Origin of the sequence: Rhodosalinus sp. FB01 (assembly GCF_041365715.1) — a bacterium.
Taxonomy (GTDB): Bacteria; Pseudomonadota; Alphaproteobacteria; order Rhodobacterales; family Rhodobacteraceae; genus Rhodosalinus.
Genome location: NZ_JBGFSH010000003.1, coordinates 58,707 through 116,377 on the forward strand (window position 1 = coordinate 58,707; position 57,671 = coordinate 116,377).

14 protein-coding genes (1 of these 14 only partly in view) are annotated in these 57,671 nt (G+C 69.7%); 5 read left to right on the plus strand and 9 right to left on the minus strand.

Going from position 1 to position 57,671, the window contains the following annotated elements; all coding sequences use genetic code 11:
- From AB6A65_RS05185 to AB6A65_RS05205, 5 genes are all read left to right on the plus strand, one after another.
- Positions 1 to 599: TonB family protein (locus AB6A65_RS05185; protein WP_371037299.1), on the plus strand; the 599-nt coding region annotated here is incomplete at its 5' end.
- Between the two features lie 875 nt (positions 600 to 1,474).
- Positions 1,475 to 2,455, plus strand: coding sequence for a hypothetical protein (locus AB6A65_RS05190; protein WP_371037300.1), 981 nt, complete (start codon positions 1,475 to 1,477; stop codon positions 2,453 to 2,455).
- Positions 2,445 to 3,470, plus strand: coding sequence for a hypothetical protein (locus AB6A65_RS05195; RefSeq protein WP_371037301.1), 1,026 nt, complete (start codon positions 2,445 to 2,447; stop codon positions 3,468 to 3,470). The genes AB6A65_RS05190 and AB6A65_RS05195 overlap by 11 nt, the downstream gene beginning before the upstream one ends.
- A complete protein-coding gene (locus AB6A65_RS05200) occupies positions 3,467 to 5,722 on the plus strand; it encodes a glycosyltransferase (protein WP_371037302.1) in 2,256 nt (751 codons plus the stop codon). Before AB6A65_RS05195 ends, AB6A65_RS05200 begins: the two co-directional genes overlap by 4 nt.
- A 61-nt stretch (positions 5,723 to 5,783) precedes the next feature.
- Positions 5,784 to 6,767: a hypothetical protein gene (locus AB6A65_RS05205; RefSeq protein WP_371037303.1), complete on the plus strand. Its 984-nt coding sequence runs from the start codon at positions 5,784 to 5,786 to the stop codon at positions 6,765 to 6,767.
- A 9-nt stretch (positions 6,768 to 6,776) separates the two neighbouring features.
- Here the strand turns inward: AB6A65_RS05205 and AB6A65_RS05210 are convergent, their stop codons facing one another.
- The 9 genes from AB6A65_RS05210 to AB6A65_RS05250 form a co-directional block, all read right to left on the minus strand.
- Entirely contained in the window at positions 6,777 to 7,619 is an 843-nt protein-coding gene (locus AB6A65_RS05210; protein ID WP_371037304.1) for an efflux RND transporter periplasmic adaptor subunit, read from the minus strand.
- A 19-nt stretch (positions 7,620 to 7,638) separates the two neighbouring features.
- Positions 7,639 to 9,639: a hypothetical protein gene (locus AB6A65_RS05215; RefSeq protein ID WP_371037305.1), complete on the minus strand. Its 2,001-nt coding sequence runs from the start codon at positions 9,637 to 9,639 to the stop codon at positions 7,639 to 7,641.
- Between the two features lie 17 nt (positions 9,640 to 9,656).
- Entirely contained in the window at positions 9,657 to 10,490 is an 834-nt protein-coding gene (locus AB6A65_RS05220) for a SapC family protein (protein WP_371037306.1), read from the minus strand.
- A 136-nt stretch (positions 10,491 to 10,626) separates the two neighbouring features.
- Positions 10,627 to 12,765 (minus strand): efflux RND transporter periplasmic adaptor subunit, encoded by a 2,139-nt coding sequence (locus AB6A65_RS05225; protein WP_371037307.1) that lies wholly within the window; start codon positions 12,763 to 12,765, stop codon positions 10,627 to 10,629.
- A gap of 13 nt (positions 12,766 to 12,778) precedes the next feature.
- On the minus strand, positions 12,779 to 14,644 hold the full coding sequence (locus tag AB6A65_RS05230; protein ID WP_371037308.1) for an HlyD family efflux transporter periplasmic adaptor subunit: 1,866 nt from the start codon (positions 14,642 to 14,644) through the stop codon (positions 12,779 to 12,781).
- A gap of 31 nt (positions 14,645 to 14,675) precedes the next feature.
- Positions 14,676 to 52,025, minus strand: a complete 37,350-nt coding sequence (locus AB6A65_RS05235; RefSeq protein ID WP_371037309.1) for an LEPR-XLL domain-containing protein — start codon at positions 52,023 to 52,025, stop codon at positions 14,676 to 14,678.
- 287 nt (positions 52,026 to 52,312) lie between these two features.
- The gene (locus AB6A65_RS05240) at positions 52,313 to 53,785 is read right to left on the minus strand and encodes an HlyD family type I secretion periplasmic adaptor subunit (protein ID WP_371037310.1); all 1,473 of its coding nucleotides are present in this window, start codon (positions 53,783 to 53,785) and stop codon (positions 52,313 to 52,315) included.
- Positions 53,782 to 55,542 (minus strand): type I secretion system permease/ATPase, encoded by a 1,761-nt coding sequence (locus AB6A65_RS05245; RefSeq protein WP_371037311.1) that lies wholly within the window; start codon positions 55,540 to 55,542, stop codon positions 53,782 to 53,784. Before AB6A65_RS05245 ends, AB6A65_RS05240 begins: the two co-directional genes overlap by 4 nt.
- 179 nt (positions 55,543 to 55,721) lie before the next feature.
- Positions 55,722 to 57,671, minus strand: partial view of a calcium-binding protein gene (locus AB6A65_RS05250; RefSeq protein WP_371037312.1) — the 3' portion only. It continues 474 nt past the right edge of the window; 1,950 of the gene's 2,424 nt are visible here — the last part of the coding sequence; its start codon lies beyond the right edge, outside the window — the gene reads right to left on this strand; the stop codon is at positions 55,722 to 55,724.

Below are 57,671 nucleotides of genomic sequence, written 5' to 3' on the forward strand. Positions count from 1 at the left end.
CGCGCGCGGCCGCCGCGGCGCCCGCAAGGCCCGCGGCCGAGGCCGCACCCCGCCCGGACACCCGCGCGGCGATCCCGTCCTCGCCACATGCGCCCGGGCTGTCCCGCCGCCCGGCACCGAGACCCGAAACGCTGGAGACCGCACCCGCACGCAGCGCCGCGCGGCCGTCACCCGCACCTGCCGCGCGGCCCGCACCGCCCGAAGCGCCGACCGGTGGCCGCGGCGCCGCGCCCCAGTCCCAGCAGGCCGAAGGCGCGGGCGGCGGCGCAAGCGCGGGCCGGACACGCGCGACGGAACAGGCCGCCCAGGGCGCGTCGGGGCAGAAGCTCGTGGCGCGGTGGGGCGGGCAGATCGTCGCCGCGATCGAACGCCAGAAACGCTACCCGTCGGGCACGCGCGCCGCGGGGCGCGTGCGCCTCGCCATCCTGGTGGCCCCCGCCGGCCGCCTCGCCGGGGTTTCGGTTCGGGGCTCCTCGGGCAACGCGCAACTCGACCGGGCCGCGGTGGCCGCGGTCCAGCGCGCGCGCCTGCCCCGCGCCCCGAACGGGCTCTCCTCCGAAAGCTACCCCTTCACCGTGACGCTGCGCTTCGCGCCCTGAGCCGTCGGCGCGACCGGGCCGGGCGTCAGCCATGGGCGGTGCACGCTTCGAGTGTCGGAGGGCTTTCGTTGCGCGGGCACGCGCGGCACGGCGGAGGCGGCCCATCCGGGCAAGCACGGTCGCAACCCCTTCCTCGCCTGGACACGACAGGGCGCTGGATGACGAGGCAAGGCGCGCGCCTTCCCTGTCGCGGGCCGATTGGCGCGATGGGAGAAGGGACCGCCGTGCCGCGCGTGACCGTTGGAAAGCCGCGCTCTGGCGCGTCAAGCGACGGAGCGCACCGTCGGCGCGATGTCAGGGCACGGTGTCTGCCCGGCGGAACGGAAGATCGGGCCAATCGCACCGGCGTCCCGACACGACCCGGTTCGGACCTATACTGCGCCGCCGCGCCTTTCGCGGGCGCGGCGGCGGAGGCCCCCCGGCCTCTCCGCCCGAGGGCGGACATCTCACTCGTCACTTCGAACAATACTACAGACGAAGCAGGCCGCAATGCGGCGCGCCCCCGGCCAGACCGTGACACGTCGCGGAACGTGCGTGATGGAGCCTGGATGCGGGGCCTGCCGGCCAGAACGTCACCGTGGACGCGCGCCCCTCCCGAACCGGTCTCCGAGCGTCAGGCACCATGCAAGCCGTTCCGCGGAACGGAAGGGCCGAACTCGGATCGCGGAAATCGGACATGTCCGCCCGGTTGGGTCTTCACGGGAAAGCCCGAGGCCCGCGCGGCGCATCCTTCATCCCGCGCAATCGGAGATGGAGTGTCGGCAAAAGGGCTCAGCGCCATTTTTCAGGACCGGACAGCATGGCGCGCCGTGCGACGAGACTTGCGCGATGACGCAACGTTAACTATTCGTTAACCAAGCGTGAAGGTTGGTCGAATGGGTCACGACAAGCGGTTTCTCCTGCATATCGGGGCGAACAAGACGGGCACGTCCTCGATCCAGACAATGCTCGCGGCGAACCCGGGCCCCCTCGCCGCGGCAGGCTGGGTGTATCCCGATTTTCACAGGAGCTACGACGCCCACCACCCGCTCGCCTACTCGATCGGAGAACTGAAACGTGGACTGCAGCACGACTGGGAAGGCGAGCTGAAGGCGCTGATTTCCGACCCGCGCAGGCGCTTCATCTTCTCCAGCGAAGTCTTCTTCCGCCTCGTCGATCCCGAACGGGTCGCGCGCGTGTTTCCACCGGGCGAGACAAGGATCGCGATCTACCTGCGCGATCACCTGTCCTACATGTCGAGCTGGTATGCCCAGGCTGTCCAGGAGCGCAACCTGACGGCCTGCTTCGAGGATTACGTCCGCCTCTTCTCGCAGCCGCTCAACGGGTTCCTCGCGCGCTGGGACGCCGTCTTCGGCGCGGAGAACGTGACGCTGCGACTTTTCCAGCGCGAAGCGCTCGCCGATGGCGACGTGCGGCGCGACTTCGTCAGGCTGATCGACGGGGTGGATCCCGAAGCGATCCGCCTGCCCGAGAAGGAAAGCAACCCGTCGATCTCGGGAAACCTGCTCTTCTTCAAGCGCCTGCTCAACAACTACATGACGCTCGAAGAGGCCACCGCGCCCCCCATCCCGGACGAATTCGGCGCCTTCGCCGACGTCAAGCCCGGTTTCAGAGGCCGATTCGCCATCACGGAGCGCGAAGCGTCAGTCGTTCGCAAGATCTTCGGGGACGACATCCGCGCGCTGCAAGAGCGCGGCCTGCCGCTCGGCGCGCTGCCAAGCCGGGTCGACGGCCTTGCGGTTCCCGATTTCGCCACGCTCGGGCAGGACGTTCAGGATATCAAGCGGATCGCGGAGGGAACGGGGAAGCGGTTTCTGCGCTACGCCGAACGATGGCAGGATTGGCATGCAGTTTAGGGAACAGAACAGCGCGGGCCTGCACCGGAAAGCCGTGATGCCGCGCGAGGATCCCACGCAGGGACCGCTGCGCGAGCGGCTGCTCAGAGCGTCGGTGGCGGCGCATCTCTCCCTGCTCGCGCCGGACCGCATCGCGGGGATAGAGGTGGTCGAGGATGATCCGGCATCGCTGTCCCGCATCGGAGACCTCGCCTTTCTTCCGGCGGCGGGACACGGTCCGCCCCTGCTCTCGATCGGCCTCGTGGCGCATGAGGACCTCGTGCGAACGCGTCCGCTGATCGTGTGCACCCGCGCCCTCGGCGCGGAACTCAAGGCACTCGCCGGGCGATGCGCAGAGGCGGCGACCCGCGACATCCGTTGGGTCGAAGGCGTCGTCGGGATTTACACGCGCGCCATCTTCCTGGATCGGTTCGATCTTGCCGACAGCCTCGGATTCGCCCCGTGGACGTCGTTCCGCCTCGTCGACGGCTTTCCCGTGAAAATTCCCGTGCCCTCCTCGCCGCCCGCACCCGAGTTGCGGCTTCTTCTCGTGGATCACGGCGCGGCCGATGACACCGCCGCGGCCTGCATCCCGGAGACGCTGGCACGCAGGCTGGGCGCCGGCTTCGAGGTCATCGACCTTCAGCGCGATGCCCCGCACGCGACCGCGCCGCGGGATCTTCCGGAAGCGGATCTGCATGTGCACGCCAACTACGCGCACACGAAGCCTGTATTCGGTTTCTCGCCCGAAGACAGCATCCTGAGCGGGTTCTACACCATCGTCCAGTCGACGCGCGACGGGGCGAGACAGTTTGCCGGTCAACGGCTTACGGCCATCGTCGCCAAACGCTCCTATGCACAGACGCTCTCGCCTCAGGACGATCTCGCAACGGCAATCAGCGGCATGGCGCGACGGATCACGGCTCTCGGCAACAGCGCACGCGCCGGCAACCCCGAACTCGAGAATTTCCGCCGCGCCAATGCCGCGGAACTCGAACAGGCGCTCGGCGCCTTCGAAGCGGAGGCCATCGCATGATCCGGATCGGCTGGTTCACGCCGATCTCGGCCGAGACCGGCATCGCGAGCTACTCGCAACAGGTTCTCCACGAAATTGCGCGGCTCTATCCACCCGACGAGGTGTCGGTCGTGGTATTCCACCCCGCGACGGACACCGATTGCCTGCGGATGCCCTTTCCGATGGTGGAGATCTCGGACGGGCTGCTGAGATCGGATTTCGAGGCCCTGTTCGACATCGCCGTCTACCACCTCGGCAACAACGACCTGAACCACGGTCCGATCTTCGCCGCCTTGTTGCGCCATCCCGGCGTGGCGGTGATGCATGACCACACCTACCAGCACTACCTGGCCGGCGCCTCGCTGCGAAACGGTCATGTCGGCCCGAGCTTCGGGGCGCTGGTTCACGAGGCAGGCGGGCCCGAGGCGTTCGCCTATCTTGCCGAAAGCGGCGTGCTTGCCTGCGACCGGGGCGCGGTGCGCTTCACGCCCTGGGACACGGGCTGGGCCGCCGAAACACCACTGTGTGACAGGGTTGCACGGCTTGCCCTGGGCGCGGTGGTACATTCCCGTTTCGCCGAGGCCGGGCTTGGTCGGGACTATCCCGGGCCGGTGTCGCGGCTCTTCATGCCCCGCCCGTCCGGGATAGAGCCGGCGCCGACGGAGGGTATGCGGGACGGGCGGCTGCACCTCGCCGCGACGGGCCACATCGGCCGCACCAAGGGCCTCTCGCGGCTGGTCGAAGCCTTTCACCTCGCACCCGCGCTGGCCGAGCGTTTCCGGGTCACCATCGCGGGCTTCGCGAGCGATACGGGCTTCCTTGACGGGCTCCGACAGGAGATAGAGCGCGCCGGCCTCGAAAGCACGATCGACCTGCGCGTCGCGCCGAACCAGCGCCAGTTCGCGCAGATCATGGCGAGCGCCGATCTGTTCTACAACCTGCGCTTCCCGAACACCGAGGGCGCATCGCTCTCGCTTGTCGAGCAACTCGCGCATGGCAGGACCGTGATCGCCTACCGAAGCGGTTGCTTCGCCGAAATCCCCGAGGATGCCGTCTTCCATCTCGACCGGTCGTCCGGCGCGGAGGCGCTGATCATGCTTCTCAACAACATCGATGCCAATCGCCAAACGCTGGCCGCACGCGGCGCGGCGGCCCGGCGCAGCGTCGAAGAGCGAACCGCGGAGCGTTACGCGACCGCGTTCATGGAATTCCTGCGGTCGCAGCTTCCCGTCTTCCAACGCCGGATCGATCTGTTCGGATCGCGCAAGCGCGGCGTTCTTCCAGACCCCGACCGCGCCGATGCCGCTTGGCTGCGCGCGGCGATGGGGGCGCGCCGCGCGATCGGGGGGCTTTTCGACGGCACCTTGCTCACACCCGCCGATTTCCCTGGCCTCTCTGCGGAGGCGAAAGGCCGCTACGTCACGCTGAACCTTCTGGACGCGCGCACGACGCCCGAGGAGGAGGCCGAGATCGGGCGCGTGTTCGACGATCTGGACGCCGTCGATACCTGCCGCGTGCTTGGGGACCTTGTGTCCTGCGTGCGCCTCGAGGCCAGCGGAGGGGCCGCGCCCGACCATCTCGCGGATACGCTCCGCCCGCTGGGCTGCAACCCGGCCGTGTGGAAAATCCTCGCCCGGCTTCCCGGCGCGCGCGCCGTTCCTCTGGCTCTTGCCTCGCTCGGCCAACCGGGCGACCCGGAAGAGGTCGCGCGGCTGGTCGAGGCCAGCCACCGTCATGGCTTTCGCGCCGCGATGAGGACATGGCTCCGCGAAGGGCGCGCGTTCCCCTTGCCCCAGGACGTGTTCGACTGGCTGGAGCGGCCGGACCTCGAGGAACTCTCGCGCTGCGCGCCGGCCTGCCTCGGAGACGACCTGCTGGCGCGCATCCGAAGCGCGCAATCCGACCCCGCGCTTCGCCTTTGCGGATTCCACGGACCCGAAACCATCGGAATCTGGACGGCGCGAAAGCACGCGGCGCTCTTCCTGAACGCCGGCGAACAGGGGCCGAACTCGCTCTGCGTGACGGCGTCGTCCCTTCGTGAAGCCGGCGACGGGCAGATGCTGAGCGTGCGGGAACTGCGCAGTGGGCGTGTGGCAGAGGCGGCACGCAACGGCACGGAGTGCCAGTGGACATGGGATATTGCGCTTGAAAGCTTTGCGGGGCCCTTGCAGATCACCTTCGACACGCCCCGTCTCGTGCGCCCATGCGATACGATGGGGTCGGTCGACCACCGCGCGCTGGGTGTGCTCGTGGAACGGGTGACACTGGCCTGAGACGCATGTCGACGGCTCCCGCACGCAGCCGTGACGGCAGAGGCACACGCAGGGCAGGCAGATGCGTTTCATTCTCCATATCGGGATCAACAAGACCGGCACGTCGAGCCTTCAAAAGACGTTCTCGGAGAACGCCGACGCGCTTCGGGCCTTGGGCATCTGCTATCCCGAAACGGGCCGCGGGGGCGGCGCCGCCCATCACGACCTCTCGCGCGCGCTGAAGGGAATGCCCGCCGAGCGCCTTGGCCTGCCCGCGGCGTGGCGGGAGGCCTTCCTCGCGGAGGCCGAGAGCTGCCCCACCTGCCTCGTGTCGAGCGAGGATTTCGCGACCATGCCGGACCCCGCAATGGCGGCCACGCTCTTCCCGCCGGGCGAGACGCGGGTGGTCGTCTACTTGAGAGAACACGTGTCGCATCTGGTGTCGTGGTATCAGCAGTACATCCACTCGACACCAAGCTCTCTGGATTTTTCAGACTTTAGGAAACTTAATCGCAAGGCTTTTCACTCGATTCTCGACGGCTGGGCACGTGTATACGGATCGGAGAACCTAGTGGTGCGTCTCTATGATCGTGCCGCACTGACTAATTCCGACATCGTGTCCGACTTCGCCAGCAGCGTTTTCCCTCAAGCTCAGGCCAAGCTTTCCGAAACAGGCCGGGCCAACAACCCGAGCCTCGCGGGGAACCTGTTCTTCCTGAAACGCGCACTGAACCTCGTGTCTTCGAGAGAAGCGCTCACGAGCAGAATTCAGCACGAACTCAGCCGCCTCACGCTCTTCGACCCGACCTTTCAAGGCAGAATTCCAGTCGACGCGGCGACGGTGTCCGACCTTGCGGCTCAGTTCGCAAGGGATCGCAAGGCGCTCGCGCGTGATTTCGATATTGCTCTCCGGCCCCCGAAGGGCGCCATCGAAGGCCCTGCCTCACCCGATCTTTCCCGGCTCCGTGCCGACATCGACCTGATACGGTCCGAAGCGGTGAAACGGAATTTCCAGATCGTTCCCCTCATCGACCGGCTGCTCGCCGGCTTCGCCCCGGGCGGCTAGGGTCCTTCGTCAGCCCTCCGGCGCGAAACTGACGAGGCAGCGCAGGCCGGCCGGGATGGCGAGGTCGGGATTGGGAAGCTCCACGCGCACGCCGAAGGTGCCGCTCGCCGGATCGAAGACGCGGTCGATGGCGGGCACCGTGCCCTCGTGGCGGCCCGAGATCGGTGAGCCGGGACGGACCACAGCCCTCATGCCGCGCTCGAGTTCGCGATACATCTCGATCGGCAAATACGCTTCCACGTGGAGCGGATCGAGTTGCGCGATGCGCGCGATCACCACGTCGCTGCTGGCGTATTCGCCCGTGAAAAGACGCCGCTCCAGCACCTCTCCGTCGAGCGGGCTGCGGATCGTGCGCTGCCGGAGCAGTTCCTCGGCGCGCTCGAGCTCCAGTGCCGCGATGCGCTGGCGCATCTCGGCCATGGAGACCTCTCTCGACGCCACCTCGACGCTTGCCTCGGCCTCCTCCAGGTCGCCGAGCGGCGCGATGCTGCGCTCGACGAGGGTGGCGAGCCGCTCGGCCTGGCTGCGCGCCAGTCGCAACCGGGCGCGCGCCGCCTCGATCTCGGCATCGCTCTCCGCCCTTTCGCGCTGAAGCGCGACGGTGGTTTCCTCGAGCCCGGAATCGAGGCGTGCGATGGGTTGTCCCGCATGCACCACGTCGCCGCGCTCGACGCTGATTTCCGCGAGGAGGCCGCCTGCCGGGCTCGCGATCGAGACCTCCACCGCGGGCTCGATGACGCACTCGAAACCCCGCTCCTCCTGCTGAGCGGCGACGGGAACGGCAAGGACCGACAGCGCGACGAGCGGGCCGGCGAAGACCACGACAAGGATCGAAGGGGGAGGCACGGTCATCTCGTATCCAGTTCGGGGCTCACTCCGGGCGCCCGGCAAAGGCGAGGAGTTGATGAAGGCTGTCGTCCACGCGCAGCAGCGCGCGACGTGCCCGCGCATTCTGTCGCTCGGCCGCCCGTTGCGCGCGGCGGAAAAGCAGGCGTCCCGGCGCCTGACCCAACGGCCCGCCCCATCGTGCGAACGTCCGCAGGAACGGCGCGGACACGGTGCGCAGAAGCGCGTCGTCGAGCGCGAGCACGGCCTCGGCGCTGCCCGGCTGACCCTGCCGCGCCGTGCGGCCGAGGAGCTGGCGGTCGATCCGCGCGGAATCGTGACGCTCGGTCAGCATGACGTGCAGTCCACCCTTCTCCAGCACTTCCGGCGCCACCTCGATGTGCACGCCGCGTCCGGCCATGTTGGTGGCGACCGTGACGCGGCCGGGCTGGCCCGCACCGGCGATCACGGCGGCCTCCTCGTCGTCGTTCATGGCGTTCAGCATCCGGTGCACCACGCCGTCGGCCTCCAGCCGCGCCGAGATCGCCGCCGACGCGGCGACCGTGCGCGTCCCGATCAGCACCGCGCGTCCGTCCGCCTGCAGCGCGCGCACCCGCGACGCGATCCGGTCGAGCTTCCGGTCCTCGTCGCGCACGACCCGCGTGCCGAGATCGCGGCGGCGGACGGGCAGGCGCGTGGGCACGCCCACCGTGCCGATCCGGTAGACCGCCGCGATCTCACGGCGCACCTCGCGGGCCGTTCCGGTCATGCCCGACAGGTGCAGGTAGCGCCCGAAGAAGCGCTGGTAGGTGTTGCGCGCCAAGGCCACCTTGCGCGGCGTGACCTCCACGCCCTCCTTCATTTCAACGAGTTGGTGCAGCCCGTCGTTCCATGAGCGCTCGGGCATCAGGCGACCGGTGTACTCGTCCACGATCACCACCTTGCCCTCCTGCACGACATAGTGCTCGTCCCGGCGGTAGAAGAGCCGCGCGGCGAGGGCCTGGCGGACCGCCTGCTCCCGCTGAACGCGCATCAGCCATGGCCCGTCAAGCCGCGCGCCAAGCTGTTCCAGCCGGGTCTTGCCCATCGGCAGAAGCTCGATCCGCCGCTCGTCCCGAAACAGGCGGAAGTCGGTCCCCTCCCGCAAGCGATCGGCAAGCGCGTGCGCCATCTCGGCCCAGGCGCGCTCGGCCGCGGCATCCGTCTCCTGCGAAAGGATGAGCGGCGTGCGCGCCTCGTCGATCAGAACGCTGTCGGCCTCGTCCACGATCGCGAAGCGCAACCCCCGCATGGCCGGCAGCCGCGTACCGCCCCCCGGGCGGCGGCAGAGCCGCTCGAGCTTGAGCGCTGTGGGAGACGCGTCCTCCCCCATGCGCAGCCTGTCGCGAAGATAGTCGAAGGCGATCTCCTTGTTCGCGGCGTAGACGATGTCGCGCGCATAGATCGCCGGCCGCTCGCCATGCGGCGTCTCATGCTCGATGCAACCGACCGAGAGACCCAGCCAGTCGAACAGCGGGCGCATGAGATCGGCGTCGCGCCGGGCGAGATAATCATTCACCGTTACGACGTGGGCCGGCGTCCCGGAGAGCGCGGCCGTCGCCGCGGTCAGCGCGGCGACCAGGCTCTTGCCCTCTCCCGTGGCCATTTCCACGAGGCACCCGTCCAGCATGGTCAACGCGGCGCGAACCTGCACGTCGTAGGGCACGATCCCGAGCGACCTGCGCGCCGCCTCGCGCGTGACGGCCAGAAGTTCGGGCATGGCGCCACTGCGCAGCCCGTCCCGGATCGTGGCGTTGCGCGCCGCAACGAGGCGTAGCCGAAGCGCGCGCTCGTCGAGGGCGCCGATCTCTTGTGCGAGCCGGAGCGTACGCTGCGTTCGGCGCGCCAGACGCAGGCGCCGTCCCGGCCCCGCCAGACCGAAGGCCCAGGCGAGTGCCGCCTGCGCCTTGCGTTCGAGCCCGTTCTGCCGGTCATCCTCCCGTTCGGGGAAGACGTGCATCGACGCCGGCCTGGCGTCGACGCCCGCAAGCGGCGCGGCCAGAGACATGGTGCGCGCCGCTCGGCTCAGTCGGCTGTCTCGGAGGCCTTCGCCTCCTCGCCGGCCTCCGCCGCATCCGCGATAGCGCCGTTGCCGCCCTTGGCGCTCTGGAAGGTGAGCGCCGAGTCGTCGCCCGCTCCGTCACCGGCCGACTTCTCGGCGATCTCCGCGAAGTGGCGCAGCGAGGCGAGATGCAGGAAGGTGCATTCGAGCTCGTCCGTGGCCATCATCTGCGACAGCGTTTCCGAGTCGAGCGCCTTAAGCTTCTCGCGGTCCACCGTCATGAAACCGGTGAGCGAGCGGCGCTCGCCGTTGGGCAGGGTGAATTGCGCCTGCATCGGGCGCAGCAGATCGAGATCGACCAGACGCTTGCAATAGGCGCGGCTTCGGTTGAACCGGGCCTGGTAGTCCTGAAGGAAGCTCAGGACGTTCTTAAGATACTGGGTCCGGTTGCCGTCCGAATCGAAAAGACGTTCGCCGCGGTCGTTCTGGTTCACGCCCTCGAACGTCTCGTCGATGTGCAAGACAAGCTGGTTTTCCTCCGTCTGATGCCCGAACACGAAGGGATAACGACGCACGAAGGCGGGAATGTAGCGCCCGCCCCAGACGCCGTCGGACGACACGAAGGCGTTGCGCTCGCCGGCCACGCCGAGGATCGCGGTCGGGATGACGTTCTCTCCCTCTCCCGCGAAGACGATGGGGTATTCGGCGCCGGCGTCGGCGAACTCCGACGCGGTCAGCGGAACGGAGTTCACCTTGCTCGCGAAGGCGTAGCTGTCTCCGGTCTTGACGCTGGTCTTGGCGTGGCGCTTGAAACTCACCGGCACCGCGTTGTCATAAAACAGTAGTTGCGTCGCCATGGCACTCTCCTATGCGGTCAGGCTTCTAGGTCTTGCTCGGAAGCGGCCACCAGCAGGTCCCCAGGGACACGCGAGCGCACCCCCGTCCGCTCCAGTTGACGTAGAGTGAACCAGAAATGACCGCGTCACGCCAAGCCTATATTTTGAAATGACGCAGAAAGACTTGCCGGACCCGGCGATAGACCCTCTCGGCCACCGGGGTGGGGTCATGCACGAAACGGACATAGGCTCGCTGGCCGATTGTTTCGAAGGGCATTTTCGCATCGAGACCGAGCTCGAGATGCATGAGATTCGCCAACGCCCGATCCGGGGCGGCGGGATCGAGCGCCACGCGCCCCCCGCCGATCGTGGCGAGCGCCATGGAGGGAAGTTCGGCGACGAGGGAGGGAATCTCCCGGGTCACATGGGCCGACCAGACGCTTTCCGGATCGCTCGCGAACCGCACGTCGATGCGCCTGGCCCGGCGCACGAGATCGCTGTCGCGCTCGTTCACCACCGCGCGGACGAGCGGAGCCTCGGGATCGCTGACGTAGCCGAGAATCGCGCCCTTGCGCACGAAACGCCCCGGAAGGTCCGTGGTCTGCTCGAGCGCCACGCGGCCGGCCGTCTCCGCACGCACGTCGAGCGCCGCAAGCCTGTCGCGGGCGAGGGCAAGATCGGCGGCGGCGTGTTCGAGTTCGCGCTCCACGATGCGTGCCGCCGCGGGATCCTGGAAGAGCAGCGCGTCGCGGCGCCGGTTCAATTCCTCCCCCGTCACTTCGAGAAGGCGCACCCGCGACATCAGAAGGGGATCCGCCATCCGCACGAGCGGCGCACCCGCCTCCACGGTCTCGCCCTGGGCGACGAGGACCTCCTCCACCAGCCCGTCGGTACCTGCGTGAACCGCCGCCTCGCCGGGAACCCACAGGACCCCCTCGCTGATGGTCGAATAGGGAAGCGGCACCAGAAGAAGCGCGGCCATGACCGCCCCGAGCGTGCCGCCCATGATGGCGAGCGCCCGCCCGCGACGCCGGCGCAGCTTCGGACTCGCGAACAGGAACCACACCTGCTTGGCAAGCGGCACGCCGAACATCAGCACCACCGACCAGACGGCGAGCAGTATGCCGAGCGAGAAGAACATCGAGGACACCAGCAGAACGATCACCACCGTGATGAAGATGCGGTAGGCAAAGGCCGCCAGGGCGTAGACGAAGAACCAGCCCGCCTCCCCCGGTGCGGTGGCGGGGTTCTTCGCCTCCTCGATCCCGAGCATGTGTTTCTGGACCAGGTAGCCGATGTAGCGGTTGGACCGCTGTCCCAGGTTGGGGATCTCGAGAATGTCGCTCAGGACGTAGTAGCCGTCGAACCGCAGAAGCGGGTTGCCGTTGAAGAAGAGCGTGGACACGCCCCCGATGAGCATGACGTTGAAGGCGAAGGCGCTGACAAGGCCGCTTTCGGCGTTCACCCAGACGATCATCGCGATGGCCGCGAGGCCGATCTCTACCAGGATGCCGGCGCCCGCCACGAAGGCCCGTCGCCACTTGCTCGGGAAGGACAGGCTGTCCGAGGCGTCCACGTAGGGCACCGGCATGAACACCAGGAACATGATCCCGATCTCGTGGACCTCGCCGCCCCAGCGGGTGATCGCGTAGGCGTGGCCGAGCTCGTGGATCGCCTTGACGAGCGGGTAGACGAGAAGCAGCAGAACGATGTTCTCGGTGCTGAGCACCCGGTCGAGCACGTTCGATGTCAGTTCGTCCCAGTGAACCGCGGCGAGCGTGATCCCGTAGCCCAGAAGTCCGAGATAGAGCAGAAGGCCCGCGACCGAAAAGAAGGGGCGCGCCAGCGGCATCGTCACGCGAAGAAAGCCCTCCGGGTCGATCAGCGGCAGGCGGATCGCGAGCGGGTTCATCACGCTTTTGACGGTCTTCTTCCGGCGCTGGCGCTCGCCCCGATCCACCATCTCGGCGATGTCGGGCACGCCCTCGCCCTGCAGGACGTCCGCACCATGAAGCTGGCCCAGGATCTCGATGATCTTGTCCTGGCTCAGCGTGTCGTCGTCGAGCTGGCGCTGCGCGATCTGCCAGGCATCCTCCAGCGTCCTCTTTCCGTCGAGAAGCGAGGCCACGAAATAGCTCGACGGAGAGAAGCGATGATAGCGGCCCGAGGTCCTGTCCTGAAGCACGTACCAGAGTTCGCCGCGATAAAGCGTGCGGAAGAACCGCGTATGGCTTCTGAGCCTCGGGCGCTTCTCGGCGACCCGATACCACGAACTGCTGTGAAAACTCTCGGCCATGGCGCTCTTCCCGTCAGGGACGCCACTGCCAGGTGGCGAGGCGGAGCCAGTTCACCATCCGGCGCGTCCAGATCTCGACCACGAGGCGCTCGTCTATGGACACGCGCGCGACGCCCTCCATGCTCGGGCGCAGCCAGGCGTCGCTGCCGTCGAGGGCCGCTTCCACCCGGAAGAAGTTCCTGCCGTCCGCCTGACTTGCGACCGGGGTGATCGCCGTGACGGTGAAGCCGAGCGGCGCGTCGGGCTGCGCCGCGAGGCGCAGCTGGCCGGTCTGACCGGGGGCGATCTCTGCGAGATCCGCCTCGTCGACCTCGATCACCACGCGGTAGTCGCCGACGGGGGCCACCTTGAACAGTTCCTCGCCCCGCGCCACCGAACCGCCGATGGATTGTGAAAGATCCCCCGAGACCACGATGCCGTCGAAGGGCGCGACGATCCGCGTCCGCTCGACCTGCGCGTCGATGAGGGCAAGCTGGGCGTCGGCCTGCGCGATCTGGCTGCGGATGATGCTGGCCTCGGCGCGTTCGCCCTCGGCCAGCGCGCGGTCGAACTCGATCTCGCGCTGGCGCCGCGAGGTCTGCCAGCGCAGGCGCTCGAGCAGAAGATCCTGGTCGTTCAGCGTTGCCAGAAGCTCGCCTTCGTCCACGGTCTCGCCGGCGCGGACGGTGGCCGACTGGATGTAGCCCTCGAACGGGGCGACCACGGTGCGCTGGATCGCGCCTTCCAGCTTCGCAGGCGCCGCGACCTCGAAATCCCCCGTCACGGTCAGCGCGAGCCAGATCAGCACGGCGGCCGCGACGGTGGCGAGCTTGCGCCCGATGTAGCGTGGCCCGAGGATCGCCGTCACCTGGTTCCAGACCACCTCCGCGGCCTTGGTCAGGAGCTTCCGGTCGTTCTTGCGGATTTCCGTGATGACGGGACCCACCATGCTGGCGACCGTGTCGGCGAGTTCCACGGTCTCCTCGTCGAAGGGGCGGCCTTTCGGGCGCTCGAAGGTGATCGCGCCGACGAGGTCGCCGTTGGCCTGAAGCGGCACGGTGAGCACGGAGCCCGCCTTCTGCGCGTCGGCAAGCTCTTCATGCATCCGCGTGACGCGGTAGTCCCAGTGCCCGGGCTGCGGGTAAAGGACGATGTCGTTCTGGTCGAGCGCCTCGTCCATGGCATGGCCGATATCACGCACCACGTTCATCTTTCGACCGAAGCCCGAGGCGTGGCTGAGGGCCGCCACGCGGCTGCGCTTTCGCCGGCGGAAGCCGATCGCGACCTGGCCGCAGTCCAGGCGCGCAGCAAGGGTCGTCACGAGCGCCGAGGCCGCGCTGCGGAAGCGGCGCTGTTCCAGAACCACGGCGAGGATGGCGAGCGCGCGCTCGGTCCGGTCATGCAGCGCCGCGTCGGACGCGCCCTGCTCCCGCCGGAGCAGCGCCTCCAGCCAGCCGATGCCCCATTGAAGTTGCCGCATCGCCTCGGCCGGGGCGGCGCCCTGCGCGGCAAGGGTGACGGCGACCGCGCCGTAAAGCCGGCCATCCACCATGACGGGATGGGCGACCGTACCGGGACCTCGTCCGGCGCCGGAGATCGCGACGCCTTGCCCCTGTTCGATGGCCCGGTCGACCGCGAGGCGCGCCTCCGCGCTCACCTCCTCGCTGCGCGGCCAGGTGGCGGCCGGGGTGAAGGGCCCTGTCTCCGGCTCGCCCAGCACGACCGCCGCCGCGGCGGCCCCGGGAATGTGCCGGCACTGCAGACCGAGCCACGCGCGCACGAAATCCTGCGCGGACCCAGCGCCATGGAACTGGGTCCAGAGCGACTGGTCGAGAACCGCCACGCTGGAGGTGGCGCTTTCCCGGCTTTGGCCCTGTTCTGCCTCTGCACTCCCGCTCATGCCCGCAGCATACCGTCGCGATGACCCTGCGTCACCGTCCGAATAGGCCCGAAAGACGCTGCATCAGCGAACTGGCCGCTTCGTGCCACTGCACGCGACCCTGCCCGGCGTCGCGCGGCGGCGCGGCCACCGCCTCGGCTTCGGCCGGCGTCTCGGAGACCTGCGGCAGGGCGGCGAGGCCGCGCGCCGTGTCCGGATCGGTGAAGGTTCCGGTGCGCTCGTCGAAGACCAGCGTGGCGGGATCGTCGAACCGGGTGCCGGGCTCCAGCGTGGCGTTCATCACATGCGCGGGGTCGACGCTCTCGATGTGGTCGAAGCCGAGCGTATGGCCGAGCTCGTGCAGGAGCACGCTGAAAAGGTCCATGCGATCCTCGGCGGCGCTGCCCGCCTCCGCGCGCCAGACGCCTTCGCCATCCTCGACGAAGCCCGCCTCCTCTGCCGGCGAGACGTCCACGAACCAGCCATGGCCCGCACCGTCCACATCCACAAGGATCAGCTCGCCCGCCGTTTCGCCCAGGAGCAGCCCGTCGAGATCGGCGACCGTCACCGAGACGTCGTCCAGCGCCTCGATCTGCTCGGCGTCCAGAAGGCCCGTGGCGATCCAAGTCTCCCGCGCGGCTTCCAGAACCGTCTCGGCGGTCGCCTGGTCGATGTCCGTTCCGGCCGGCGCCGGCCCGGTCGGCGCATAGGCCGCGGTCAGGTTGAGCGTGATCTGGGGCGCCTCCGGCGGGCAGGGCACGGGCGCGCAGATGGTGTCGATGAAGGGCTGGACCTTGCCGCGAAGCGGCTCGCCCGTCGCCGGCACGAAGATGAAGTCGCTCCGGGCCGCGGCGCTCTGGAAGAGCCCGAGCATGTCCGCGATGCGCGCATCCCGGTCGGCCGGGTCGAGACTGGCCTCGACCTCGACGTCGTTCGTGCCGCCGCGAAGGAAGTCAGGGCCGCCTTCGCCCACCAGCGTGTCGAAGATCGAGCGGCCGCCTTCGATCCGGTCGGAGCCGTCATTGCCGAACAGAAGGTCGCCGGGCTGCAGGCTGGTGCCGAACTCGCCCTCGTAGCCACCGCCCAGGATGACGTCGTCGCCCGGCCCGCCATCGGCGAGGTCGATGCCGTTGGCGAGGAACAGCCGATCGTTGCCCTCGCCCCCGAGGACGACATGCCGCCACAGGGTCGACGGGTAGACCGCCGGGAACTCGTAGTCGCCCAGCGAGGCGTCGATGCCCATCCAGACGAGGTCGTTGCCATCGCCTGCGTCCACGAAATCATGGCCGTAGCCCGAGCTGATCGTGTCGTTGCCCCCGAGGCCCTTGATCGCGTTGTTGCGATCGTTGGCCCGAAGGTTGTCCGCGAACTGCGACCCGGCGATGTCCTCGAACGCGTCGCCCGACCAGAGCTTCACGCTGCCGTCCTTGTCGCCGAGCGTCGTGCGATCGCTGAAGGCCTGCAACTCCGCCTCGAAGAGGAACACCTCGACCGGCCCGTGGAAATTCGTGAAGTCGAGGGCGTCGCCGGTATCGTTGGGAAGGCCCGCGGGCACATCCACGCCCGGCACGCCGTCGCCATCGTCGTCGGGGTTCGTGGTGTCGGTGAAGGTGCCCGCCTCGACGAGGAAGTTCTCGCCCAGCCGCTCGCCGGCGAAGACGTAGTTGTCGTCGCCCGCGCCGCCATAGGCCCAGTCGTCGCCGCGACCCAGATCGATCGTGTCGCCGAAGCCCGTCGCCGGATCGAGCAGCGTCAGGCCCGTCACGGCGAAGGGATCGAAGTTCGGCGCATCCAGCCGGGCCGAGGGATCGCGCTTGGCCTCGTCCTCGATGTTGATCTGGATGACCTCTCCGTCGAAGAGGCGCACGCGGGCATTGTCGCCGGCCACCACGTCGTCGCCGTCCCCGCCATAGACGAAATCGGCCCCGTCGCCACCGACGACCACGTCGCCGTCCACGCCCGTTGAGATCTTGTCCGCGGCTTCCAGGATGCCGCGCGGGGTGGAGGTCATCTCGAAGACCTCGCGCTGGAAGATCCGGATCTCGCCCTGGTCGCCGAGCACGCGGTCGCTGTCGAAATCGCCCTGCGGCACGATCGCGTCCTTGTCCGCGCCGCCCACGATCTGCAGCGCGGAGATCTGCGGCTGGTAACGGTTGTCCGGCTTGCCGTCCCGTTCGTGTCCGACGATGCGGACGCTGAAGTCGTCGCCGACCACGTCCTTGAAGACCAGGACGTTGGACTTGGCCAGGGGATCGGCCGCGTCATAGAGGTGGAATTCGCCGTCGAAGGCCGCCGGGCGGTAATCCTCGACCGTGTAGACGGTGCCGTCGGCCGCGACCAGTTGCACGTCCGGCGCGAAGCGCCGCCAGTTCAGGTCGGGCGCGATGTAGAGGTAGACATCGTAGACCTCGCCTTCTCCGTAGTGCTGATCGAGGTCGGAGACATCCACCCCGAGCAAGAACTGATTGCCGGTTTCCGCACGTCCGTTGAACAGCCGCCCGTTCTGGGTGTCGGGGTCGAGATCGACGCTGTCCGCCACGTTCGTCCGGCGCGCCTCGAGGGTGCCGAGTTCACGGCCGATGGTCACCCGCACGCCTTCGGCCAGGGTGTAGGTTTCCTCCTCGGTGCCCTTGAAGCCGTTCTCGTCGTTCAGCCCGTCGGTCGGGTCGTCGTAGTCGCCGAGGTCCTGGGTATCGATGTTGTTCCAGCCCTCGTGCGAGACGTAGCCGAGCTGGCCCTCGACGAAGCCCTCGGAGACGCCGGAGCCGAAGTTGATCCCGACGGAGCGGACATCGGCACCCGAGAGGGCATCGTCCACGGCGTTGTGCGCGCCCGTGTCGCCGGTCTCGATGCAGTCCTCGCCCTGCCCGCCGATGACCGCGTCGTCGCCGTTGCCGGTCATGATCACGTCGTCGAAGGAGAAGACCTCCGAGATCGTCAGCGCCTGCATGTTGCGCAATTCGCCCATGCGGTCCTGCGCCGGTGTGGCGATCGGCTCGGTCAGCAGGAAGGTGGCGCGGCCGTTGTCGCCGAAGACGGCGTCGTAGTCGAGATGCCCGACATCGGCGTCACCCTGCGTCTCGATCCAGTCGTTGCCGGTACCGCCGAAGACCACGTCGTCCCCGCCGCCGGTATAGATCGCGTCGTTGCCGCCGACCTCGAGATCGACGCTCTCGGCCCGGTCGACGGGGTGCGAGCGGCCGACGATCTGGAAGCCGGCGATGGTCGGGATCGTGCGGGCCTCGGCGCCGCGCGGCTGACTGATCTCGATGACGAGGCGATCCTCGTTCTGCCCGCCGAGCGCGACGTAGTTGCCGATCGCGGGCGCGTTCGGATCCTGGCTGTCCGACAGGATGTAGGTGCCGTCGAAGTGCACGCGCCGCGGATCGCTGACGTAGAAGGGGTCGTCCGAGCCGACCTTGACGATCCGGGTGCCGGGACCCGTGGCCGGGCTCGTCCCGTTGTCGTTGTCGAGGTAGATGTAGACGTCGTATTCCTCGAAGTGATCGGCGAGGCCCTCCACCACGATCTCGATCGTCTGGTTGCGCGGCACCCAGACCATGCCCTCGAAGAGCCGGCTGTCCGGATCGTCCCCGTTGAAGAGCTGGTTGTGCGTGTCGAAGCGCGCGCGCTGGTCGCCGAAGTAGCGCAGGTCGTCGCGGTAGTCGTCCTCGTCCCAGAAGATGTCTTCGCCCGCGTAATCGGCATCGGTGTAGCCGAACCCGTCAGTGCGGTCCGGGTCGTCGTAGATCGGGATGTCCTCGGCCTTCTGGCGCCAGCCGACGAAGACGCCCGGCAGGTGCAGGCCCGCATCGGTTTCGACGAACTCGCCTGCGTCGTCGCCCAGAGTGCCCGACGGCGTGCGCAGGTTGTTCCAGTTCTCCTCGCGCGGCGCCGGCAGACCGTTCACCGAGATCGAGTCGTTGGTGCCGGCGAGGCCGTTCACGTCGGCCTGGCCCGGACGGTTGTCGAAGTTGAAGCTGAGCGTCGTGAACTCCTCGCCCCAACCGTCGTCGTCCGAAGGCCCGTCGAAGGTCTCGGACCCGTTGAGCGTGACGCGGCCGTTGTCGCCGAAGACGACGTCGCGAAGGTTCTGAAGAATCCCGGTGTCGATCACGTCGTCGCCCGGGCCGCCCATTAGGATGTCCTGGCCTTCGCCACCGAAGATCTGGTCGTTGCCGCCGTTCTGGGAGCCGACGCCGATGATCTCGGTCACCGTGTCCAGATCGGTGGTCTGGATCTTCTGCAGCGGCTCGGGCGGCAGGTTCGGGTCTTCCACGTTCTGGATCACGACCCCGTGGTCGCCGAAGATGATGTCGCGGAAGATCTCGTCGGGCGCGGTCGCGCCGCCATCGGCGCTGCCCGGCCCGTCGCCGTAGATCACGTCGTCGCCGGCCGTCAGGTCGTCGCGCACCGGCGACGGCGCAGGCTGGAGCGTGGTGCCGTCCGAGGCCACGGTCGGATCGAGCGTCGGCCGCGGGCTGAGATCGAGCGTGGCGATGTCGAGCGCGCGGGTGAGGATATCGACGTTCACGCCACTGTCGCCGTAGATGTGGTCGGTGCCGCGCTGGCCCTCGATCGTGTCGTTGCCCGAGCCGCCGGCGAGGTGGTCGCCCGCCTGGCTGCCGATGATGAGGTCGTCGCCCACCCCGCCATAGGCGGTGATCCCGACGCTGGGCAGGTCGGCCGAGTCGAGCCCGGCGAAAAGCGCGCTCGCGTCGATGATATCGTTGCCGGCGAAGCTGTAGGGATTGGCCAGCGGGAACACCCACTCGTCGTCCTCGTTGTCGCCGTCGGCGAGCAGCGGGAACGGATCGAAGGGCTTCTCGCCGAAATCGGCGCCGAGCACGCTGTAGGGCTGGCCCGAGTACCACACGCCGTCCTGGCTGGTGTCGCCGTAGACCACGAGCGGGCTGTCGGGGCCCGCGCCCCCCGTGATGTCGAAGCGGTCGCCGCCGATGCGCGTGCCGCCGTCGAGGCGCGGGTTGAAGCCCGCCACCGTCACGGTGCCCTCGATCGCCAGGCCGACGCGGTCATACTCGACCACCATCGTGCCGCCGTCGATCGACGCCACCGTGGCGAAGCCCGGCAGGCCCTCGATCGTGACCTCCTGGCCCGTGAAGAAGCCGCGCTCCTCCCAGCCGCCGGTCTCGAGCACGAGGTCGATGGTGCCCTCGCCCTTGTCGCAGCAGTCGAGGTCGAGCTCCACCTCGCCGGTCACGCGGCGCGGCTCGGAGACGTGGATGTCGCAGGTGCCGAGCGTGCCGTCGGCGGGCAGCGCCGGTCCGTCGAGCACGAGCACCGCGCCGGTGCCCCAGCCCTCGAAGGCGTCGGCGGGCGCGAGCGCCGGGTCGGCGTTCTCGATGGCGAGGATCTGGCGCGTCTCGGCTTCCCCGTCGACCTGCACGTAGTCGCCCACCTCGAAATCGTCGTCGGCCCAGGAAAGCCCGTCGCCGCGGGTAAGCTCGACGTTGCCGGCCACGGTCTCGCCGAGCATCTCGACGCAGAGCGAGAGCGGACGGTTGCCGCCGCCGTGGAGCACGGTGAGCCCGCCATGCGGCCCCTGCACCGAAAGCTCGAGATCGAGCGCGGCGGCATCGGAAAGCGTGGCGTTCTCGAGCACCAGCGTCTCGCCGCCGTCCTCGATCGCCACGAGCCGCACGGACTGGTCCTGGCCGTCGCCCACGACGCGGACGAGATGGCCCTCCAGGAAGCCGTCCTCGGCCCAGTCGCCGCCGTCGGACCGCGTGACCCGGGTCTGGTTGCCGGTGGTGGCGACGGCGTAGCTGCCCGCCACCTCCACGAGCGGGTCGGTGGCCGTCACCGTCACCTCGCCGGCGAGCGCCGGCAGAGGATCGCCCGAGAGCACGAGGATCGAATTGTCGTTCGGGTCCTGTCCCTCCGGCGTCACGGCGTCGTCGATGGCCTCGACCGTCCAGCTGCCGGCCAGGCCCTCGATCTCGACGAACTGGCCGGGCAGGAATCCGAGCGCCAGCCAGTCGATGCCCTCGCGCGAGAGGGTGACGCCACTGCCGCCGGCGTCGGGCGTCGCGGTGAACGCGCCCGTGGCCTGCACGGCGGGTGCCGGGTTCAGGGTCCCCTGCACGTCCATCGTGTCGTTGCCCTCGCCGAGCATGACGTTCACCACCTCGATGGTGCTCTTGCCCGCGTCGGTGGAGAAACCGCCGCCCGTGAGCGTGATCTTGCCCCAGCTGATGCCGCCCGGGACCACCGTGGGCTCGCCGAAGTCGTTGGCCGAGGCGGGGCCGAAATCGAGCTCCTCCGCCATGCCGAAGCCCGTGAGCGTCGTCTCCGTCATCACGCCCGAGCCGTCTTCCTGGCTCGAGTCGTTGAAGATGTTGAGCACGTCGATCTGCTGGCTCTCCGGCGGCTGCTGGCCGATGGCGATCAGGAAGTCGTCCGCCTCGCCGGGCAACTTGAGGCCGTTCTGGAGCGAGCGGTCGGCGCCGGTGACGCCGCCCTCCACCTGGAGCGGCCCGCGCAGCTTCGAGAGAAGATGCGACTGCGCCGGGAAGACCTTGGCGCCGGCGCGCGTGATCGGCGTGTCGAAGTTCGGATCCGCCTCGAGACCGATCTCGCGCTCGACCCAGTAATCGGCGTCGGTGAAGGTGACGACGGGGGCGATGCGCACGACGCGCACGGTGTCGTCGGCCGCGTCGGTGAGCCAGCCGGGCAGCGCGGCGCCCTCGGTGATCTGGAGCTTCTCGTCCTTGGTGTCGTTGTCGCCGCGGATGAGCTCGATCTTCACCTCGATCTCGTTCGACGGGTTGTCGAGGTCGATGATCCGCACCCACTGGCCCTCGAGGAACCCGTCGGTCAGCCAGCCGGTGCCGTCCACGCGCACGAGCTGCTCGCCGCCGAAATCGGGATCGAGGTCCTCGTCGGCGCGCACGACGCCCTCGAAGATGCCCACATCCGCGAGATCCGAGAGCACCGCGTCCTCGGCGCTGGCCTGGCCGGCCCCGGCGAAGGCCTCCTCGAGCGTGATCGTGAGGTCGCTCACGGCGGCGATGGTGTAATCCCCGTCGAAGCCCGCGCCCAGGTTGGCCACGCGGATCCGGTCGCCGGCCTCGAAGCCCTCGTCGACGAAGGAGCCGAAGGATTGCGCCACGCCGTCACGGGTGAACGCGCCCTGCCCGCCCAGGTTCTCGGCGACCGCCTGGCCCTGGAACTTCTGGGTGGCGCGGAGCCCGCCGATCTCGTCGTAATCCGCCGGCGTCACCGGGGCGCCATCGATCGAGACCACGTCGGCCAGCCCGTCGGTGATTGCGGCCACATCCACGGAACTGCCCGCCTCGGGCGACCCGGTCAGGCGCAGGGTGTAGCTGTCGCCCACCGTCTCGTCGGCCGGCGTGTCGAGCTCGTCGCGGATGAGCTGCGTGTCGCCGCCGCTCTCCTGCACCAGCGCGCCCGCCGTGTCGTCGTCGAGCACGTTGACCTCGAAGAGGCTCGGGCCGGAGCGGAGGTTGGGGAACACGTAATCCGCGTCGAGGGTGAGCGCGTCGTCGCGCTCTACCGAGATCGCCACGCCGTCCGGATCCTCGACCCGCGCGTCGTTCCGCGCCTCGACGTCGATCACGACATAGTCGTCCCAGTCGCCCGGCTCGAACGCGATGCGCAGCTCGCCGTCCGCGCCGGTGAAGACGCGGGAGTCGGCGCTGGAGAGCTTGATCTCCTGGTCGGCCTCTAGATCGAGCCCGAGTTTCACCACCACCGTGTCGGTGGGCGCCTTGGAGAGGCGCACCAGCATCTGGTCGGCAAGGCCCGTCGTCGCGTCGCCCTCGATCACCGTGGTGTCGGCGTCCTCCACGAAGCTGCCGGTCACGGGATCGTAGCTGCCGGCCTCGATCTCGAAGATCTGCACGCCCGGCGTGTCGTTGTCCCGGAGCTCCACCTCGACGTTGCGCACGTCGATACCGTCGTATTCGGCCACGTTGGAGATGACGCTGTGCTGCGAGACGACGCGGATGTCGCCCTCGGCGCGCGCGTCGTCGGGCGCGTAGAGGAAGACCTCCTGCAGCTGGTCCCAGTTGGTGTGATCGAAGGTCAGCACCACCGAGCGGTTCTCGACCGGCACCGCGGCCCCATCCACCGTCACGCTGCGCTGGAAGTCGCCGTCCACCGGGTTCGCCGGGTCGGCCGGCGCCGTGGTGGACAGCCACATGCTGTCGCCCGGGCCGCTCGGAAGCGGTGCAGGGTTGAGGAAGCTGTTGTCCTCCTCCTCCTGGGTGGAGCGCGCGGCCGAGACGGTGACGTAGACCACATCGCCCACCTCGAGCTCCTTGGCGAGCCGCACGGTGTAGCTGTCGGTCGCGGCCTCGCCGCCGCCTTCCAGGAGACCGGTGAAGCCGCCGCTCTCCTCGATCACCACGAGGCCCTCTTCGCCCGCGGCGACATTGTAGTCGAAGCCATCCACGAGGAGCCCGTCGTAGAACGGGTCGTCCGAGGAGACGAGGTGGTTCACCGCGCCCGAGGCGCCCTCGAGCTCGCGCGTGACGATGTCCTCGTTGACGTCGCCCGTCACGTTGATCGTGTCGGAGCCGAGCCCGCCGATGACGCGGTAGAGCACGCCGAAGGCGGTGGACTGGACGAAGAACTCGTCGTCGCCCTCGAGGCCGTCGATCTCGATCACCTCGACGGTGTTGTAGCGGACGTTGAGGCCTGCGCCGAAGATGCCCTTGTCGGTGATCACGAAATCGTCTGCGAACTCGGTGCCGAGGATCACCACCTTGTCGAAGCCGGTGCCGCCCTCGATCGAGACCGGCGCGTTCACGTTGTAGCGCACCTCGTCGTTGCCGCCGCCCGTGCGCACGTCCACCGGCACACCGACAGAGAAGTCGGAGCCGATGATCGGCACCGCCACGCCGTCCTCGTCGAGCACGATCACGTCGTCGGAGATGTCGCCCGGCGTCGCGTCGGCGTCCGCGCGGTTGATCACGCCGTCGCCGTTGGTGTCTACGTTCACCGCGTCGAGGTCGTCGGCGTCGATGTCGCCGTCGCCGTCCCAGTCCTGCGAGGAGACGGCGGCGAGCGCGAAGGCGCGCACGGTGAAGATGTCGTCGTCGTCGCCGCCCTCGAGGCGAAGTTCGGACTGGTTGGAGTAGACGGTGAACTCGTCCGAGCCCGTGCCGCCCTGGGCCACCACCGGCGAGTTCGTGCCCGCCGACAGCCAGCCGCGCGTGGTCGCCACGAGGTTCGGGAACTGGTCCTCGGGCAGCAGGCCGGCCTCGGCCGTCGAGCGCTTGAGCCCGAAGATCTGGCCGAACTGGAAGCGGTCGTCGCCCGCGCCGCCGTCGAGTGTGGTGATCACGCTGGTATCGTCGGAGAAGAAGGCGTCGTTGCCGCCCCGGCCCTCGACCGTCAGCCGCCCGTTGATGCCGCGGTCGTAGCTGATGCGCTGGACCTCGGCGAAGGGCTCGTTGCCCGTCGTCACGTCGCGGTATGGATCCTCTTCCCCGTGGAGGATCGCCACGTAGGCCGGGCGGTCCGCCGTCTCGCCGGGAAGTTCGGCCGCCTGGCGCAGCAGGAAGATGTCGTCGGTGGCGTAGGGCTCGCCCGTCACGGGGTCGGTGCCGCTTTGCGCCGCGTCGAAGCCGTAGACGAAGAGCTCGTCCACCCCGCCGTTCTCGTCGCCCGTGTCGAGCACGTTGACGATGTAGTTGTGCTGGTCGGGACCGTTGGAGCCGAGCGTGAACACCTCGAAGGTGTCCGTGCCGCCCTCGCCGTCGAGGGTCAGCGTGTGGCGCGCGGCCTGCCGTCCAAGCGCGGTGAGCGCCGCGAGCTGGGCGGGCGAGGTCACCGTGGCGGTGTCCTGGAGGTAGTAGACCTGCACGAGGTCTTCGTTGCCGCCCGCGGCCACGTCGGTCTCCGAGCCGAGGAAGATGTAGCCCGGGTCGCCCCAGCCGGTGGTGCCCGCCGCGCCGCCCGCGTCGCCGAAGCGGATCACGTCCACGTCGAGGCCGGTCTGCACGGTCGTCCGGTGCTGTGGCGCGGTGTAGGTGGGCTCCATCACGCCCAGCGGATCGCCGCCCGACTGGCTGCCCGGGGTGACCAGGGTGCCCCCGGCGATGATCCGGCCACGCAGGTCCACCGTCGCGCCGAAATCGGGATCGGCCACGCCCAGATCGGCGGCGAGCAGGATGTCTTCCGCCGCGTGGATCCGGCTGTTGCTGTCCAGATCGATGTCGTCGCCCGCGAAGATTGCCACCTGGCCCTGCTCGGCGAAAACCGTGCCGTGGTCGATCACCCGCGGGGCGTCGGCCTGCTGGCCCGGATCGCGCGTAGCGCTCTCGGCGAAGCGGGCGGTGCCGCTCTCGACGAGCACGAAGTCCTCGCCCTGCGGCAGGCTGTCGAGCACGCGCAGCACGATGTCGCCCTCGTAGCTGTGCGCGAGCACGACGCGGAGATGCTCCGCGACCTCGGTCAAGGTGATGTCGCCCGTGGCCTCGAGGCCCACATCGACGCCGCCCGCCCCGGTTCCCGGGTTCGCCACGCCGCGCGACGTGTCCACCTCGAGCGGGTTGAGCGCGTCGCCGATCTCGGCGCCCGCGCCGTTCGCGTCGATGTCGAGCGCCTGGGAGCGCAGGTTCACGAGCGTGTCGTTCCGGGCGTCAATCACCGAGCCGCCGACGGTGCGCAGCGACACGTCCGCGTCCGAGAAGATCTGATCCACCCGAAGGTCGCCCACGAGTTCGTCGAGCCAGATGCCGCGGTTGTCGGAGGTGTTCGTGTCGAAGGCGTTGACGACGCCGCCGGCGCCGTTCCGGTCGCCGTTGATCTCCAGGAAGTCGTCGGCGGCGCCGATGCCCGAGCGGCTGGGCGCGGGCGTGCCGGCCGTCACGGCGCCGGCGGTCATGGTTATGTTGTCGCCCGTCACGTCGATCGTCGGCGCGCCGTCCGCATCCGTGATGAGCCGCGGTGCTGTGAGCGTCACGTCGCCTTCGGTGGAGTGGATGTGCCCCACCTGCATGTCGCCCACGAGTTCCGTCGCCGTGATGTCTCCATTGGTGGTGAGGAAGATCTGCTCGACGCCGTCCGTCGAGGCGCCGGGGATATCCCAGGCGACGTCGGTGTTGACGATGAAGTTGATCCGCGACGGCGTGCCGTCCGTGGTGTTGTTGGCATAGCTGCGCGGCTCCCCGCCCACGGCATCGCCGTCGACATGCCCGATGTCGATATCGTCGCCCGCCCGCACGAGGTCGAAGGTGTAGGTCGCTTCGCGGTCGTCGCTGTCAACGTCCGTGCCGAAGGCGCGCAGGATGTCCGTGTAATCCGGCGCCGGTGTCGTGTCGGGCGAGAAATGCGAGACGTAGCGGCCCGACTTGGTGATCGGGTCGGTTCCCGGCGGGTCGTTGATCACGCTGCCGTTCGACGGTCTGAGCAACGTGACCTGCACGCCCCCGACGCCGCCGGTCGCGTTGCCCTCGCGCGTGTCGTTGATCACGACATCCACGTCGTCCTTCGCGCTGATCCGCTGGACCGCGACGGGAACGACCGCGCCGGCCGCCAGCGCCACGCCGTCGCGCAGCGTATAGCCGATGTCGGCGGCGATATCGACGCCGGCGTCGAGCTGGATCACCGTGTCGTAGGCCACCGCGTCGTAGACTTGATCGACGTCGAGCGTCTCGCGGCCAAGCTCGCCGCCCGGCCCGGTGACGCCCGCGATCTCGAGTTCGTAGATCGCGTCGCTCGGCGTCTGGGGCTGAAGACCCTCGGTGCCGGTGAAGCGGATCAGCTCGATTGCGATGGCGCGGCGCTGGGTGTCGTCGTCCGCCGTGCCCGCGATCGAGGTCTCGCCGACGCTGCCCGTGTCGGCGTGCATGTAGAGTTCGTTGGTCTGGATCAGCTGGGGCCCGTCGTTGGTGTCGACGCGGATGTCGCCGCGCTCGTTCTCGATCAGGGTCACGCCCGCCGGGTTGTAGATCACCCCGTCGAGGATGACGTCGCTGTCGCCGGTCGTGCCGGTCTGGACGTTTCGGATCTCGACCACGGTGCGGGCGAACCGGTTGCGGATGTCGAACTCGAAGGTGACGCCCGGTTCGGGGTCGTTCTGGATCGACACGTTGTTGGCCGGGTTGTTCACCGGGCCGGGGATGTTGTTGAGCGAGACGGTGATGGTGCCCGCATCCGCCCCGTTCAGCGGCGCGACCGGATCGATCTCGTTCACGCGCATCTCGAGTGCGGATTCGTTGACGAGCCGGACGTAGTCCCAGGTCTGCTGCACCTCGAAGAGGCCGCGATTGCCCCAGATGTTGCTCGCGAAGCCCGACACTTGCGTCGCCGTGAAATCGGCCGTGCCGCCGGCGCCGTAGATCAGGTCGTCGACCACGATCGGGCCGGTCAGGGTGTCGCCCACCTCCTGGTCGCTCGGCGGGATGCCCACCAGGTTCACGTTCACGATCCGCTGGATTGTGCCCGTGCTGTCGACGACGAGTTCCGGGTTGGGCGAGCCGAGCAGGATCACGTGGCTTTCCCAGAAGATGTCGCGCCCGAGCGTCGGCGTGTTGCGGTTGTTGATGTCGCGCTTGGGCCCGATGAAAGCGCCCCCGCCGTTTCCGTCCGTCCGATGCTCGGAGCCCGGACGGATGTCGTCGTTGACAGAGACGTTCAGGTCGGCCGTCTTGAGAACGGCCTCCCACTCGCCGTTGACGCGGGCCGCGTTGGTCATGTTGGCCGTCGCGTCGCCGCGCGAGGAGCCGCCGATCGCGTAGAGGCGGCCATGGGCGCGCGCGAAGTTGTCGGTGTCTTCGTAGGTCGCCGCGATGTTGATCTGCTGGCCGCCGGTGATGTTGGCGCCGTCGAGGATGTCGATGGTGTTGTTGCTGCGGATGTTGGAGGTCGAGTAGGCCGATGCCGATCCGCCCGCGCCGCCCGCGGTCGTGTCCGTGTAGGCGCGGCTGACCTGCCGGTCGACGACCGAGGCCACGGTGACGACACCGCCGGTGAGGGCGCTGTCGTCGCCGAGGACGATCCGCGATCCGTTCAGGCTGCCGCTGTTGATCCGCCCGATGTCGCTGGTGGCGCGCACGGTGGTGCTGGCTCCGAGCCCGCCGGCGTAGGATTTCGCCACGGAGTCGGCGTTGTTGGCCACGTTGGTCGCCACGTCTAGCGCGTCGCCCGCGACGAGATCCCCGTCGATGGTGATGTTGGTGCCGAAGCGGAGCGTAGAGCTGGCCGTCCCGCCGGCCCCGGCGAAGAGGCCGCCGCGGCTCGATTCCGCGAGCGAGGTCACCGAGGTGATCAGATCGGTGCGCACCGAAAGGTCGTCGTCCGCCGTGATCTGGGCGTCCCGCCCGATGTCGATGGTCGCCCGGTTGTTGCCCGAGGCCGTGCCCTGCGCGCCGCCCACGGAGACGAGGCCGCCCGCGTCGCCGTCGGAGACCGCGCTCGACCCGCCGGTGCTGTTGGCCTCGATGATGACGTCCGCGCCCCGGATGTTGGCCCCGGCGACGCCAGCGGCGACGCCTTCGATGTTCAGGCTCGTCCGCACGTCCTGCACGGCGACCGACGCCGCGCTGCCGACCTCGACGATACCGCCGCCCGCCCCCGTGGCCGAAGACGTGACGGTGCCGTCGCCGGCGCTCGGGTCGGTGAATCCGCCCGCGCCGCCGATCCCGGAGAAGGAGCCGGCCAGTGTCGTCGGGCTGCCGTCGGTATCGGGCTGTATGTCGAGGATCAGGCGCTGGGTGCCGAGCGGTCCCTCGCTGGTGAGATCAAGGCTTTCGGCGACGAAGTAGTGGGTGCCGCCCGTGCGCGAACCGCGGTCGAGGTCGATCGCCGCGCCGCCAGGCGTCGATGCCAGCTTGAACGAAGTCGGCGTGCGGTCCACCGCGTAGTAGACGCCGCCATCCACCAGCCCGACGATCGGTTCGTCGTTGAGCGCGCGCAGCGTGTGCCCGATCTCCAGCGCGGCTTCGCTGCCGTTGTTCACCAGGTCGAAGACCTGCGGGCCGACATAGACGTCCGGTGTGTTCGTGTCGTTGTCGGTGTCCTGGAAGGAACCCGTCGAGTCCTGAGGCGTTTCCGCCAGTCGGATGTAGTCCGGATTGCTCGCGAAACCCTGCGGCACGCCGCCGGGCGCCCCGACGAAGGCGCCGCCGCCGGCGACGTAGTAGGTGGCCCCGTCCACCAGGTTGCCGAAGCCCGAGGCGAAGATGCCCGTGGCCGGGTTCCCGTTCTCGTCGAAGGCGCGGTAGACGACCGCTTCGCCGACCTGGAAGCCGTGATCCGGGACGTAGATGCGGTTGCTGAAGTCGACCGTGACATTCAGGCTGTCGTCGGCCGCCGGCGTCACGTTCGCGTCCACCAGGTTCGACTGGAACTCGCTCGGCGCCTTCACGCGGTAGGTAATCGGCTGGTTCGGATCGGAGAAGTTGTTGCCCACGTTGATCGCGTCGGTACCGTTGTTCACGGCATTGATCGCGACGTTCGGCAGGCCCGGCAGTGCGACGCCCGGTGCGCGCAGCTTGATCGTGTCCTCGTCGACCACGAACACCTCGTAGGCGTCGTCGTTGGACAGCCCGCCGATGGTCGACGCGCCACCGGAGTAGTAGAAGACGCGGTCCCCGGTCTCGAGGCCGTGGCTCTCGATCACGATCGTGTCGCGGGTCGGATCGACGGCCGAGTTCAGCGATGCCGTCGGATTGTTCTCATCCACTGCCACGCCCGGCTGCGCCGTCGGCTGGATCAGGGCACCGAGATGAACCGTGCGCTTCGTCTCTTCCTCGGAGGCGCCGAACCGCTCTACGACGGTGTATTCGCGGCCATTCTCCAGCCCGCCCGCATTGGGGCCGGAATAGCTGATCCGCGAACCGCTCGTGACCTGGTGCGGGGCGCCGAAGTCGATGAAGTTCGTGCCGCCCGGGTTCACGCCGCCGCCCGCATCGGTGGGCTGAATGCCGACGATGGTTCCGTCGGAGACCTGCTGGCCTGCCGCGCCATGGTTGACGCTGATCGTGACCGTGCCGCCGGCGACCAGTTCTCTGGTCTGACCAACCGTGAGGTCAGTGCTGCTGTCGGCGCGCGAGGACGGGTTGATGTCGGAGATCCGGACCAACCCGCCCCCGGCCGTGCGCGAGCGTGAATCGGCGTCCGACGTGATGTTGGAGAGCGCATCGACGTCGCCGCTCACGAAGATCTCGGAGTCCGACCCGGTAAAGGTCATGTTCTGGGTGGAGACGTTGCGCGCGGCCACGGTGCCCGTGCCGACGGACACCGCGCCGCCGCCCGCGCTGCTGGCCGCCGCGTCGGCGAGCGACTCGGTCTCGGCCCGCACGGAAAGCGACTGGGCGCCGATGCCGCCATCGGTCTCGACGCTGCCCAGGAAGCTCATCGTCGTTGTCTGGATGCGCGGGGAGATGACCGTGACAGGGTCGTTCGGCGGTTCGTTGAAGCCGTTACCGATGGTCGCCCGGATATTGCCCGACTGCACGTCCGCGATGCCGCCGCCGCCCGAGGAGCCGCTGGCGCGCGCCATGGTGGCGTGGAGGCCCTCGATGTTGATGCCGCCGCCCGACGAGTTGAAGTTCGTCGTCCCGATTTCCGCCGACAGGGTGGACTTCGACGTCGCCGAGATCGTGACGCCCGCGATGTTGGCGATGCCGCCGCTCGTGGTCTGGGCGGCCGCGATCGCGCCGCGATTGTCGTCGGAGTCGAGGAAGCCGCTGCCGTCGTGGTTCAGCCGCGCGCTGATATCCACGCCGTCAGCGCCGGAGATGAGACCGTCGTCGCCGATGTCGAAGGTCACGCCGGAATTGAACTCCGCGACCCCTTGCGACGTCGCGGTGGCCACGATCGCGCCGCCGGCGCTCGTCGCCCGCGCCACGGCGCGCCCGTCAAGCTCCACGTCGAGATCGACCGATCCGCTCTCGGAGACGATGTTCACGTTGTTGCCGATATCGGCGTTCGCCTCTGCGTTGTTGAGCGCCGACGATTTCGTCAGCGGCGCCGCGCCGCCCAGGGCGAACGCCTTCGCGTCCCCGGCCGCATCCACTTGCGAGACGAGCCTGGCGCTGCCGGTGACGTTCCCGTTCGTCCCGTTGGCGACGATGCTCGCCGAATTGCCGACGTTCAGGCCGACGCTCCCGGTGTCGTTCGCAAGCGACTCGAGATCCTGAACGCTCACCAGAAGCGAGCCGCCGATCGAGTCGGTCTGCGCATCGGCGTCATGCGTTGCATCCGCCGTCATGTTGACCGTTCGCGCGCTCACGCTCGACCGGTCGCCCACGCCCACGCTGGTGTCGCTGTCGATAAGCGTCCGGATGTCCGCAGATCCCATGTCGAAGGCGCCCGCGCCGCCCGCGCGGAAGGACGATGGGTCGGCCGTGGTGGTCGCATCGGCGTCGAGGACGAGATCGCCGCCCAGCGTCACGGTGCTGTCGTTGCCGACATAGGCTTCCGTGTCGTGGGCCGCCTTCCCGGTGACCGTGGTCGAGCTCACGTTCACGAGACCCGCGCCGCCCCCGGCGAAGGCGCGCGCGCGGGCGGTCGTATTCGCATCGGCCGTTAGGGTCACGTCGTTCGCGCTCAGCACCGTGTTGTTGCCGATATAGGCCCGCGTCGCCGAGTCCTGGCCTGTTCCGGTCCCGATCGTCGCATCGGCGTTGAGGATCGCAATGTTCACGCCGAGGGAGCCGGAGCCGCTGGTGATCTCGGAATAGGCCATCGCACCCCTGGGGTTCGCCGCCGGATCGTCTGCGTCCGCGTCGGACGGGGCCCCGACCGGCAGGAGCGTCTGCGCCGTGGCATCGAGGTTTTCGGACAGGTCGATGGTGGAACCATCGCCGACGAAGGCCTCCGTCTCCCGCGCGGCCGTCGCGGAAGAGGTGAGCGAGCTCACCGAGACCAACCCGCCGACGTTCGCGCTCGTCACGTCGGAGACGGCCGAGGCCTCGACCTCGTCGGCGAAAAGATTGACGTTGCCAGCCTCGAGATCGGTGGTGTTGCCGAGATAGGCGTAGGTGCCGCCCGACAGTTCCGCCGAGGCGCCCGTGATCGAGACGGAGAACGCGCCTCCGATCGCGACGCCGAGCGAGGTCGCGATCGCCTCGGTCCGGCTCAGGGCGTCGGCGTCGATATCCGCGCGCGTGGCGCGATCGCTCTTCAGGAGGCTGATCTCTGCAAGATTGCCGGTTGTGGCGTCCTTGTTGCGCCCGACATAGGCCTCCGTCACTGCGCTCGCACGCGAGACCGGCTGCAGGGCGGAGACGGCGCCCAGAAGGCCGAGAGAGATGCTTGTCAGCGATGCGTCCGCCTTAGCATCGCCATCGGCCAGAAGCCGCAGATCCGGCCCGACGAGGTTCAGGCCGCCATTGCCGAAGGCACGGGTCGTGCCGCCGGCGTCGGCCGTGGGCGAGTAGACGGAGACCGACACGCCGAGCGACAGCGAGCCGCCGGTCGTGGTGGACACCGCGTCGATGTCCGACTTGGCCTGTACCACGACCTGGCTGGCCTGGGTCACGACGATCTCCGCATCCGGGTCGCCGGTCGCGTCCGTGTCGAACGACGTGCCGAGGAAGGCCTCGATCGTGCCGTTCGTGGTCGCCGTCGGCGCGAGATCCTGACCCGATCCGAGAAGCGAGAAGTCGAGCGCGAAGGCAGTCGCGGTGGCTTTCTGCACAACCGGCGAGTCGCCGGCGGCATTTCTGTCCGCCGCGACCGACAGCGTGCCGGTGTTGACCCCCACGCCGTCGCGGACATAGGCGCGAACCTCGCCCTCCACCGTCGCGCTCGGCTTGAAGATCGAGAGGCTGACGAAGCCCGCGCCGCCGCCCTTCGACGTCGCATCGGCGGTCTGGGTGGCGGCCGCGTCGATGGTGAGCGCACCGCCGCCGGTGTCGACCGAGGTTGCGATGTTCGTGGCCTCGGTCCCGGAAAGCGCGCCGATGAAGGCTTCGGTCCGGCTGGCGACGCGTGCGTTCGCCTCGGCCGAGCGGGCGGCGATGGCCGCGGCCGAGATCACGAGATTGTTGGCGTTGGCGTCGTCGACGCTCGTCGCCGTGATGTTGACGTCTCCCGCGTTTACGGTCGCGCCCTGCCCCACATATGCCAGCGTGCGCCCCTCGACCGTGGCGTCGGTCACCGCGCCGGCCCCGGCAGCACCCAGCGCGAAGCCGACCGCGGTGGCGTTCGCATCCGCGATGAGCGTCGCGTCGGAGGTCAGGTCGAGTGTCTTGCCGTTGAGGTTCAGCAACGTCGTGTCCGTGGGGGCCGCCACGTCCGCCTGGGCACCGACATAGGCTTCTGTGTCGCGGTTTACGGTCGCCTCGAACTTCGCCACGGCGACAGCCGCGCCTGCGGCAACCGCGCTGGACGCGCCGTCGGGGCGCGCATGGGCGAGGCTGGTCGCGGTGATGTTCTGAACGCTGTCGGCGGACGTGACCGAGCCGCCGTCGATGAAGGCGCGCGTCGCGCCCTCCATGGTGGCGACGGCTTCCGTGACTGCGACGCTGATACCGCTCGCGACCGCGAGGCCAAAGACGAACGGATCGGCGTAATGGGTGCTGTTGGCGTTGATGATGACGCTGTCGTCGGCATCGAGGTCGGAGTTGCGCGACCCCGCGATCACGTCCGTCGAGACATCGACCGTCGCCGACGCGCCCGCGGCGGCGGCACCGACGAGCGTGGCGGCCACGCTGATGGAACGGATGACCGTCGAGATCGTGCCCGGCACGATCGTGTCGGCCTCCATGTCGGCGTCGGTATCCACGAAGACGGGGCGGCTGTGGTTAGAAAGCGCCTCGATCCGTATATCGCCGGTCTCGGACGTGATCGCGCTGTCCTCGGTGGTGGCCGAGATCGTCGCCTCGACAGAATTCCTGCCGAGCGCGAGGCCAAAGGCCACGCCGGTCAGCCCCCCCGACACGGCGAGCGCGTTCACGTCGACGAAAGACGTCATGTTGTCGTTGGCGACAACGTCGACGTCCTGGCTGGCCGTGACCGTCGACCCCTCCACCCGGGCCAGGACCGCCCGCGTGATCGTGTTGGTGCCGGACGCCCCGGCGCCCGCGGCGGCGAAGCCGGCCGGCGACACGGAGATCGAGATGGCAAGGGCCATCGGCGTCGCCGAGAGATCGCTGCGGGTATCGGCATCAACAGTGACGACGCCGGACTCGGCGGTGACGGTGCTGCCGGCGATCCGCGCCCGGGTCGTGCCGCCCAGTGTGTTGGAGGCCACGGCCGCCGAAACCGAGATCGCGCCGGCGGCCAGGCCGGCCGCCGCCGTCACGGAGATGGCCCGCGCGATGGAGGTCATCGTGACGTCGTCCGCCGCGTTCAGCGTGACGTCGCCGCCCGCGCCGACGAGACGGTTAGATCCGCTCGCGCCGGTGATCTCGGCCTCGACAGTCTGGCTTATCTCGTTGACGGAGACGCCCGCCGCGACGGCGAGGCCGCCCGCGACCGCGCCGCCGGAGAAGGCGAGCGAAACGCCCGTTGCGTCGAGTGCCGAGCTGACGGTGCTGAGCGCGTCGAGATCGACGTTGTCGTCGGCCACCACGCGGCTGTCGGCGATCCGCGCGCGCACCAGCCCTTCCAGACGGGTCGTCGCTTCCGTGACGACCGCCGCGCCCCCGAGCGACACACCGGTACCGGCCGCGACGGCGACCGAGATGCCGCGCGAATCGACCGTCACCGGGCGCGCGTCGAGAGCGACGTTGTCGTCGGCTACCACGCGGCTGTCGGTGATCTGCGCGCGCACCAGCCCTTCCAGACCGGTCGTCGCTTCCGTGATGACCGCCGCGCCCCCGAGTGAAACACCGGTCCCGGCCGAGACGGCGACCGAGCTGCCGAGCGAATCGACCGTCACCTGGCGCGCGTCGAGAGCGCTCACGACGACCGACCCGCCGGTCGATTCCACGTCCGCTCCGTTGCGGATCAGGGCCTGCACCTCGTTCGTGCCGTTCACGAAACTGCGCACGCCGGCGCCGCTTCCGGCGAGGGTAGCACCGACCGCACCCGAGATGGAGACGCTCACGCCGACCCCATCGACGTCGATCACGCCGCTTGAAAGCGCCGATACGGTGATGTTGCCGGGGGCCCGGACGGTCGCGTCGTCGACGATCGCCCGAACGCGGGAGCCGTAGTTGACCTCGACGAGGGAGACGGCGATTCCCAGCGAGCCGGAGCCCCCCGCCGAGAAGGACGCCGACACCGTCGCCGCCACGTTGGTGGCCCGGATCGTCGAGACATCCGACGCCGCCACGGCCGCGGTGGTTCCGGCCGTGACGCTGGAGCCGTTGTCGACCATGGCCCGCACGAGGTTCGTCATCGTGATCGTCGAGTCCGCGCCGGACCCGGCGCCCGCCGCGCTCACGCCGCCACTGCCCGAGATCGCCACGGCCGCCGCGACGCCTGTGGAGGTGACGCTGGAGGAATTGGTGGCTTCCACGGTCACGGCGCCGGGGGCGGTGACCACGCTGTCGTCGATCCGGGCGAGAGTCTCGCCGGTCATGACGATGTCGGCAACGGAAACCGCGACGGTCAGCGTGAAGCTCGCTCCGGCCGCGGCCGACACGGCAACCGCCGCCGAGACCTGCGTCGCGTCGATCGTGGCCGCGTCGGTCGCGGTGACCAGCACGGCCCCGGACGTCGCCGCGACCGTGCTGCCCTCGATGATGGCCTCGGTGCTTCCGGCGACCGTGTTCCGCGACAAGGCCACGGCGCCGGCGCCGCCGAAGGCCCCGCCCGCCGCGGCCGTGACCGACAGCGCGATGGCCGCGCCGATGGCGTCGATGTTCATCGTGTTGTCGGCATCGACCGTGACGGAGCCGGCGGTCACGGCGGAGGCGGTGATACCGGCAACGGTGGCCCCGGTCAGGGTGGTGGTGACGTCGTTCACCGCGACCGTGAGGGTCAGCGAGCCTCCCGCGGATACGCCGACCGCTGCGGCCGCCGCGACGTTCTCGGCCTTGATCATCGACGCGTCGTCGGCATCGACCAGCACCGCTCCGGTCGTGGTGACCTGCGAGCCGCCGCTGACCAGAGCGCGCGTCGTGCTTCCAATCTCGTTGCTGGCTTCCACACCCGCCCCGGCGCCGGCGGCCGAGACGCCCGCGCCGCTTGCCGCCACCGAGAACGCGATGGCAAGGCCTAGGGCGTCGACGGTCGTCGCGCTGGTGGCGCGCACGGTCACCGTGTCCGCCGTCACGGTACTGTCGTCGATCTGCGCCAGCGTGTCGCTGGTGATGACGTTCTCGGCAAGCGTCACCGCCACGGTGAAGGAAAGCGAGGCACCGGAAACGGACACGGCGACCGCCGCCGCGACCGTCGCGATATCGGACTTGATCTGGCTCGTGTTGAGCGAGATCACGTCGACGTCCGAGCCGCTGACGACCGACGCGCCGTTGCGGATGCTTGCCTCGGTGGACCCGGCGATCTCGTTGCGGGCCTTCACGCCGGCGCCGGCGCCGCCGACGCTGACCGACGTGCTGGCCGACACGCTCACGGCAAGAGTGACGGCCAGGGCATCGATCTCGGCCGAGTTGGTGGCGAGCACGTCCACGTCGGACGCCGTCACGCTCGATGCGTCCACCGTCGCCAGGACCTCGTTGGCGATGATGTTCTCGGCGTCGTTGAAGGCCACCGAAAGGGACACGCCCGGGCCGCCGCTCACGGCGATCCCAACCGAGGCGGACGCGATGTCGGAGGTGATCCGTGAGCCGTCGCTGGTATCCACGAGCACCGCGCCGCTGGACGTCACGGTGCTGCCGGTTATACCGGCCTCCGTCCGGCTCGTCGTCTTGTTGGTTGCGATCACGCCGGCCGCGCTGATCCCGACCGCGGCGCCGCCGCCGCCGGACACCGAGATGCCGACGGCGACGCCCAGGGCATCGATCTCGGTGTTGGAACGCGCCGTGACGCTCACGCTGTCGCTCGGCAGCACCGTGGAGTCGGAGATGCCGGCCGTGGTCGTGCTGCCGACGACGTTCTCGGCCAGGGTGACGCTGACGGCCACGGACACGCCGACGCCGCCCGAGATGGCGACCGCGGCCGAGGCCGCGATGAGCTCGGCCTTGATCGTGGATGTATCCGTCGCCGACACGGTCACGGCGCCGTTCGCCGCGACCGTCGAGCCGTTCTCGATCGTGGCCGACGTGGTGTTCGAAAGCACGTTGCGCGCGGATACGCCCGTCCCCGCGCCCGCGGCGCCGAGCCCGCCGGACCCGGCGACGGCGATGCTGGCCGCGACGCCGATCGCGTCGATCGTGTTGTCGGAGAGCGCGGTGACGGAAAGATCGTCGGAGGCGATATCGGACCCCGCCACGCGGGCGCGATGCGTGCCGCTCAGCTCGTTCTCGACCAGCGTGACCGCGACCGCGCCGGTCAGCGCGGCCGACCCCGAGATCGATACCGCGACGGAGGCGGACACGACCCGCGCGGTGATCGTGGACATGTCCTCCGTCGCGACCGTCACGTTGCCGGTTGCCGCGACGGTCGAATCGATCACCTCCGCTGCGGCCGTGTTCGTGAGCGTGTTCTTGACGTCCACGCCCGACCCGGTACCCGACAGGGCCAGCGTGCCGCTGGCGCCGATGCTGATCGCCGCGGCGACGCCGACGGCGTCGATGGCATTGGCCGTGTCGGCACGCACGGTGACGACATCCGCCGAAACCGTCGAGCCCTCTATCGCCGCCCGCGACGTGCCCGTGAGGTCGTTGCGCACCAGCGTGACCGAGACCGCCAGGGAGGCGCCGGCCGTCGTGCCGCCGGCGAAGGAGATGGACGCGGAGACGGCGGCCGCATTGATGACCGAGCCGTCGGTGAGCTGCACCTGAAGGTCGGCGGGGGTGGCGACCGCGCTGCCGCCGTCGATGAGCGCCGAAGTCGTCCCGCCGATCCGGTTGTCCGCCCTGCTCGCGGCCGCCGCGCCCGAGACCGACACGCCCGAGCCCGCCGCGACGCTGATGCCCACGGCGACCGTGACCGCGTCGATGGTGCTGTTGGTGTCGGCCAGAACGTCGATGTTGCCGCCGGCCGTCACCTCGGAGTTGCGGATGCCCGCGAGCGTCGCCGGCTCGGTCGTGTTCTCGGTCAGGGCCCCGGCCGCCGCGAGGGAGAGCGACAGGCCGCCACCACTGACCGAGACAGAGGCGGAGGCCGCGACGAGGACCGCGTCGATATCGCTCGAATTGTCCGCGCGCACCGTGAGCGCGCCGCCAGCGGCGACCGATTGCGTGTCCGGCGCATCGGCGTCCACGATGACCGCCTCGACGTTGCCGCCGACGAAGTTGATCGCCTGCGCCACGCCGACCGCACCCGACAGCGTCAGACCTCCGCTCGCGCCGACTCCGACCGAGATGCTTGCGGCGATGCCGGTCGCGAAGATGGTCTTGTTCGAGAAGGCCTGAACGGCCACCGCCCCATCCGCCACGACGGTCGAATCGTCGATGGCGGCGCGAACCGTGTTCTCGATCGCGTTGTTCGCGACGGACACGGCGCCCGCAAGCGACAGCGTCACGTTGGACGACCCGGCGGTCACCGACAAGGCGGCCGTCGTCACCGACGCGGTGATGCCCGCGGTATCCTCGGCCAGGATGTCGACGTTTCCGCCGGAAGTGGTCGTCACGCTGGACCCGTTCTGGACCCTAGCGGTGATCTCGTTGGCGATCTTGTTGTCGACCAGCGCGACTGCGCCGGCGCCGCCGAGGTTCACCTTGCCGCTGCCGACCGAAACGTTCACCGATGCCGCGACGGCGGTCCCGTTGATGGCGCCGGTCGTGATCGCGTGGATGTCGGCGAAACCGTCCGCCGTCACGGTCGCGCCATCCTCGATGGAGGCACGGGTCACGTTCGTGATCGAGTTGTCGGCCGTGGTCACCGACACCGACAGGCCCGCGGTGGCCGTGCTGGAGCTGACCGCCGCGCTGAGCGACGCGGCGACGACCGTCGCGGTGATCGCGCCGGTATCCGTCGCGGCCAGCGTCAGGTTGCCGCCGTCCGCCACCACCTCGGCGTCCCGGATGACCGCGAGCACGGAATTGACGGTCGTGTTGTCGGCAACGGCGCCGGCGCCGCTGATGGACACCGTGGCCGAGGAGCCGCTGCCGATGGCCACGCTGGCGGACGCCGCGACGACGGCGGCCGTGATGTCCTTCGTGGACGCGGCGGTGACGGACAGGTCGCCCTGCGCGAAGGTATCGACCCCGTCGATGCGCGCGTCGGTCGTGTTGGAAATCTCGTTGTCCGCGTAGGACACCGCGATGCTCGGCTCCAGCGTGAAGGAACCGCCGCCCGACGCGACGCTCAGCCCGGCGGCCACGGAGACCGCATCGGCCTTGATCATGCCGCTGTCGCTGGCCGACAGGCTTACCGGACCGCCCGCGGTGAAGGTCTCGACCGTCGCGGTATCGCTGTCCTCGATGGCCGCCCGCGTCGTGTTGGCGATGGTGTTCTCGGTGACCGCCACGGCGCCGTTCAGGCTCACCGTGACGCCGGAGCCCGAATTGACGCCGACGGAGATCGCGACGCCGAAGGCCAGCGCCTGGATCTCGGAGGTGGAGCTGCCGATCAGGGTGACAGGCCCGCCCGCGACGACCGTGCTGTCGTCGACGAGCGCGATGGCCTCGTTCTCGATCTCGTTGATCGAGACGTTGATACCGAGGCCCACGCCCACGTTGGTGCCCTGGCTGAGCGTAACCGAAAGTCCGACGGCCCCCGCCGTGGCGGTGATCGCCGCGGAGTCGCGGGCCGTCAGCGTGACCGCACCGGCCGTCACGTCGCTGCGCTCCAGCGTGGCCTGAATGGAGTTCCTGATCAGGTTGCCGTTGCCCGCCCCGGCGCCGGCGATCGACACGGAGGAGCCCTGGGAATTCGACACCGACCCGGACACGGCGATCGCCACCGTCGTGATCGTGCTGTTGGAAATCGCTTCGGCCGCGAAGTCGCCGGACGCCGAAAGCGTGCTGTCGAGCGCCCGGGCATGAATCGTGCCGAGCACGTCGTTGGTGGCCGCCGCCGCGCCTGCGGCGATGGAGGCGTTGGTGCCCGAACCGGAGCCCGTGGAGATCGCCAGCGCGCCCGAACCGGCGTCCGCCTTTATCGAACTGTCGTCGGTGGCGGAAAGGCTCAGGTCGCCGCCCTGCGCGTTCACCGTGGAGTCGGTGATGAGCGCCTCGACGCGCTGGGTGATCTTGTTGCCCGAGCCGGAGCCCGCGCCGCCGAAGGCGGTGGTGCCGCTGCCGCCGCTGCCGCCGGTGCCGACGCTCGCCGCGCCCGCGACCGTCAGCACGTCGATGGAGGCCGCGCTCGCGGCCTCGACGCTCACCGCACCGCCCGCAACCACGGTGCTGTCGTCGATCGACGCCTCGATGCCCAGCGTCACGAAGTTGATGCCGACGGAGACGCCCAGTGCGGCCGGATCGTCGCCGCTGGTGTCGATGGCGATCGCGACGCCGCCCGCGTCGGCGGTGATGGCGCTCGCATCCGTGGCCGAAAGCGCCACGTCGCCGTCGGTGGTCACGGTGCTGCCCGCGCCGATGGTCGCGCGCACCGAGTTATCGACCGTGTTGCCGGCGGCGGAGCCCGCGCCGGCGAAGGAGATCGAGTTGTTGGAGGACTGGCCGCCGCCGTTGCCCGGCCCGCTGCCCGAGGCGCCCGCACCGGTGCCGCCGCGGCCCGTGGCCGAGGACGACAGGCCCGCGGCGGAGCCGCCGCCGCCCGAGCCGCTCTGGGTCGACACGGTGCCGGCGACCGCGATCGCCAGGGCGTCGATGTCGGTCTTCGACTTCGCGTCGAGCGTGACCCCGCCCGAGGCCGTGGTGATCGCGTTGGCGCCGAGTGCCTCGGCATGGGCCTGGTTCGAGACGATGGCGACGGAGACGGCGCCGCCGATGCCGGTGGAGCCCGAGATGGCGAGGCCGCCCACGATAGTCTCGACATTCGTCTCATCCGAGGCGCGCAGCAGCGCGCCCTGCCCCGAGTTCGCGCCGGTGTTGTCGGCGTTCACGGTGGCGCCCGCGCCCAGGGTCGCGCGCGTCCGGCCCTGGATCACGCCCACGGAGACCGAGAGCGCGAGGCCCACGGCGTTCGAATCGATCGCCGCGCTGCCGCCGATGGCGAGCAGGAAATGATCCTCGAAAGAGGTGGCGCCGATGGCGAGGCCGCGGACGGACTCCGAGCCCTGGTTGCCGTCGCCGTCGAAGATCCCGTCGTTGACGTCCACCGCCGCGCCGTTGCCGAGCGCCGTGACCACCGCGTCCTCGCCGATGAAGGCGATGGTATCGTCGATGTCGACCACCACGGAGACCGCCGCCCCGATGCTGTCATTCGAAAGCGAGACGGCGAGCGAGCCGGTCTGCGCGTCGGACTTCGTCACGCTGTCGGCCGTCACCACCACCGAGCCGCCGGCGTCGAGCGCCACGTTCCCGGCCGCGGCCGGGATGATGTCGTCGTCATGGCCGGCATAGGCGTGGGTTTCGGTGAGGGCGACGAGGACGAAGGCGCTGCCGGCGACGGCGGTGGAGTCGCCGATGCCCACGTTCAGCACGACGCCGAACACGTCCTCGCTGCTGTCAGCGCGGATGGCGATGGTGCCGCCCGCGGTGATCGAGGTCGTCTCGCCCGGCGCGTCCGGCGACGGGACATAGGCATGGGTCGTTTTCTCGATCACGGTGACGTCGAGGCCCGCACCGATGCCCTCGCCCTGGAGCGAGACGCCGACCGCGCCGACGATGTTGGTCACGGTGCTGTGGTCCGAGGCCAGAACCGAGACGTCGCCGCCCGCGTCCACGTCGCTGCCCGCGCCGATCCGGGCCACCGTGTCGGACAGAAGCACGTTGATCGCCGCCGAGCCTGCGCCGCCCGCACCGCCCGAGCCCGATCCGGAACCGGTGCCGCCGTCGATGCCCGCGCCCACGGCGAGGTTGGTGACCGGCTGGTTGAAGGCGTCGATCTCGATCGCGTCGCCCACGATCGGGATCTCGAAATCGAGCGGGGTAAGGGACGCCGCCGCCGAGACGGCCACGCTGCCCGAAGCGTCGAGGTCGGTGCCCGCGCCAACCACCGCGTTCGTGTCCACGTCCACGACGTTGACGCCGACCGCGGCGCCCACGGAGTTGCCGCCGCCAAGGGTGATCGCCCCGCCGCCGGCGATGTTCTGAAGCCCGGTATCCTGCCGGGCCGTGACCGTCGCATCGCCCGAGAGCGCTTGCACCGTCGCGCCGTCCGCGATCTCGGCGCGCGTGTCGCCGGTGACGACGTTGACGCCCGCCGCGCCCGCCACCGAGGTGCTGGAACTCGACCCGCCGCCGGAGGAGTTCTGCGTGGAGCCCGCGCCGGCCAGCGCGAGGGTGCGGAAGTCGTTCGTCTCGCCCGCGGAGGTTCCGGCCTCGACCGCCACGGACCCCGCCGTGGTGGTGCCGTCGCCGATCCGCGCCGTCGTCTCCATCAGCGCCACGTTGAGCGACACGGCCGCGCCGACATTGGTGCCGCCCGAGGAAGAAAGCGCGAGACCCGTGGTCTGGGTGTCCGCGTCCACGTCGTTGATCGCGCGGACGGTGAGCGCGCCGTCCGCGTCCACGGTCCGCCCGTCCGCGATCTCCGCCGAGACCGTCGGCGTGAGGACGCTCGCCCCGATGGCCGCGGCGACCTGCACGCTGCCGCCCGAGGTCTGGGTCGTGGAGCTTTGCGTCTGGCCGCCCTGGCCGCCGGGGTTCGAGGTCTGGTTCTGGGCCGTGCTGTTGGCGCTCGCCACCTGCGCGGAGGGCTGCGGCTGCTGCAGGCTGCTGTTGGAGCGCGTGTCGACGAAGCTCGTCTCCTGCGAGGTGCGCTGGTCGGTGCTCTGCCCGCCGCTCGACTGGGAGCGCGCGCCCTGCGCGCTGCCGGTGGAGAGCGTCACCGCGCTCACCGCGCTGTCGGCGGTCACCGAAACGTCGCCCGCCACGGCCGCGCCGGTCGCCACGTCGCGGTCGAGAAGCGCCGAGGTGTCGTCCTCGGCCCAGGACAGCGCGACCGCCGCGCCCACGCCCGTGTTGCCGCCCTTGGTGTCGGCGTCGGCCTCCGTCTGCATGCGAAGCGCATGGTCCGCGGCGACGGTCAGATTGCCGTCCACGTCCAGCGCGTTCGCGCTCGTCGCGACGGTGGCGCGGGTGGCGTTCTCGGCCACGGCCAGCGCGATGGCCCCGCCCACGGCGGTGCCGCCGCCGCCGGTGGCGACGCCGGCCTGGGCGAGCGTGATCATCCCGTGATCGCCGCGTGCCCGCATCTCCAGGTCGGCCGCGCCCGCGAGCGTGGCGCCGGCGGCGAGGGGCGCGTCCGCCGTGTGCCCGGCGATGCCGAGCGCGAAGGAGACGCCGACGCCCGTCTTGGTGCCCGTCGTCGCCTCGGAGGGCTGCGCCAGGGTGAGCACGTAGGTCTCCGCCTCGCCCCTGATCGAGGAGCCGCCGGTGCCGGTCACGGTCAGCACCGCGGTATCGCCGAACCGGCCCTCGCTGGTGCCGCGGGCGATGTTGATGGCGACGGAGCCCGCCACGCCCGTCTGGCCGCCGCCCGCGCCCGCGGCGGCGAAGGCGCCCGCGGAATGGGTGGCGTCGGTCAGCACATGATCGCCGCTGCCCGCGGAGGTCAGCTCGATCGCCTCGCCGGCGAAGGCGTCCTCGAAGCTCGCCGCGAGCTTCAACTGCCCGCTGCCATCCGCGATGACGTAGTAGGTCTCGCCGTCGGTGAGCCCGCCGATGGCCGTGCCGCTGGCGGAGTAGACCACCTCGTCTCCGGTCAGGAGGCCCTTCGTGTTCTCGAGATCGATCTCGAAGCGGCTCTCGTCCGGGTCGAAGGTCACGTCGTCGGCGCCGGTGCGCTCGATCACGTGGGCGTCGCCCGTGCCCTCGCTCTCAAGCTCGATCGCTTCGCCGTCGGTGGCGTCCTGCGCGCTGGCCGCGAGCTGGATGAAGCCGCCGTCCTTGACGATCACGTAATAGGTGTCGCCGTCGGTGAGGCCCTCGATGTCGCCGCCGCCGCCATTGCGGTAGACGACCTCCTCGCCGGTGGTGAAGGCGTCGTCCTGGGCGCCGAGGAAGAGCGTGTCGGCGTCGGTGTCCACCACCTGCCGCTCGGTCACCTCGATCTCGGTCTCGCGCTCCGCCATCACCGCGTCGGCCGAGATCCCGTCGCCGGTGACGGTGGCGTTGTCGATGGTGGCGAGGTTCTCCGCCTCGGCCACGTTCACGGCCACCGCCGCGCCCACCGAGGTGCCGCCCGTCGTGGTGACGGCCGTGCCGTCGCCGTCGGCCGCCGAATCGATATTGGCCGCGCTCTGCACGCGCACCGGCCCGCCGGCATTCACCGTGGCCGGGTCTCCGGCGCCGCCCGCGATCCGGGCCTCGACCTGAGCGAGCGAGACGTTGACCGCCACCGCCGCGGCGACGCTCACGGCGCCTTTGGAGGTGGAGGTGTCGGGGGAGCTTCCGCTCGTGCCGCCGCGGCTGTTGGCGGTGCCGACGCCCTGGTCCGCGCTCTGCTGCGCGCTCGGACCCTGGTTCGACTGGCCCTCTCCCGGCGTGCCGGTGGCGCTGGCCGCGGCGCCCGCGCGGGAGGCCGCGATGCCGGTCGCATCGACATCGACGCCGCCGCCCATCGTCAGATCGCCGGTGATCGCGGCGAGCACCGTGTCCTCGGCGACGGTGACGCCCACGCTCACGCCCACGGCGGCGTCGGTGCCGTCCGTGCTGCCTTCGGCATCGGCCGTGGTGTCGGAGACGAGCCTCGCCGTGACCGCGGCGTCGCCGGTGCCGGAGACGGTCGCATCCTGCCCGATCTCGGCGCGCACGTCGTTCTGGATCGCGGCGATGGCGGCGACCGGCGTCACCGCCGTGCCGCCCTCGGCGCCGCCCACCGCCTTGGCGCGCGCGCTGTGCCCGCCTTCGGCCGAGATGGTCACGTCGCCCGCGCCGGTGAGAGTGGCGTTGTCCGCGATCTCGGCGGTCGCGCCCATGTCGGCGATGTTGAGCGCGAAGCTCGCGCCCACGCCCACGGTGCTACCGCTCTGCTGGGTGTTGGTGCCGGTGCTGCCGGACTGCCCGCCTCCCGATCCGTTCGACCCGCTGCCCGAGGACTGCGACGTGCTGCCGGTGAACTCCTGCGCGGCGCTCGCGATGGCGCCGCTCTCGGTGGTGTTGGACGCCGCGACCGTCACCGCGCCCGCATCGTCGCCCGTGTAGGTCACGCCCGCGCCGACGCGCGCCGCGGCCTGCGTCTCGGAGAGGTTGAGCGCGAAGGAGCCGGCCAGCCCGAGCCCGCCGCCCGACGCGCCCGAGGTGGCGCCCGCCTCGCTCTTCGAGACGCCGTCGCCGCCGGCCTCGTAGTCGAGCGCCTGGACGGTCAGCCCGCCCCCAGTGATGGTGGCGTTGTCGAGATCGGCCGTCACGTCGGCGTCGGCCTTCACGATGGCCACGCCCGCGCCCACCGCGCCGCTGTCGCCACGCGACGCTTCGCCCGACGCCTTGGCGGCGCCGTCGGCATTGCCCCGGGCGGTCAGCTCCACCGGGCCGGTCGCCGAGATGGTGAGCCCGTCGGCCATGATCGCGGTCGCCTCGAAGCCGCCGAGATCGAGCGCGACGGCCGCCGCCACGGTGATCGCGCCCTCGGAGGTCGAGGCGCCCGGCGCGCTCGTCTGGTCGCTTCCGGTTCCGGAGCTCCGCCTGTCGGCCGCCTGGCTGTTCGCGGTGTCGATCTGCTGCTGGTTCTGGTCGTTGACGTCCGGATCGTCCGACGGATCGCCGTCCTCGCCCTCGGCGCCCGCCGCCGACGCCTCGGCCTCCGTCCGCGTGGCCGCCATGCCCTGCGCCACCACGGCGACGCCGCCGCCCGTCGTGGTGACGTCGCGGGCCAGGGTCGCCGTGGCCACGTCGTCGGCCAGCGTGAGGCCGAAGGAGATGCCGACCGCCGCGCTCGCGCCCTCCGTGTCGCCCTTGGCCACGGTGACGCTGTCGGCCTCGTGGGTGGCGGTGACGGAAAGATCGCCCTCGAGCGCCAGCGCGCCGCCGGTGCCCACGCGCGCCTCGGTCGTGTTGCCGATCACCGAAAGCCCCACGACCGGCGAGACCGCGATGTCGCCGCCCGCGCCGCCCTGCACGTCGGTCCGCGCGCCGTAGCCGCCCGTGGCTGCGACCGAGATGTCGCCGCCGCCGGTGATCGTCGCGCCGTCCTCGATCGCCGCGCGGGTGACATGATCGGTGATGTTGAGCGCGAAGCTTGCGCCGACGCCCACGGAGTCGGCCTCGGACTGCTCCGCGGCGGCCTTGGCGCCGGCGAAGTTGGCAGCCTCAGCGGAAATCTTGGAGGCGCCGATATCCGTGTCGCCGTCCGCCGCGCCGTCGGCCAGCGTGATCGTGGCCGCGCCGTCGACGAGGGCGCGCGCCCGCGTCTCGCCGCGGTTGATCGCCACGGAGCCGGCGATGCCCACATTGCCGCCGCCCGCGCCGGAGACGGCGTCCGCCGCCGAGCGGTGGACGGAGTCCGAGAGGGTATGCGCGTCGCCCGCGCCGGCGGAGGTGATCTCGATCGCCTCGCCCGCCATGGCCGCATCGCGGCTTTCGGCAAGCTCGAGCCCGCCCTCGCCGTCGGTGATCGCGTAGTAGGTGGTGCCGTCGGACAGCCCGCCGATGTCGGTGCCGCCGCCGTTCGAATAGGTGAGCGCGTCACCGGTGCGGATGTTCTCCGCGTCGGGGCTCGCAAGCGAGAAGAGCTCCTGGTCGGGATCGAACTCGACCGCCTCGGAATCCGGCGCCGTGGACGTGAGCGTGTGCGCGTCGCCAGAGCCCTGGCCGGTCAGGTCGATGGCGTCGCCGCCGTCCGTGTCGGAGAGCTGGACGCGCCCGTCCTCGGCCTTCACGACGAAATAGGTGTTCCCGTCGGTGAGCCCGCCGATATCCGAGCCCCCGCCGTTCGCGTCGGTCACCTCGTCGCCGACCGACAGCCCCGCGTCCTCTCCCAGGAAGATCGAGTCGTCGTCGGTGTCCACGACCTCGGCGGTCTCCACCGAAAGCGCGGAGCTCTTCTCCGTCATGCCCGCCTGGAGCGTGAGCCCGTCCGCCGTGATGCTGGAGGCGCGCGTCAGTGCCTGCACGTCCACGTTGGCGACGTTGAGGCCCACCGCCGCGCCGATGCCGGCCGTGCCGGCGTCCACCGCCTCGCCCGTGGCGGCGGCCCAGCTGTCGGCGTTGGCGCGCGCGCGCAGGATGACGGCGCCGCCGGCCACGATGGTCACCGCGTCGGCGAGTTCGGCCGAGAAGATCGCGTCACCGAGATTGATCGCCACCGCCGCCGCGACGGAGAGCGCGCCGTCGCCGGTGGAGGCCTCGGGCGTCTCGGTCTCGCCGGAGCCTTCGCCCGTGCTGCGGCGCTCGCTGGCCTGCTGGTTGGCGTTGTCGAGCTGGCGCTGGTTCTCCTGGTCGACCGCGCCTTCCTCGGTGGCGGGGGTCTCGTCGTCCCCTGCCGCGCCGGCCGCGGAGGCCGCCGCGGAACTGCGGCTCGACGCCTCGCCCGTCGCTTCCAGCGTCACGGCGCCGCCGGCCGTCACGTCGCGCTCGATGGCCGCGGTCGCGCTGTCCTCGGCGATGCCGAGGCCGAGCGAGAGGCCGACCGCGGCGTTGGCGCCCGTCGCCGCCCCCTTGCCCGTCGTTACCGTTTCCGCCTCGTGGCTGGCCACGCCCGACAGAGCGCCGGAGATCACCAGCGCGGCACCCGCCTCGACAATCACTTCCGTGACATTGCGCACGACCGAAAGGGCCACCACGGGGCTCACCGCCGTTCCGCCTTCCGCGCCACCGTCGGCCCGGGTGATGGCGTGATAACTGCCGGTGGCGTTCACACCGAGGTCGGCGGCGCCGGAGATGGTGGCACCGTTCGCCACAGCCGCGCGCGTCAGGTGATCGGTGATCGTCAGCGCGAAGCTCGCACCGACGCCCGTGGCGCCGGAGTCGTCGCTCGCCTGCGCCGCCCCCGCACTTGCGCCCGAAAGGCTGGCCGCCGCCGCGCTGACGGAGGCGTTGCCCGAAAGCGTGACCGACGCGCCCGACGACACCTCGGCCAGCGCGCGCGTCTCCGCCACGTCGATCGCGACCGAGCCCGCGATCCCCACATTCCCGCCCGAGGCGCCGGACACCGCCGTGGCGCCCGAGCTGTGGAGGCTCTCGGTCAGCGTCTGCTCGGTCCCGGTGCCGGCGGAGGTGATCGGCACGGCCTTGCCCGCAAGCGCGTCCTCGCGGCTTTCGGCAAGCCCGAGGGCGCCGTCGCCATCGACGATGGCGTAATACGGCGCGCCGTCCCACAGACCGCCGATGTCGTCGCCCGCGCCGCTGGCATAGACGACGGCATCGCCTGTCACGAGGCTCCTGGCAGCCCCGGAGTCGAGCTTGAAAACGTCGGCATCCGGGTCGAAGTTCAGATCATCCTCACCGGCGCGCTGAAGCGCGTGGCCGGTGCCCGCGCCAGTGCCGGTGATATCCACCGGATCGCCGCCATCCGTGTCGGAAAGCTGGACGTAGCCGCCTTCGACGGCGACCACGAAGTAGGTGGTCCCGTTCGTCAGGCCGGCGACATCCGTCCCGCCGCCGTTGTCGTAGGTGACCTCGTCGCCCACCGACAATTCTTTGGCGGCGGTGTCGAGGAAGATGGCGTCACGATCGACATCGGCAACCTTGGTCGCCGCGACCGAAAGGTCGAGCGTTCGCTCGATCATGCCGGCCTCGACCTCGAGGCTGGCCGCGTCGATGGTGCTGGCGCCGGTGCGCGCGGTCACGTCCACGTCGGAGACGTTGACTGCCACGCCCACGCCCACGGTGCCCGACGCGCCGTTCGCGGCCTCGCCCGTCGCCTCGGCGCGGGCGTCCTGGTTCGAGAGCGCGCGGAGCGTCACCGCGTCGGAGGCGGTGACGGTGATCGCGTCCGCGAACCCGGCCGTCACGTCGCCGTTGTGGATGTTGATGGCGATGGCCGCGGCCACCGCGAGCGAGCCGTCGCCGGTGGAGGCGTCGGGCGTCGTCGTTTCGGAAGACGCGGCGCCCCGCCGCTCCGTCGCCTGGGCGTTGGCGAAATCCTGCTGTTGCTGGTTCTCGGCGTTCACGTCGCCTTCCGACCCGCCATCGGCGGCACCGGCCGCGGAGGCCGCGCCGACGCTGCGGGTGCGCATCGATCCCTGCGCCACGAAGGACACCGCGCCCGCCGTGGCCGTGGCGTCGCGGAGAAGCGACGCGGAGGAGGTCTCCTCGGAGATGGTGAGCGCGAGCGAGGCGCCCACGGCCGCGCTGCTGCCCTCGGCGTCGCCCTCGCCCCTGGTGACGGTCTGCCCATCATGGGTGGCGGTGGCCGAGATCGACCCCGCCTCCAGCAGGCCGCCCGTGCCCACGAAGGCCGAGGTGTCGTTGAAGTTCAAAGAGATGGCGACGACCGGCGTCGCCACCGTTCCGCCGCCCGACGCCGCGCCCTTGGCGAGCGTCTCGGCGTCATGGGTGCCCGTGGCCGAGATCGTGATCGCGCCCGCGCCGGTGACGTCGGCGCCGTCGGCGATGCCTGCGCGCGTGTCCTGGTCGAGGATCGCGAGCGCCACGGAGGCGCCGATCCCGAGGCTTTCGCCGGTCGCGCCGTCCTCGTCCGGCACGGCACCGGTGGAAACCGTGCTCTCCGCCGTGGCCGAAAGCGAAAGGCCGGAACCGCCGAGCGCGACGCCCGCCCCGGTGCCGTCCTCCACCAACGCTTCCACCACGGTGAGCACCGTGTGGATGGCAAGCGACCCGGCCACCGCCGTCTGCGCGCCGCCGCCGGCGCCCGACACCGCCTCGACCGAGAAGGTGTTTGCCGCCGCCATGCCTGCGCTGACGGCCACGCCGCCGCCCGCCGTGAGCGTGCCCGCGTCGAGGATCGAGGCCCGGTGGACGCTATCGACCACGCCCACCACGACCGCGACGCCCACGCCGACCGAGCCGGACCCGGTGTTGGAGCCGTCGGCCTTCGCCCGGACGCTATCGGTCGATTGCGCCGACAGGGTGAGCGCGCCCGACGTCTCGAGCAGGCCGGTCGTGCCGATGAGCGCGGTGGTTTCGGGACGGTAGTCGGACACCACCACGGCCCCCGCGAAGCTGACCGCACCGCCAGAACTCTGGGCTTGGTCGCCCGTGTCGCCGTCGTCGTTCGGATCCTCGAGGCGCTGCTGCGCCTCGCTCGAGCCGTCGCCTTCCTGCGAACCGCCCGCGGTCGAGGTGGCGACCGTTTCGACATCGGAGGTGAGCGTCGCGCCGAGCGTGATCGCGTCCGGCGTGTCGCCGCCCAGCGCGCCGATCGAGGTGCTGCCCGAGACCTCGACGCCGGTGTCGGCGGAGATCTGGGTGACGGCGACGGTGGCGCCCACGGCGCTGCCGTCCGCGCCGCCATCCGCGGTGGAGGTGATGTCGAGATTGGTGGCGGCGGTGAGCGCCACCGCGCCGCCCGACTGGATCGCCGTCGCGCCGGTCGCGGTGACCCTGGCGTCGGAGGCGACGACCACGACGGAAACGGCAGCGTCGGCCTGTGAATCGGTGTCCGAGGAGTCGGATTCGTCCTCGAACGCGGCTGTCACGTTGACGGTGGCGTCGGCGGCCACGGAGGCGGCGCTGAGCGTCGTGCCATCGAGGAGAATGGCGGCGACGGGAAGCAGCGTGAGAAGCGTCGCGTCCACGACGCCGCCGAGCGAGCTCGGCGTGGCCGAGAGTGTCGTGGTCGCCGTGGCGTTCATGTCGACGGCGCCCGCGGCGGTGATCGTCGCGCCGGAGAGGTCGATGCGCGCCTCGGGCGTGGCGATGTAGAGCCCCTGGAAGATGCCGCCCAGGTATTCGCCGTCCTGGTCCACCGCGCCGTCGTCCTCGGCCTCGGCGTTGAGCGTGACGTCGCCCGCGTCGCGCGTGCCGGAGATGGTGATCGACTCGGCGTTCACCGTGAGGTTGCCGGTGGCGACGGTGCCCTGGAAGACCACCTCGTCCTTGCCGGCCTCGCCGTCGATCGTGAGGTCTATGCCGGAAAGGTCGATGGCCGTACCGCTGCCGTCCACCGTCAGCACGTCCTTCGACACGAAAGGCACGTCCAGATCGCCGGCGAGCTGGACGGTCAGGCTGTTCGTGGGCTTCGCGAAATTGATCGTCTCGAAGGTCAGGAAGGGCGAGACCGGCGCCAGCGTCATCGTGCCGTCGCCGTTGTCGGTCAGCGTCGCGCGGTCGTCTGCGTCGGAGGGGCCGAGCGCGAGCGTGCCGGTCGAGATCGTCCGGTCGGCCACGACCATGCTGTCGTTGATCGGTTCGAGACCCGCGTAACGGATGAGGGAGCCGTCACGGTCCACCACGCCGGAATGCAGGTCGAAGGCTTCGTAGGTGACGCGCTCGAACGTGCCGCCGTCGAACTCCAGGATGTCGAAGCCGCCCTCGCCACCGTCGAGCACGCCATCGATGCTGGCCTCGGCGCCGACGATGAACACGTCCTCGTTGTCGGCCGCGCCCTCCAGGTTCTCGACAGCAGAGAAGGCAATGCCCGCGGCACTGCCTTCGTTGTGACCCGTGATCCTCCAGACCGTGTCCTTTGGCGGGCCGGCGAGTGTGTCGCTGCCCGCGCCGCCCTGCATCACCACCTTGCCGGTCAGGGTCTGGTCCCTGCCGCCGTTCTCGAGCCGGTCGTCGCCCGCGCCGGTATCGACGGTGAGCGAGACCTCCGGCGTCTCGAAGCTGTAGTCGAGCAGGCTGCCGCCCGTGGTGATCCGACTCATGCCGTCACTTGCGCCGCCACTGTCGCTCAGCCGAAAGCTGTTGCCGGCGTCCGTGCGGTCCGCGAAGACGCGTTCGCCGGCGGCGAGGCGGTCCTCGACGGCCTCGGTCCCCGAAAGGCGCACCGCCCCCTCGGCCCCGCCGTCCCCAAGCAGCAGGTCGGCCTCGCCGCTGCCCGTTGCCTCGACGGCGATCATGTCGCCGGCCCCGCCGGTGAGCATCACGGTGTCGGTGCCGGCGCCGCCATCGAACGCCACCTCGACGGGCATCACGAAGCTGTCGGAGAAGTCGAGTTCCAGCGTGTCGTCCCCGGCCGTGCCGGAGACGCGCACCAAGCTCATCTGCTGAACGAGCTGCTGCCCCAACTGCGTGCCGGAGGAGCGGTCGTAGATCTGGATGGAGGAGGTGAGCTGGTCGTAGCGCAGCGTCAGATCCTCGCCATAGTCCTGCATGTCCACGAGGAAGGGCGCGAGGTCCGCCGACAGAAGGTAGCGCGGCTCAAGCCCCTCGACGCGGAAGCCCGTTCCCACACTTCTGGTGCGGCGCGCGCGACGTGGACGGAAGAGGGTCTTCAGAAAGCCCGGGCTGGGCGGGGCTGCCTCGGGGCTGGCGGGATCGGGCGTGGTGCCGCCGAAAAAGGCTCGTGCGCTACCGAACGGAAACGACATGACTCAATCCCCCTGGGTCTGGCGCCTTGTGCGAGATCCTTGAACCGTCCTGCACCGCAGCGCGACGCGTCCGCAGCTGGCGGGCCGGCCCATGCGATCCCGCAAGGCACTCTTCCTCGATTGTGAGAATGCCAAAGCGACCGAGGGCGCGCTGTACCCATTTGGGGGCATTCCGTCGGGGAAATCTCTGGGCGTGCAGTAGCGAAACGCAGAGCGAACGAGCCCCAAACCGGGTGGCAGGAGGTCAAGTATTTGATATTAGTTAATACTTTTAAGATTTTACGCAGTCACGCCCCGGCGTCTCCCGTGAGGGCACGCGCCAAGAGCCCCCGAGCGCCCGCGCGACTCCCAGCCCGGCGGGCCCCGGGGTCGCGGACGCACTCCTTCTCGATGAGCGCCTTTTCCATGCCACCCATGACAGGGTTCAGGATGTAGTCGGCCAGCGTCTGCTCGCCGGTCTCGATCATCACCTCGGCAGGCATCCCCGGAAGGGTCTGGATATGCGGAAGCTCGGCCAGCGCATCCGGGGAGACCTTCACGTCGACCTGGAAATAGGGCTCTCCGGTGGCCCGGTCGATCAGGCTGTCAGCGGACACGTGGACGACCTCGCCCGGCACCGGGGGCGGCGAGCGGAAGCTGTAGGCCGTCAGGCGCACCCGCGCCGCGCCCCCCGGCGTCACGTCGTCGATGTCGCCGGGCCTCACCTTTGTCTCCACGACGAAGTCGGCGTTCGACGGAACGATCTCCAGGATTTTCTGGCTCGGGTCCACCACCCCGCCGATCGTGTTGATCGCAAGGTTGACCACCCGGCCGGTGCGCGGCGCGCGAATGGTCAGGCGCTCGCGCACCTCGCGCGTGGCCGCCAGCCGCTGGCGCAGATCGAGGATGTCCGCCTGCACCTCCTGGCGCTGGTCGTTGATCTCCAGAAGCCGGTTTCGGCGGATCTGGAGGATGCGCTCCTGCATCTCGGTCACCTGCTGCAGGGTCATGTTGCGGTCGCTGCTGACCGTCCCCAAATCGCCCAGGATCGCCGCCTCGTCCTGCTGGCGGCTCACCAGCCGCGACTTCGTCACGAGACCCTGCTCGTAAAGCGGCTGAAGGCCCTCGATCTCGTCGCGAACGAGCGCGAGCTGGTCATCGAGCGACGTGCGGCGCGCCTCGTTACCTTCGAGATCTTCGAGCAACTGCTCTATTCGGCCGCGCAGGATCGTCACCTGTCCGTCGATCATGTCCCGGTTGGAGTCGAATACGTCGCGCTGCGCCTCGAGAAGATGCGCAAGATCCGGGTCTTCCGCGACGAGCGCGGCGAGTTCCTCGGGCACCTCGATGCTGTCGGCCTCGCGCTGCTCCGCGGCGAGCCGCGCCTCGCGCGCGAGCGCGCTGGCGAGCTGGCTGCTCAGGATCGATATCTGCGCGTTGGCCCGGGTCTCGTCGAGGCGTACGATGACCGCACCCTCCTCCACCAGTTCACCCTCCTTCACCGCGATCTCGCGGACGATGCCTCCCTCGTAGTGCTGCACCGCAAGCCGGTCGCCCACCACGCGGAACGCACCCGTGGCCACGATCGCGCTCTTCATCGGGGCAATGGCGGCCCAAGAGCCCAGCCCGCCGAACACCCCGATACCCAGAACGAGCAGCCAGATCACCAGCTTGCGCACGCCGGTCGGGGGTGCTTTCGGCAGCTTCACGTCGGGCATGCGGTCGGCGAAGCCCGCACGCTCCACGGCGTCCCGGGCTTCCAGCGGAACTGGCGTCTTCATGCCGGATCTCCCATGGCCTGTGCGCCGCCCTGTCCCGCGGCGTCGCCGCGGTTGCGCAGGAACGTCACCTTCTTGTCCTCGCTCGCCGCGGGCCGTCCCGCCAGCGAGCTTTCTAGTTCGAGGATCCCCCTCGCCTCGCCGATCTTCTCGATACGGCCCGCGCGCATCACCGCGGCGTGGCTCACCTCGCGCAGCAGGTCCATGCGGTGCGTCACCACCACGACGATCGCGCCACGGTCCGTGGCGGCGGCGATGGCGCCTGCAAGCGCTGCCTCGCCCTCGGGGTCGAGGTTCGCGTTGGGCTCGTCCAGCACGATCAGCTTTCGCTCGCCGAAGAAGGCCCGGGCGAGGCCGATGCGCTGGCGCTGTCCGGCGGACAGATGGCCGCCACGCGGACCCACCTGGTAGTTGTAGCCCCCGGGAAGCTTCAGGATGAGATCGTGCACCTGGGCGAGCTTGGCGGCGGCCACCACGTCCGAGGGGCGCGCCTCGGGATCCATCAGCGCGATGTTCTCGGCCACCGTGCCGTCGAAAAGCTCGACGCGCTGCGGCAGGAAGCCGACGTGCCGGCCCAGCTGTTCCGCCGGCCAGTCGGTCAGCGCGGCATCGTCGAACCGGACATATCCACGGTTGAGGGGCTGAAGCCCGACGAGCGCGCGCACCAGCGTCGTCTTTCCGGCGCCCGAGGGTCCGATGAGGCCCAGGGATTGACCCGGTTCAAGATCGAAGCTCACACCGAACAGCACCGGGTCCTGAAGGCCGGGCAGCACCACGGTGGCGTCCTCGACGGAGAGCCGCCCCTCGGGCTCGGGCAGCTCCATCCGCTGTTCGACCTCCTGCATGTGCGCAAGGATCTCGTTCAGGCGCTGCTTGGCACCGCGGGCGCGTTGCAGCGCCGTCCAGCCCGAGATCGACTGCTCCACCGGAGAGGCCGCGCGGCCCAGCAGGATGGACGCGGCGATCATCAGGCCCGGCGAAAGCTGGCCCTGCAGCACCAGCACCACGCCCGTGCCCAGCACGGCGATCTGAAGGCCCATGCGCACCATCTTGGCGAGCGAACCGATCACCGCCACGCGGTCGGCGGCAAGCGTGGAAAAGACGATCGCGGCGAAGGACTTGATCGTCCAGCGCTCGACCATCTTGCGCGACCCGCCCATCGCGTGGACGACCTCGGCGTTGTGCAGCATCTCCTCGGCAGACCGGTTCGCCTCGACCTGCGCCTCGTTGGCCGCCGCGTTGGGCTCGCGCCCGAAATACTCGTTGAGCCCGCCGAGAACGAACAGGATGAGGAGGCCGGTCAGCGCCACGATGCCGAGCAGCGGGTGGAACGCGAAGATCAGCGCCACGAAGAGCACGGACCACGGCGCATCGAGAAGCGCGATCAGCACGGGGCTGTTCACGAAGCCCCGCAATTCCTGCAGGTCGCGAACCGGCTGGGCGTGGCGCTCTTCGTCGGGGATGTCCCGGTTCATCAGCGCGGTCAGGATCTGGGGCCCGACCTTCGCCTCGAGCCGCGTACCGAGCCGCACCACCAGGCGTTGCCGGAGCGCGTCGAAGAGGAAATAGAAGAAAATCGCGATCGCCGCTCCGATTGTGAGGGCGATCAGGGTTGGAATGCTTCCCGAGGACAGGACCCGGGAAAACAGTTGCAGCATGTAGATGGGCGCCGTGAGGATCAGTATGTTGACGAAGGCGCTCGCGACGAAGATCGCCCCGATCAGACCGCGCTGGCCGTCAAATACGCGCTTGGCTTTCATGTCTCATGTCCCCCCGGACACATGGATTTCAAAGCTGGCCATGCTCCCCCAAAAGCGGCGCCCTGGCCCAAGTCGTTTGGTGGCCGGGGGACCATTTCCGCGTCTCAAGCCAGGACTGGAAGGGACCCGAGCCCGCCGCCGGCACGCGGCGAACCCGGATCCCCTCGTTCTTTAAGCCGTCACGAGACGTTCATGCCGTCGTCGGTCGGCATGCTGAAGCCGGACCAGCACTCGTTGGTGTCGAAGTAGCCGTGGCTGTCGTCGAAGCCCATGTCGCTGGTGACGACCTTGATGGCCTCGTAATAGCCCGGATCGCCCGACGACACGGCGTTGATGCCGGTGCCGCCGATCGGGATCGCGTCCTGGCCGAGCGACGTGAAGTTCGACGCCAGGTTCTCGAGGCCGAGACCCTTGATCGTCACCAACGAGCCGTTGATCTCGATGGTCACGTCCGTGCCGTCGTCGCTGACCTGCGCCAGCCCGTTCGGAACGTCGATGTTCGACGCGTTGCCGTTCAGCGCCTCGAAGGCCTGCTGCGCGCTCGTGCCGAGACCGTCGCCCACGTTCGTCACGCGGTAGAGCAGGACGTCCTGATCCTCGTCGATGTTGAAGTCGTGGATCGTGTCGCCCGGCGTCTCGCCATCGTCCGACGAGAAGGCGACGCCGTCCCACTGGAGGTCGATGATGAAGACGTCCTTGCCGGCACCGCCCCAGAGGTTGTCCTGGCCTTCGCCACCCTTGAGGTAGTCGTTGCCCTGACCGCCGTAGAGGTTGTCGTCGTCGGCCCCGCCGTCAAGGAAGTCTGCGCCCTCGTTGCCGTAGAGGTCATCCCTGCCCTCTTCGCCGTAAAGGAGGTCGATACCCTCGTTACCGGACATCGAGTCGTTCCCGGTCCCGCCGAGCATGACGTCGTTGCCGGTTCCGCCATACATCTCGTCGAAGCCCTGGTTGCCCTCCATGTAGTCTTCGCCGGAGTCGCCCCACATGACGTCGCTGTCGGCGTTGCCCTGCATGACGTCGTCGTCTTCGCCGCCATACATGTAGTCGCGACCGGTGCCGCCCGACATGAAGTCGCAGCCCGAGTCGCCGTGCATGACGTCGTTGCCTTCCTGGCCGAACATGGTGTCACGGCCGGATCCGCCCTTCATCATGTCGCGGTCGTTGCCGCCGAACATGAGGTCGTCGTCCTGACGGCCGAAGAGGCGGTCCATGCCATCGTTGCCGAGGAGCACGTCGTTGCCCCAGTTACCGACGAGCAAGTCCTTGCCGTTACCGCCGACGAGCAGGTCGTTGCCGCTGTCGCCGTAAAGCTCGTCGTTGCCATCCTCGCCGAAGATCAGGTCGTGACCGCCACCGCCGCGGATGTTGTCGTTGCCGGCTTCGCCGTCATCCTCCTCGTACATGAGGGTCGGGCACTCGAGCTCGAGAGAGCCGAAATGCTCGCCGCCGAAGTAGTTGGTGCCATTGAGCTCGGACGCCATGTCGCTGTGGCGTGCGTGCCAGCCGAAGTTGATCCGGCCCAGATCGATGTTGTCCGGCACGTCGCTGAGGTCCCGACCGCTGACGCTCGCGAAGTCGCCGAACAGGATGTCGCCCTGCGCGCCGCCCTCGATGACGTCGTTGTCGGACCCGCCGCGGATCCGGTCGACGCCCGCATCGCCCTGAAGAACGTCACGGTCCGCGCCGCCGTCCATCATGTCGCTGCCGCGGCCACCGAACATCAGGTCCTCGCCGCTTTCGCCGACCATCCAGTCGCGACCTGCGCCGCCGTCCATGATGTCGTCGCCAGAGCCGCCGGCCATGACGTCGTTGCCGCCGGGTGCCGGCTCGAGATTGCCGAGCCAGGTGTCGGAGCCGAAGTCGAGGTCGTCGCCGTTGCCCTGGCGGACATCGCCGAACATCTCGTCGTTGCCCGCGTTGCCGAGCACGAGGTCGTCGCCGAGGCCGCCGGCCATGCGGTCGTTGCCCGTGCCGCCGGACATCTTGTCGTTGCCGGTGCGGCCGTACATGGTGTCGTCGCCGCTGCGGCCATACATGCAGTCGCCGCCGCCTTCGCCGTCCATGCAGTCGTCGCCGGAGCCGCCATCCATGTAGTCGCCGAGATCGCCGTCGGTGTCGTCACCGTCGCC

What these genes read in the sequence shown, in the direction of transcription:
- AB6A65_RS05200 (WP_371037302.1), top strand. Translation starts at nt 3,467, where the DNA reads ATGATCCGGATCGGCTGGTTCACGCCGATCTCGGCCGAGACCGGCATC.
- AB6A65_RS05220 (WP_371037306.1), bottom strand. Translation starts at nt 10,490, where the DNA reads ATGGCGACGCAACTACTGTTTTATGACAACGCGGTGCCGGTGAGTTTC.
- AB6A65_RS05190 (WP_371037300.1), top strand. Translation starts at nt 1,475, where the DNA reads ATGGGTCACGACAAGCGGTTTCTCCTGCATATCGGGGCGAACAAGACG.
- AB6A65_RS05225 (WP_371037307.1), bottom strand. Translation starts at nt 12,765, where the DNA reads ATGGCCGAGAGTTTTCACAGCAGTTCGTGGTATCGGGTCGCCGAGAAG.
- AB6A65_RS05240 (WP_371037310.1), bottom strand. Translation starts at nt 53,785, where the DNA reads ATGAAGACGCCAGTTCCGCTGGAAGCCCGGGACGCCGTGGAGCGTGCG.
- AB6A65_RS05205 (WP_371037303.1), top strand. Translation starts at nt 5,784, where the DNA reads ATGCGTTTCATTCTCCATATCGGGATCAACAAGACCGGCACGTCGAGC.
- AB6A65_RS05210 (WP_371037304.1), bottom strand. Translation starts at nt 7,619, where the DNA reads ATGACCGTGCCTCCCCCTTCGATCCTTGTCGTGGTCTTCGCCGGCCCG.
- AB6A65_RS05215 (WP_371037305.1), bottom strand. Translation starts at nt 9,639, where the DNA reads ATGTCTCTGGCCGCGCCGCTTGCGGGCGTCGACGCCAGGCCGGCGTCG.
- AB6A65_RS05230 (WP_371037308.1), bottom strand. Translation starts at nt 14,644, where the DNA reads ATGAGCGGGAGTGCAGAGGCAGAACAGGGCCAAAGCCGGGAAAGCGCC.
- AB6A65_RS05235 (WP_371037309.1), bottom strand. Translation starts at nt 52,025, where the DNA reads ATGTCGTTTCCGTTCGGTAGCGCACGAGCCTTTTTCGGCGGCACCACG.
- AB6A65_RS05195 (WP_371037301.1), top strand. Translation starts at nt 2,445, where the DNA reads ATGCAGTTTAGGGAACAGAACAGCGCGGGCCTGCACCGGAAAGCCGTG.
- AB6A65_RS05245 (WP_371037311.1), bottom strand. Translation starts at nt 55,542, where the DNA reads ATGAAAGCCAAGCGCGTATTTGACGGCCAGCGCGGTCTGATCGGGGCG.